The following is a 56115-nucleotide window of genomic DNA, read 5'->3' as shown; positions in this document are numbered from 1 at the left end:
GCGCTTGTCTTTTTTGGCGGCCGGCAGCGCGCCGCGCGGGGCGAACGGATCGACATCGAATTCCATGTCCTCTTCGCGCTCTTCCGGCAGCACCCACGGCAGGGTCGCCAGCGGCAATCGCAGGCCCATCGGCGAATCGCCTTCGAGCAGGTACAGGTGTTCGCGGCGCAGCGGCCAGGCCGAGGTGCGCCAGTTGGTGCCCAGCATGACGGCCGGGTCATGGTCGGCCGCTTTCAGCGGCAGCACATAGCCGGCCACCTGGCCCAGGCCGCGTTCCAGCAGGCGCGCCAGGCGGCGCCGCTCTTCGGGGGCCTTCAGGTCGGCCAGCAAGGGATCGAGATTGCGCGGCAGCGCCTGTTCGCGCTGGGCCTGCAACAGCACGTCCTCGTAGGCGGCGATGGGGCTGTTGGCGGGCAGGCGCAGTGTCCTGGCCAGTTCGGCCACAAAGCTGGCCGCCTGTTCGCTGCCATAGCCGTCATCGACGTGTTCGTCGGAAAACAGGGACGCGTCCAGCCACATCGGCTGGCCGTCGACGCGCCAGAAAATATTCAATGCCCAGCGCGGCAGCGGCTCGCCCGGATACCATTTGCCCTGGCCGTAGTGCAGCATGCCGCCCGGCGCGAAGTGGTTTTTCAGGCGGTGCATCAGGTTGCCGGCCAGCTCGCGTTTTTCGTCGCCGTGAGCCAGGGTGTTCCATTGCGCGCCATCCATGTCGTCGATCGACACAAACGTCGGCTCTCCGCCTTGCGTGAGGCGCACATCCTGGCGTTTCAGGTCGGCGTCGACCTGCTGGCCCAGCTGGTCGATCTTTTGCCAGTCCGCTTCCGAATACGGTTTCGTCACGCGCGGGTCTTCGTGGATGCGGGTCACCGTCATCTCGTGGAAGAAGGTCACTTCGGCCTGGTCGGTGTAGCCGCTGACGGGCGCGGCCGACGACGGCATCGCCGTGCAGGCCAGCGGAATGTGTCCCTCGCTGGCCAGCATGCCGGACGTGGGGTCCAGGCCGATCCAGCCGGCGCCGGGGATATACACCTCGGTCCACGCATGCAGGTCGGTAAAGTCTTCGGCCGCGCCGCTGGGGCCGTCGAGCGCCTGCTGGTCGGCGCGCAATTGAATCAGGTAGCCGGACACGAAACGCGCCGCCAGGCCCAGTTCGCGCAGGATCTGCACCAGCAGCCAGCCGGTGTCGCGGCAGGAACCGGAGCGCTTTTCCAGCGTGTCTTCGGGTGCCTGCACGCCGGGCTCCATGCGCAGCAGGTAGGCGATATCGAGCTGCAGGCGCTGGTTGATGGCGACCAGGAAGTCATTGGTCAGCATCGGCTGCGCCAGCAAGGCTTCGCGTGCCGACGCCACCCAGGCGGTTTGCAGCGGTCCTGCCGCTTCCTTGGCCAGGTAGGGGCTCAGTTCCGCCGCCAGCTGCTCCGGGTAGGCGAACGGGAATGTTTCGGCATATTTTTCAACAAAAAAATCGAACGGATTGATGACCGTCATGTCGGCCACCAGGTCGACCGTGAAGTCGAGCACGTCGGTTTTTTCCTGGAACACAAAACGGCCGATGTAATTGCCGTAAGGATCTTGCTGCCAGTTGATGAAATGGTCTTCGGGCTGCACCGTCAGCGAGTACGACAGGATGGGCGTGCGCGCATGCGGCGCCGGGCGCAGCCGTACTTCGTGCGGCGACAGATTGACCAGACGGTCGTAGCGGTAACTGGTCTTGTGGTGCAGCGCGATACGGATAGCCATGCGGAATGCCTTTTCATGTGGGCGCGACGTTGATCATCGCGATAAGCTTGGGTAAGCATGATTCATACCAGAAATATCAGCGTAACACGCCGCGCACGGTAGGCACGTTTCTTGATAATAGTGGAGTGCTAAGATACTTTGTGTACTCGTCACGCCCGCAACGCACCGCGCCGATGAATTGCATCTTGCACCCTGCGCCATGATGGTGCAGACCACCCTGATATTGAAAGCGATTCACGCCATGTGGCTGCGCACTGCCTGCAAGCTCGAGTTCACCCTTGACGGTGCGACGCCGTTCATCCTGATGCTGCGTCCGCGCAGCGGCGCCCAGCAATGGGTGGCGCGCGAGGCTTATACGCTTACGCCAAGTGTGCCGGTGGCGGAATTTACCGATATGTATGGCAACCTGTGCCAGCGGCTGGTGGCGCCGGCCGGCGAATTTGCCATCGAGACCTCGGCCGACGTCATGACGGCTGACGATATCGACGTCGCGCCCGGCGCGCCGTTCGACGCCGTGCAGCAGTTGCCCGATGCGGTGCTGGCCTTTTTGCTGCCGAGCCGCTATTGCGAATCGGAGCAGTTTGCCACCATGGCCGGCGAAATCGTCGCCGGCGCGGCGCCCGGCTACGACCAGGCCAGCGCGCTGTGCGACTGGATACGACGCGAGGTGCGCTTCGACCCGGCCACGGTGTACGGCCAGATGACGGCCGTCGAAGTGAACCAGCGGCGCGAAGGTGTCTGCCGCGACCTGGCCCACCTGGGCATCGCGCTGTGCCGCAGCCTGTGCATACCGGCGCGCATGGTGGTGGGCTATCTGCACGGCCTGGCGCCGATGGACCTGCACGCCTGGTTCGAGGCCTGGGTAGGCGGCCGCTGGTACACCTTTGACCCCACGCAGCAGATGGCGCGTGGCGGGCGCGTCACCCTGGCCTACGGGCACGACGCGGCCGATGTGGCCATTTTCAACCAGTTCGGACCGGCGCTGCCACCGCATCGGATGCGGGTAACGGTGCAGCCGCTGGCGCCACCGGTGTAAACAGGTGCCTGATGCCGGTCTTCTTGTACGAGGCCACCACCTTGTGCACGAAGGTCAGCTTCTCCAGCACGGGCGTGCTGAGCTTGAACGGATACGAGTCCGGCATGCCGATGCTGCGATTGAGGCTGTTGAGCACATACGTCAGGGCGAACCAGTCGGCAATGGTGTCGTCGAATGTGTCGACCCTGGTCGGCAGGGTCACTTTGTTGAGCGCCGGTTCGTCGGCCTTGGCGGGCTTGAGCGACAGGCCGCAGGCGTGCGCCGTTTCCAGCGTGTCGATCATGTGCAGGTAGTGGGCCCAGGTCTCGGCCCAGTCTTCCCACGGGTGGGAACTGGCATAGCTGCTGACAAAACGCTGTTCCCAGTCGGCGGCCGGGCCTTCGCTGTAATGGCGCTGCAGGGCCTCGCCGTAGTCGGCGCGTTCGTCGCCGAACAGCGCGCGGAAGCTGTCTGTCCACTGGCTGTCGGCCACCAGCCGGTCGAAATAATAATGGCCGCTTTCATGGCGGAAGTGGCCCAGCAGGGTACGGTAGCGCTCATGCATCTGCTCGCGCGTGCGTTCGCGCTCGGCCGGATCGGCTTCGGCGATATTGAGGGTGATCAGGCCATTGTCGTGGCCCGTCATCACGCACTGGTCCGCCACGCCGTCTTCCAGAAACTGGAACGCCAGGCCGGTCTCCGGCGCATCTTCTTTCGAGGCCGGCGTCAGGTTCAGCGCGGCCAGCGAAAACAGCAGGCGGCGCTTGGCCGTTTCCAGGCGCGACCACAGCACCACGTTCTTCTCCGACGACAGCGAGGGAATCACCGTCGTGAACTGGCAAGATTCGCACAGCTCGTGCGGGTCGTCGGCGGGGATCATCCAGTTGCACACATTGTGCTCCAGATAGTTGCCGCACTGCTTGTACAGCTTGCCTTCGTCCCGGACATTCAGGCTGCGCCACCGGCCATCGCCGGCCGCTTCGTAGCTGTTGATGGTGCGCAGCGAGGGTTCATAGCCCAGCATGCTGTCGCAATTGGCGCAGTGGGTATTTTCGAAAAACACTTGCTGGGAACACTTGTCACAATGAAACGTTTTCATGGGGCACCGGGTGAGTGGGGTTATGGATGTTGTGATTTCACAATCTAACAGCAAACCCGTCGCTGAGATGGGCATGTAGGACAAGCACTCGCAATCGTGCGCAGGGTATGAGATTGATAACTTTCATGCCGAAAAGCACAGCTTTCGCGGACGCGCTATGATCGCGGTCCAGCCGACTACTCCCTGTCGCCAGCCATCGACTCCACGAAAGCCAGAACGACATGCCCACCCCTACGCCACGCCGCGGCTCCCTGCTGCCGCTGTTACCGATCGCCCTGATCCTGCTGGCCCTCGCCGCGCTGTTCGCGTGGGTCGGCGGCTGGTTCGGCAACCACCAATTGACGCCGCAGAAAATGATGGACTTTGCGCAGACATCGGGCACGCAGGCGCCCGGTTTCCGGCGCGCGCACAGCAAGGGCGTCTGCTTTGCCGGTACCTTTACCCCCGCGCCGGACGCGGCCAGCCTGTCGAAGGCGCGCGCGTTTTCGCAGCCGGCGATTGCCGTGATCGGCCGCTTTTCCGCGTCGTCGAACAACCCCTATGCGCCGGACGGCGCTTCGCCGGTGCGCGGCATGGCGGTGCAATTGAAAACCGATGATGGCCAGGAATGGCGTATCGCGATGAACAGTTTCCCGTTCTTTGCCGCAGCCACGCCGCAGGCCTTCCAGGCGATGAACGAGGCCGGCAAGCCGGATCCGGCCACCGGCAAGCCCGACCCCGCAAAGATGAAAGCCGTGCTGGCCGCCCATCCCGAGATCGCCGCCTTCCAGGCCTGGGCGAAAACCGCGCCCAGGTCGGACAGCCTTGGCAGCACCCGTTTTAACGGCGTGAACGCCTTCGCGCTGACCAATGCACAAGGCGCCAGGCGCATGGTGCGCTGGTCGATGCGTCCGCGCACGGCGTTCGTGGCGATGTCGCCGGAGCAGTTGAAAGCTGCCGATGCCGATTTCCTGATGGCCGACCTGGATCAACGTCTTGCCGCCGGCCCGCTGGTGTGGGACCTGGTGGCGCAGATCGCCGAGCCGGGCGACCCGATCACCGATCCATCGAAAGCCTGGCCCGACACGCGCAAGGAGGCCACCATCGGCACCCTGAGCCTGGCGCACGCCGAGCCGCAGGCGACCGGTCCTTGCCGCGACCTCAATTTCGACCCCTTGATACTGCCCGACGGCGTCAAAGGCAGCGACGACCCCATCCTGCGCGCCCGCTCGGCCGCCTATTCGGTGTCGTTCAACCGCCGCGAGCGTGAAATCAGCGCCGGCAAATCCGCCTATCCAGCCGACCAGAACGGGAGCGCCCGATGAACCGCCCACGCCACTTCAATCTGCTGGCCCGCGTGCTGCACTGGTCCATGGCGCTGGCCATCCTCGCCATGCTGTTTGTCGGCGCCGGCATGGTCGTCACCCTGCAGTACCGCGCCCAGCTGCTGGACCTGCACCGTCCGCTCGGCATCGCGATTCTGCTGCTGGCCATCGTGCGCCTGCTTAACCGCCTGAGCCGGCCGACGCCGGCGCTGCCAAGCGACCTGCCGGCGATCCAGAAATTTGCCGCCCACGCCTCGCACTGGCTGCTGTATGGCCTGATGCTGGCCATGCCGCTGATCGGCTGGGCCATGCTGTCGGCCGGCGGCTATCCGATCCCGCTGTTCGGCGGCCTGCACCTGCCGGCCATCGTGCCGCACAGCCCCGAGCTCTACGGCATGCTGCGTCCGCTGCACGGCGTGCTGGCGTATGTGCTGTTCGCTACCATCCTGGCCCACCTGGGTGCGGCGCTGTTCCACGCCTGGGTGCGGCGCGACGCGGTGTTCGGCCAGATGGCCAGGGGCGAGCGCAAGTAGCCCTGGCGTCAAGAAAAACCAGGCGGCTGCGGCAAAGATTACTCGCTGGCGAGGGAGGGGTATCCGGGTTTATGCTGCGCTCATGACCACGCCCCTCAACTTCCGTACCGTTTTCCTGCTGACCTTGCCGCCTTTGCTATGGGCCGGCAACGCCATCGTCGGCCGGCTGGTGCACGCCATGGTGCCGCCGGTGCTGCTCAACCTGCTGCGCTGGAGCATCGCCTGCCTGATCCTGCTGGCGCTGGCCGGCCCGGTCTTCGCGCGCGGTTCGGCCCTGTGGCGGCACTGGCGCCGGTATTCCATGCTGGGCCTGCTTGGCATCGGCATGTTCAACGCCTTGCAGTACCTGGCGCTGCAAAGCTCCACGCCGATCAATGTGACCCTGGTGGCGTCAAGCCTGCCGGTATGGATGATGCTCAGCGGCCGGCTGTTCTTCGGCGCGCCTGTCAGTGCGCGCCAGCTGGCCGGCGCCGTCCTGTCGATCGCCGGCGTGCTGGTGGTGCTGGCGCGCGGCGAATGGGGCCATGTGCTCGGACTGCGGCTGGTCGCGGGCGACCTGTTCATGATATTGGCCAGCATCGCCTGGTCGTTCTACAGCTGGCTGCTGATGCGCACCACCGAACCGGCTGCGCTGCGCGCCGACTGGGCCGGCTTTTTGCTGGCGCAGGTGGGCTTCGGCGCACTGTGGTCGGGCGCGTTCGCGCTGGGCGAGCAGGCGCTGGGCCCGATCGCGGTGCAATGGAGCTGGGCCCTGGTGGGCGCGCTGGCCTATGTGGCGATTTTTCCCGCCATTATCGCCTTTCGCTGCTGGGGCGAGGGCGTGCGCCTGGCCGGACCGGGCGTCGGCGCGTTTTTCGTCAACCTCACGCCGCTGTTTACGGCGCTGCTGTCGGCCGCCATCCTCGGCGAAACGCCGCACCTGTACCACGGCGCCGCGTTCGTGCTGATCGTGGCGGGCATCGTGGTGTCGGCCCGGCGCTGACTACCGTGTTAGCGCATCACCCCAGCGGCTTGATATACCGCGTTCCCTGCTGCCGGCAATAATTGGCGCAGGCGTGGCGCGCGGCGGTGGCCGCCTTGTGGACCAGCATGTCGGCGTTGGCGTGGAAGCACATGGCGACGATGATGTGCGGCGGCTCCGGCTGCACCGGCAGCTCCACGAACTCGCCGTCTTCCAGCGCCTTGAGCACGAACAGGCCGGGAATGGCCGCCACGCCGTAGCCGTCGCGCACCAGTTGCACGATGGCCGCCACCGAGGGCGAGCAGGTGATGCGCGTCTGCTCGAGCGGGATCTGCGCCAGGTTGGCCATCTTGCCGACGATATCTTCCACCGCCCGCTGCGGCGCCGTGCCGCGCCCGAAGGTCAGGATCGGCCATTGCAGCAGGCGCTGCAGCAGCCCATCCTGGCGCATGTCGAGCAGGCCGCGGCGCGCGATCCAGCGCAGCGGGTACACCGCCAGCGCCTGCGACACGATCTCATTGCCTGCCACGCCCTCGACCTGTATCACCAGGTCCAGTTCGCGCGCGCGCAGGCGGCGCTCCAGCACATGGCTGATATCGACCGCCAGGTCGATTTCCAGCTCCGGATACAACACATTGAGCTCGCGAATGTACTGCGCCAGCCAGCTGTGCACCACCGATTCGATCACCCCCAGGCGCAGCCGGCCGCGGATTGCACTATCTTTGTGCGCCGCCGTCTGCAGGCGGCGCGTGGCGTCCACTACCGCCTTGGCGTGGTTGAGCAGGTATTCGGCGTGCGGTGTCAGGCGGAACTCCTTGCTGCCGCGGTCGACCAGCTCGGTCTGCAGTTCCTCTTCCAGGCTCTTGATGCGCAAGGAGATGGCGGCCGGCGTGGCGTGCAGGGCGCGCGCGGTGGCACGAAAACTGCGTAGCTGGGCCAGAGTGATGAAGGTCTCGAGAAAGCGTGTGTTCATGAAAACAGAATACCTTAACCCGATGCACCGGTGTAGAACAAAGCGTTAAGAAAAACTATGCGCGCGCAGCAAAAATTACTAGTTGGCGAGGGACCGATATTCGGGATTATTCTGAAGTCATGCAGTTTTCACACCACCAGATTTTTCCAGGAGAGATAACAGCCATGACCCCACTCGAACTACGGCGCCAGGTACGCGACGGCCACTTCCGCCTGCCCACTGCCGGCTATTGCGGCGTCCATGCCCAGGCCAACCTGGTGATCCTGCCGCAGCAATACGCGGCCGACTTCCTGCTGTTTTGCCAGCGCAATCCGCGCGCCTGTCCCCTGCTGGCGGTGGGCACGCCAGGCCAGTGGAACCTGCCGGCGCTGGGCCACGACATGGACTTGCGCAGCGATGTGCCCGGCTACAACGTCTATCGCCACGGCGAACTGGCGGCGCAGCCGCAGTCGCTGCACGAATGGTGGCGCGACGACCTGGTGGTGTTCGCCATCGGCTGTTCGTTCTCGTTCGAGCAGATGCTGATCGACGCCGGCATCGCCCTGCGCCATGTCGCGCAGCGCCGCAACGTGGCCATGTACCGCAGCAGCCGCGCCAACCAGGTGGCCGGCCCGTTCGGCGGCGAGATGGTGGTGTCGATGCGGCCGATGAAGGCGGCCGACGCCATCCGCGCGATCCAGATTACCAGCCGCTTTCCCGCCATCCATGGCGCCCCGGTGCACCTGGGCGACCCGGCGCTGATCGGCATCGCCGACATCGCCCGGCCCGACTACGGCGACCCGGTCGAGATCATGGCCGACGAATTGCCGGTGTTCTGGGCCTGCGGCGTGACGCCGCAAGAGGCGATCCGCCACGCGCGCCTGCCGCTGGTGATCACCCACCAGCCGGGCTACATGCTGGTGACCGATATCCGCAACGCCGACCTGGCCGCATTTTAAGCATTCACCAATAGCGGCATCCGCACCGGCAGGGCAGACCGCATCGATAAAAAAGGGGAGCAGCATGAGCACAGAATTAAACAAAGGCGTGAGTAGTAACACGCTAAGCACAGGGAAAAAGGAAGGCTATTTCGCCTGGTTCCACGAGTTGACCAGCAAGGAGCGCCGCACCTTCTGGAGCTGCAAGATCGGCTATGCGCTCGACGCCATGGATACCCAGTTTTTGAGCTTCGTGATTCCCACCCTGATCGCCACCTGGGGCCTGACCAAGGGCGACGCGGGCCTGATCGGCACCGTCACCTTGCTCACCTCGGCCGTCGGCGGCTGGCTTGCCGGCATCCTGTCGGACCGTATCGGCCGGGTCAAGACCCTGCAGATCACCATCCTGTGGTTCGCCTTCTTTACCGTGCTGTGCGGCTTTGCGCAAAACTTCGAACAACTGCTGGTGGCCCGCGCGCTGATGGGCTTTGGCATGGGCGGCGAGTGGACTGCCGGCGCCATCCTGATCGGCGAAGTGATACGCGCCAAGGACCGCGGCAAGGCCGTCGGCATGGTGCAGGCCGGCTGGGCGCTGGGCTGGGGCATGTCGGCGCTGCTGTATGCGCTGATGTTCTCGATACTGCCCGATGAATGGGCATGGCGTTCGCTGTTCCTGCTGGGCGTGTTGCCGGCGATCTTCGTCATTTTCGTGCGCCGCTTCGTCGAAGAACCCGAAGTCTTCGTTGCCAGCCAGGCCAAGGCCATCAAGGCGCAGGAGCGCGCCTCGTTCGCGGCCATCTTCTCGCCGAAGATGATCAGCATCACCGTGCGCGCCGTGCTGCTCACCACCGGCGCCCAGGGCGGCTACTACGCCATCACCACCTGGCTGCCGACCTACCTGAAAACCGAGCGGCACCTGACCGTGCTGGGCACCGGCGGCTACCTGGCGATGGTCATCGTCGGCTCGTATGTGGGCTACATCGTCAGCGCCTTTCTCACCGACTACCTGGGCCGCAAGAAGAACTTCATCCTGTTCGCGGTCGGCTCGCTGTGCATCGCCCTGGCCTACACCCGCATGCCGGTCACCGATGGCGTGATGCTGTTCCTCGGTTTTCCGCTGGGCTTTTTCGTCTCCGGCGTGTTCAGCGGCATGGGCGCCTTTCTGACCGAACTGTTCCCGACCGAGATCCGCGGCTCGGGCCAGGGCTTCAGCTACAACATGGGCCGCGCCATCGGCTCGCTGTTCCCGCTGTTTATCGGCTTGAGCAGCAAATCGATGGCGCTGGGCGAGGCGATCGGCATCTTTGCCGCCGTGGCCTACGGCGTGATGATCATCGCCGCCCTGACGCTGCCCGAAACCCGCGGCAAGCAGCTCGAATCCTGATCCACCAGACAAAGAACCTACATCATGAACAATGCTATTACTCTCCCGCTGCGCTGGCAATTCTGGGTCGACCGCGGCGGCACCTTCACCGACATCGTGGCGCGCCGTCCCGACGGCAAGCTGGTCACCCATAAACTGCTGTCCGAATGCCCGGAGCGCTACGACGACGCCGTCACCCAGGGCATGCGCGACCTGCTGGGCCTTGCGGCCGGCGCGCCGCTGCCGGCCGGCCAGATCGAGGTGATCAAGATGGGCACCACGGTGGCCACCAACGCGCTGCTCGAACGCAAGGGCGCGCGCACCGCGCTGGCCATTACCCGGGGCTTTGCCGACCAGCTGCGCATCGGCTACCAGGACCGGCCCGACATTTTCGCCATGAAGATCGCGCTGCCGGACCTGATCTACGAACAGGTGATCGAGATCGACGAACGCATCGCCGCCCACGGCGAGGTTTTGCAGGCGCCCGACACCGCGCAGGTGGCGCGCCAGTTCGCCGCGCTGCGCGAACAGGGTTTCGATGCCATCGCCATCGTCCTGATGCACGCCTACCGCTACCCGCGCCATGAACAGGTGCTCAAGCAGCTGGCGCAGGCGGCCGGCTTCCGGCAGATTTCGGTCAGCCACGAAGTGAGCCCGCTGATGAAGATTGTCGGCCGCGGCGACACCACCGTGGTCGACGCCTATCTGTCGCCGGTGCTGCGCGACTACGTGGCGCGGGTGTCCGCCGACACCGGCGACACCCGCATCATGTTCATGCAGTCGAACGGCGGCTTGACCGACGCCGGCCGCTTCCAGGGCAAGGACGCCATCCTGTCCGGCCCCGCCGGCGGCATCGTCGGCGCGGTGCGCAGCTGCGAGGCGATCGGTTTGAAACAGGTGATCGGCTTCGACATGGGCGGCACCTCGACCGACGTGGCCCACTACGACGGCGCCTACGAGCGCGTGTTTGAAACCGTGGTGGCCGGCGTGCGTGTGCGCGCGCCGATGATGCATATCCACACGGTGGCCGCCGGCGGCGGCTCGATCTGCCGCTTCGAGAACGGCCGCTTCAAGGTGGGGCCGGAATCGGCCGGCGCCAATCCGGGCCCGGCCAGCTACCGCAAGGGCGGCCCGCTCACGGTCACCGACTGCAACGTCATGCTGGGCCGCATCCAGCCCGATCATTTTCCACGCGTGTTCGGCCCGCATGGCGACTTGCCGCTCGACCGCGAGGTGGTGGCGCGCGCCTTCGAGGCCCTGGCCGAACAGATAGCGCGCGAGACCGGCACCCGCCTGTCGCCATCGGCCGTGGCCGACGGTTTCCTGGCCGTCGCGGTGGACAATATGGCGCAGGCCATCAAGTCGATCTCGGTCGAGCGCGGCTATGACGTGAGCCGCTACGCCATGTGCTGCTTCGGCGGCGCCGGCGGCCAGCATGCGTGCCGCGTGGCCGACGTGCTGGGCATGAGCACGATTGCGATCCACCCGTTTGCCGGCGTGCTGTCCGCTTTCGGCATGGGCCTGGCCGATATCCGCGCCATCCGCGAAGCGGCGGTCGAACAGCTGCTGAGCGAGTCCACGCTCGCTGCCCTGCAACCACGGCTGGCGTCGCTGGCGCAGGAAGCGCGCAGCGACCTGCTGGCGCAGCAGGTGGCGCCCGGGGCGATCACGGTGGAACTGTGCGCGCGCCTGAAATACCAGGACAGCGATTCCACGCTGGTGGTGCCGCTGGGCGCCATGGACGAGATGGCCGCCGCTTTCGCCGCCCTGTACAAGAGCCGCTTCGGCTTCGTGATGGCAGGCCAGGCGCTGGTGATCGAATCGGTATCGGCCGAGGCCATCGGCGCCGGTGACGGCGCCGGGTTCGAAATCGCGGTGCCGGCCGCGCCGCAGGCCGAGCAAGGCGGCGATGATCGTATCTACAGTTATGTCGACGGCCAGACAGTGCCGATCGCGCTGCACGTGCGCGCCGACCTGGCCGTGGGCGCGCGCGTGCACGGTCCGGCGCTGATCCGCGAGCAGATCGCCACCACCGTGGTCGATGCCGGCTGGGCCGCGCGCGTGCTGCCCGACCACACCTTGCTGCTCGAGCGCGTGGGCGCGGCCGGCAGCGCCCACAAGATGACCACCGAGGTCCACCCGATCCACCTCGAGATCTTCAACAACCTGTTCATGGCCATCGCGCGCCAGATGGGCACCACCCTGGAAAACACCGCCTACTCCGTCAACATGAAGGAGCGGCTGGACTTTTCGTGCGCGCTGTTCGACCGCGAGGGCAATCTGATCGCCAACGCGCCGCACATCCCGGTCCACCTGGGCTCGATGGGCGACAGCGTGCAGTGCGTGATCCGCCAGCATGCCGCCAGCATGGCGCCCGGCGACGCCTATATGCTCAACGTGCCGTACAACGGCGGCACCCACCTGCCGGACATCACGGTGGTGTGCCCGGTGTATGCCCGCGCCGATGCGGGCAGCGGCGGGCCGCAGTTCTACGTGGCCGCGCGCGGCCACCACGGTGACGTGGGCGGCATCACGCCCGGCTCCATGCCACCGAACAGCACCACCATCGAGGAGGAGGGCGTGCTGCTCGACAACGTCAAGATCGTCGATCAAGGCGTGTTCCTGGAACCGTATGTGCGCGGCCTGTTCGGCGCCGGTCCCTGGCCGAGCCGCAATATCGACCAGAACATCGCCGACCTGATCGCCCAGCTGGGCGCCTGCGAAACCGGTGCCAGCGAGCTGATGAAGGCCACCGGGATCTACGGCGTGGAGGTGGTGGTGGCCTATATGCGGCACGTGCAGGACAACGCCGAGGCGGCGGTGCGCAAGGCCATCGCGGGCCTGAAAGACGCCAGCTTCCGCTACCAGATGGACGACGGCGCGCATGTGCAGGTGGCGCTCACCATCGACCGCGCCAGCGGTGGCGCCACGGTCGATTTTACCGGCACCAGCGACCAGCGCCCGAGCAACTTCAACGCGCCGCTGTCGGTGTGCAAGGCGGCGGTGCTGTACGTGTTCCGCACCCTGATCGACAGCGACATCCCGATGAACGAGGGCGTACTGAAACCCCTCACGCTGATCGTGCCGCAAGGCTCGATGCTCAACCCGCGCTATCCGGCGGCGGTGGTGGCAGGCAACGTGGAAGTGTCGCAGACCGTCACCGATGCGCTGTACGGCGCGCTCGGCGTGCTGTCGGCGTCACAGGGCACGATGAACAATTTCACGTTCGGCAACGACCAGCACCAGTATTACGAAACCATCGCCGGCGGCTCCGGCGCCGGTCCCGGCTTCGATGGCACGGCCGCCGTGCAGACCCACATGACCAACTCGCGCATGACCGACCCCGAGGTGCTCGAATGGCGCTTCCCGGTGCTGGTGGAAACCCACGCCATCGTGCGCGGCAGCGGTGGCGGCGGTGCGCACCGCGGCGGCGATGGCGCGCTGCGCCGCATCCGCTTCCTAGAGCCGATGACCGCCAATATCCTGGCCGGCCACCGCCGCGTGCCGCCGTTCGGCCTGGCCGGCGGCGCGCCCGGCGCGCTGGGACGCAACTGGGTCGAACGGGCCGGCGGCGTGATCGAACGCTTCGGCGCCACCCACACCACCGACATGGCAGCTGGCGACGTGTTCGCCATCGAGACCCCCGGCGGCGGCGGCTTTGGCAAAGAAAATACCAATCAAGGGAAAGCATGATGAAGAAATTGCAATACGCGGCAGTGGCGGGAGCGGTGATGGCCGCATTGGCAGGCCCGGCGTCCGCGCAGTCGAACCTCACGCTCTACGGCACGGTCGACATGGGGCTGGTGCGCGAGAGCGGCGGTATCGCCGGCGTCACCAGGCTGACCAGCGGCGTGGCGTCCGGCTCGCGCCTCGGCTTCAAGGGCCGCGAGGACCTGGGCGGCGGCATGGCGGTGGTATTCCTGCTTGAAAACGGTTTCCAGGCCGACACCGGCGCACTGGGGCAGGGCGGCCTGCTGTTCGGGCGCCAGGCCTACGCCGGCCTGCAGACTCAAGCCGGCACGGTCACCCTCGGGCGCCAGTACACGCCGCAATACCTGGCGATCGCCGCCGTCGATCCGTTCAACTCGGGCACGGCCGGCGACAGCAAGAACCTGATGATGGCCACCGGTAACGCGGCCAGCCGCATGGACAATTCCGTCAAGTACAGTTCGCCCGTGATGCAAGGCTTCAATGCCGAGCTGGTGGCTGGCGCCGGCGAGGTGGCCGGCGACAGCGGCGCCGGGCGCCAGCTGGGCGGCGCGCTCGCCTACGCGGGCGGGCCGTGGGCGCTGCGCCTGGCCTACCACCATCGCGACAACGACACGGCCGCCTTGCGCAATGCCGGCAGCGCCCGCAACACGGTGGCGACCGCCATGTATGACGCGGGCTCGTTCAAGGCACATTTTGCCTACGGCGTGGACCAGGGCCTGAACAGCGCTCTGGCGCGCAACCTGAACAATCCGTTCGGCGCGGCCGTGGCGCCGGTGGCCAGCACCGACAGCAACGTGGTGCTGGTGGGGCTGAGCGTGCCGCAGGGCGCGGGCACCTGGCTGGTGTCGTATATCCGCAAGAACGACAAGACGGCGTACAACCAGGATGCGCAGCAAGTGGCGGCCGGCTACCGCCATGCGCTATCCAAACGCACCGACCTGTACGGCGTACTGGCGTCGATACGCAATCGCAACGGTGCCGGCTACACGGTGGGCAGCGCCATCGAGGGCGGCAGCGGCAACCGCGCGATCAATCTCGGCGTGCGCCACAGTTTTTGAAAAGGCGGCCAAAGCCGGCCTGCGAAGCGGCGCTGGCCAGAACCTTACCGCGTCTGATAGGATATTTTAACCTTGGAAAGCTCAAACGCCTTCTCCAGAACTGACTGTAACGTCTTGTGACGAGCATGCGCCTGGTCAGTAACGCTTTGGGATAACTGCGCGTCGTTGCCACCAGCAGCTTGTTTTATGAGAGCAAGCGGCCCCCACTGCGCTGTCTGCTCTTGATAAAGACTGTCGATACTGTCTCTAAAACCTTCACGATAAGCCGCTTTCTCCACAGGAGGCAGTTCATCGAAATAGTCCATAATGCCCTTGAATATATGACGATTGTCGCCTCCATTCGTCACTTTGGCGTACAACTGAGAAAAGTATGTTTCATCCTGCTTGCTCAGTTCAGCATAAGCGGCATATCGCTCGGCCTCCGTATAGGCATCATTATCACCGTAAACAATCGCGCTCAGATCGTTCCGTGCCATTGCGCCAAATGGGTTCGGAACATTTTTGCTTGGAATTTGAGACAGGCCGATAGCGTAGTCCAATGATTTCTGACCCAATGCCAAACGCCCGGCATCGTCAGTCGTGGGCAGCAGGTCTTCTTTATTGTAGTTCCCGCCTGCAATAAGCTGTCCAAAATTATAAACATCACGCTGTCCCTTGGCGTATGCGTTTTTTAAATGTGTATCGGATATTCGAGCCTGTGGCTCATCCGCGCTACTTGAGCTGTAAAGCGCCCGTGCAGCGTCGGATATGGATGCAGTTACGGCAGCGTTCGAATTGGAGGGCAGTGCGGAAGTACTGTCAGAATTTTTGGAGGAAAATTTATCGTGGACAGGAGCGTACGCCGCAACTGGGGCTGTATAAGACTTGATCGCTATGCTCATGGTAACCCTAAAAAAATCACTGAGTGATGGTTTGCAAACTTCAAAGCAACTTTTGTGTCAAAGCGTCCCTGACGTCTTTACACAGCCTGGGCGGAAAGCGGTCACCTTGCATGCTGCAGTTTCTTGGTCATGAATACCCGGCTGATACCTTCCCGTTCCGAGCTTATTTCACCAAAGCTCGTCCATCCATTTTTTTCATAAAAGCCGGGCGCCTGGAAGCTGATGGTGTAGAGCACCGCCGAACTGCAGCCGCGCTGGCGTGCCTCTACTTCGAAGGCGTCAAGAATCTTCGTTCCCAATCCGGAACCGCGCAGGGAAGCCGGCAGGTGAAACAGATCCAGAAACGCCAGCCCGAGAGAAGTCCTGCCAACAGCTCCCCCCAACACTTCGTTGGTAATGGAGTCCCTCAGGATCACGCACAGGGGCCGTCGGTCACTGCGGCCCGCTATCTGTTCATTGAACTCGTCCAAACCTTTGCCTATGATTCGTTCAAACTCGGGTTCAGCACTGTCACTGATAAAAATTACGCTCTGCGTCAAAGGAGTCCTTTCTTCTGCGCGGGCTTCGCCGCTATGGCTGCATCCGGCGGTTGATAGCCCGCGGCAACCTTTACAGGAGAGGTACGCCGCAGTTTTCCGTCGGGTCCAGCTTGATGGTTGTTTCACACGGCAAGCGCCATCAGGGCCACAAACTAGTCGTCAAAGCCGCCATCACTGCTGTGGCGAAATTCCGATGGCAACTTGTCGTTCGCGAGGGCCTTGGTGATCGCATCGATATGCTTGGCGACCACCTCGATGTCGCCGTCCTTGAGCAATTTTTCCGCCAGCTTCACCGCAAACGCCCCGGCCCGGTCGAGGAAGCTGGTATAGGATTTCAGGCGTGTGCAAACCACCCGCATTTCCTCGGCATCTTTGGACTTCGCGATATTTTCCTTGATCTTGCAGAAATCCTCGGCCGCCACCGCCTGTCCCGATTGCCCGGCCAGTTTGGTAATTTCCACGTAAGCCCACGCCCTGAGCGTGATATGCATCCTAATATCAAAGGCGACGAAGGTCTTCATGTCCTTGTAACCGGCATCCTGCACCGCCTTTTCCAGGCGCGCCAGACAGGGCGCACAGGTCAGCAGCGACATGGCCTGGTCCTGCGTCTTGAGCTTTTCAAGTTCCGGCGCCGCGATCGCAAAATTATCGTAGGCCTTGATGTAGCGGGCCACGTCGGCGTCGGTCAGGGCGCTGGAGAACGCGCCGCAGGCGGCCAGCAGCAGCGGCAGGCAAATCAGGAGCAAGAGTTTTTTCATTTCTTTATAATAACAAACTGGCAGGAAGAGTGCACAAAACGCCGTTCTGCAGGTCGAGGCGTCAAACCGGGCTTGCACTTACCTTTTGGTGCGTACTTACAAGCGAGCCCAGCCTCATTTACACTGAAAGCCCTTCCTTACAGCGAGCATCTCATGACAAAAACCGTGGTTGTTTATCATTCCGGCTATGGCCATACCCAACGCGTTGCCGAGTACGTCAGCGAAGGCGCGGCCGGTGAATTGCTGGCCATCGATGCCGAAGGCAATCTGCCCGAAGGCGGCTGGGAAAAGCTGGCGGCGGCCGACGCCATCATCTTCGGCACGCCGACCTATATGGGCAGCCCGAGCTGGCAATTCAAGAAATTTGCCGAAGCCACTTCCAAGATCTGGTTCACGCTGGACTGGAAAGACAAGGTATTCGGCGGCTTTACCAACAGCGCCAGCTTCAACGGCGACAAGGCGGTCTCCCTGATCGCCCTGCAGACCCTGGCGTCGCAGCATGGCGGCATCTGGGTCAGCCTGGGCCTGTTGCCATCGAACAGCAAGGCCGCCCAGCGCAGCGACCTGAACAACCTGGGTGGTTCGGTCGGCCTGCTGGTGCAATCGCCGTCGGACGCCAGTGTCGAAGAAATTCCACAGGGCGACCTCGATACGGCCAGGGCCTACGGCCAGCGCGTGGCGCAGGTGGCGGCACGCCTGGCGTAAATCAGGAGCGCGCTGGCGCAGACCATGCGGCAGCGCCTGCCCACCGCCATGCCCGCCGCGACGGCATGGGCAGGTATTGCCCGCCGCGCAACTGGCTGAAGGTGGCAAGAAACGTCGTCAGTAGTCCACTCCTTCCGGCTGCGCCAGCGCGATGCACAAAGTGTCGAGCGCCTTGCGCGTGGCCGCGTCCTGTAGTGATCTGGTGGCCGGCGATAAAGTTCTTGACCTGCGAGCTGTCGATGCCGGGGCCGGCCGTCGATATTGGCGAACAGCAGGTCCATCAGTCCGGGTATCCTGGTGGCGAAATTGTTGATGTAGCTGTCCCAGTCGCCATCGTAGGTGGTGGCGAACAGGATGTGCGTGTCGTCGTCAAAAAACACGAAGCGCATGGCGGTGGCGCTCGAACGCGCAGCGCGACGAGGCGGCCATGGTCTCTACGATGTCGTTGGTGAGTGCGGCTTTATCGTCGGTGACGACTTCGATATCGGGGGGTATAGGCGACCGTTACTGATGCGTGGCTCCGCGCACGATTGCCGTTGTCTGGACGTTTACAGCAGTGCCGGATTGCGCTGCCAGATGGCAAGGCACAGCGCACCGGCGAAGCTGACCCAAGCCAGGCAGGGCCACAGCAGGATGGCCGCCAGGCGTTCGCGCCGCCCGAACGAGACGATAGTGGCGATCATCATCAGCCACAGCGCGACGATGCAGGCGAATGCGGGCGCGCCCAGATGCCAGGCGAAGAAAAGCCAGCTCCACAAGGCATTGAGCGCCAGTTGCGCCAGGTACAGCAGCCATGCCGGCCTGGGCGGCGGCGTGCGGATGCGGCCCACGCGCCAGGCCGCCACGGCCATTATCAGGTACAGCACGCTCCAGACCGGACCGAACAGCCAGGCCGGCGGCGCCCATGCCGGGCGGTCCAGTTGTGCGTAGAAACCGGCCGCGTCAACGGACGCGAGCGCACCGAGTGCGGCGGCGGCCCCGGTCACGGCGAGCCAGCCTGCCAGTTCAAGGACGGCCCGGCCGGGCCGCTGCGGGGAGATGATGATGTTCATTTGCGCGATCCTTTCGACAAAGTGAGGTCGGCCGGCAGCGTGACGCGAAAGCGCCGCCGCAGCCAGCGGATTGGCGCGCCGACCAGCGGCAGCTTCTGCAGCAGTTCCTCGGCCGCATCCCAGTAATCGCGGTGCAGCACCACCAGGCCGGCCTGGTTGAAGCGCAGGTGGCTGCCGCCACAGACCTCGTAGGGCGCGCCGCGCAGCCGGAACACGAAGCGCCAGGTCACGAAGACCTGTTCGCCCTGCACGATGCGCTCGCCGATGATGAAGCGCGGTTCCTGCGTGTTGACAAACATGTGGCCGAACACCGCTTCGATCGCGGCCACGCCGCGCACATCGTTGAACGGATCGCGAAACTGCGCGTCGGGCGCATAGAACCGGCCGGCCTGCCGGACGCTGTCGGGGGTGAGCGCGGCATACCATGCCAGCAGGGGTTCGGGATCGGTCATTTTGGCACCAGGAAGTGGCTGATGAGGGCAAAGCGCAGGCGGTATGGCAGGGCGCCCAGCAGCTTGACCCAGATCGTGAAGCGTTTCGGGAAATGGATTTCGAATTTGCCGCTGGCCAGGCCGCCGCGGATGGCCAGCGCGGCCGCCTGCGGCGTTTGCAGGGCCGGCATGGCGAACGCATTCTGGTCCGTCAGCGCGGTTTGCACGAAGCCCGGATTGACCAGGTAGACATCCAGGCCGCGCGGGTGCAGGTCCGTGTACAGCAATTCGGCCAGGTTGATCAGGGCCGCCTTGGTGGGGCCGTATACGCTTGCGTTGGGCAGGCCCATGTAGCCTGCCACGCTGGCGACGATGGCCACGCCGCCCGAACCGCGCGCCAGCATGTCGGGCAGCACCGTGGCCAGGCCGGTGTAGACGCTGCCCAAGTTGACCGCCAGCGTGTGCGCGGCGCCTTCGGCGCTGACATCCCAGCTGCGCTCGGGACGGTAGGACGCGGCGCAGAAGATGACCAGGTCGACGCCACCGGCCTGTGCGCAGATGTCGCGGTAGCGCCCGCCCCAGGCCGCCTGGTCGAGGATGTCGAACGGCGCGACGATGGCCTGCGCATGGCCGGCGGCCACTTGGCGCAGCTGCGCCGGGCGCCGCGCCGACAGCGCCACCGTGGCGCCGGCCCGCAGCAGTTCCTGCGCCAGCGCGGCGCCGATGCCGCTTGAGGCGCCGACCAGCCAGACGCGCCGTCCCGCCCACGACGCGATCGGATGGTTCAGGGGCCGCATGCGCGCCTCCGGAACATCAGCGTGACCTGTCCCAGCTCGATGCCGAACTTGCCCATGCTGGCGCGGTTGATCATGGTGCAGTCGTCGATCAGGAACATCCAGTCGTCGAAGCGCATTTCATAGGTGGTGCCGTCGACCGGCAGCAGCAGCGTATATTGCCAGCGCAGCGCGTTGCCAGCCACTTCACCCAGCGCCTCGCCCTTGACGTCGTCCGCGCGGCCGCGCCACAGTCCGTCCTGGCCGCGCGCCAGGCGCCACACACGGCGTGAGCTGCTGCCGTCGTCGTAGCGGAACTGTTCATCGAGTACCAGCGTGCCGTCGCCTGGGGTGCCGGTGATGACCACGTGGAAGCGCTTGACCACCTCGCCGCCACGGCGCTGGAACATGCCCCAGGCGTCGGTGGTGCCGCTGAAGTAGGCGGCCAGGTCCAGCGCCGGCTGCTGCGCCTTGTATTGCCGCACGTCGGGGCCGGTGCAGCCGGCGGTCAGGGCCAGCAGCAGGCCAGCCAACAGGTTTTTCATGGTGAGCTCCGGTAAGGCGCAACGGTTAAAGTCGAAGGCAGGCTGCGCCACAGGGTCGCCATGGCCAGCAGTTTCAAGGTACAGGGCAGCGCCGCGTACACCAGCGCCAGCGCCATGCCGCCCGCCATGCCGGGCCGGTAGCCCAGCATCGCCAGCAGCGGCAAGGCCAGGCCGGACAGGGCCAGCGCCAGCTTGCCGGCCAGCGTCAGCACGCCGTAGTAGGCGCCGGCCGGTTCGTCGGGCGGGATGATCCCGGCCAGCAGCACCGGCGGCATCGCCAGGTCGGCGCCGAGCGCTGTGCCGGCGGCCAGGCAGACCGCAAAATAGGGCAGCACGTCGCCCGGACCCAGCAGTGCGGCGCCGGCAAAGCTGGCGATGGCCAGGCCCATGCCCAGGCGCCAGCAGGCCAGCACGCCGATGCGCCGCGCCAGCGCGGTCCACAGCGGCAGGCCGCAGCCGGCGGCGACAAAATAGCAGCCCAAAAAGGCGCCGGCCAGCGGCGCCGCCTGCAACTGGTCGCTGATGAAAAACAGCGCCAGCGTGGCCGGCAGCGATACCGAACAGGCGTTGAGGAAATACGGCGCCAGCAGGCGCCGGAAGCGGCGGTTGGCCGCCACGCGCCGCAGCGCGGCGCGCCAGTGCTGCGCCGGCAGTGGCGCCGCCTGCCACGCCGGCGCCAGCGTCAGCAGTGCCAGCAGGGCCAGCAACAACAGCGCCGCGAATGCCAGGCTGTACAGTCCCATGCCGCTGGCGATGCCGGTGGCCGGTCCGCTCATCACGGCGGCCGGCATCACGCTGGCCAGTATCATGCCGGCCAGCCCCGCGCCCTCGCGCCAGGCCGCCGCCGGCAACAGGGCGGCGCCTGCCGGCAGGCGCGCTCCCCAGGCGAGGTAAGCGATATTGAGCATGCTGTGGGCACCATAGGCCAGCGCCAGCATCGCGGCCAGCCACCAGCTTGCCGCCAGGGCCGACGCCGGTGGCTGCCACAGGCCGGCAAAGGCCAGCGCCAGCAGCAGGCCGGACAGCGCCAGCCAGCGCGTCATGCCGCCGCGCAAGCGATCGATGACGTGGCCAAGCAGCGGGTCCTGCAGCGTGTCGAACAGGCGCGCCGCGAACAGGATCCAGCCGAGCTGCGCCAGGCCGACCCCGCGCACCGTGCTGTAATAGGACGCCACCTGCACATACACGGGCAGCGCGGCCATGGCCAGCGGCATGCCGAGCAGGCCGTAGGCGGCCAGGCGCCATCGCTGCTGCATGCCCGCATCAGTCTTTTTCGAGCAGAAACTGGACGACATCGGTTCTCCCCTCGTCAAATGCGGCCTCGCAGTAGGCGAAGTACATCTGCCAGATGCGCATGAAGTGCTGGTCGAAGCCCTGTTCCGTGATCTCCTGCTGCGCGGCGCGGCAGCCGGCATCCCAGCGGCGCAGCGTTTCCGCATAATCGCGGCCGAAGGCGTGGCGCTGCAGCGGACGCAGGCCGCACCGGCCGGCCTGGCGCTCGAAGCGCTCGACGCTGGGCAGCATGCCGCCCGGGAAAATATACTGCTGGATGAAATCGGTGCTGCTGCGGTAGCGCGCGAAATGCTGTTCGCCGATGGTGATCGTCTGCACCAGCGCCTGGCCGCCCGGCTTCAGGCGGGCCGCCACGGTGCTGAAATACTGCGGCCAGTACTGCTCGCCGACCGCTTCGAACATCTCGATCGAGACGACGGCGTCGTATTCGCCGCCCAGGTCGCGGTAATCGCACAGTTCCAGCCTGACGCGGTCGTGCAGCGCCAGCGCCGCGACCCGGCGCTGGGCGATTTCCAGCTGCGACGGCGAAATCGTCACCCCATGCACGTGTATGCCCTGGAGCGCCGCATGTTCGGCAAAACCGCCCCAGCCGCAGCCGATCTCGAGCACGCGCTGGCCCGGCTTCAGCCGCAGCGTATCGATGATGCGCTGGTATTTGCGCTGCTGCGCCGCGTGCAGCGGCAGGCTGTAGTCGCCATCGAACAGCGCGCTCGAGTAGGTCCAGCTGGGGTCGAGCCACAGCTGGTAGAAATCGTTGCCGATGTCGTAGTGGGCATGGATGTTGCGCTCGCTGCCCTTGCGGGTGTTCGGCCGCAGCCAGTGCCGCAGGCGGTACCAGCAGCGCGCCAGCGCGCCGCCGAACAGCAGCTTGTTCAGCGATGCTTCGTTGGCCAGCGCCAGGCGCAGCAGCGCCGTCAGGTCGGGCGTGTCGACCATGCCGGCCGCATAGGCTTCGGCAAAGCCGATGTCGCCGGCGCGCAGGATGCGCTGGCAGGCGCGCCAGTCATGCAGCCGCAGGGTGGCGCCGGACGCCGCATGGGCGTCGCCAAACACCATGCGCGTGCCGCACGGCGTGATCAGTTCGAGATGGCCGTGGCGGATGTTATCGAGCAAGGCGATGAACAGGCGGGCGCCGGCGGGCGCCGACGTGGGGGTGGTCGACAAAGTGCGAGTCATTGCTCATGCTCCTGACGCATGGTGATGGGATGGATGGGGGCGGGGGGCTTGCTGAAAAAAGGTACCTGCCTGAGCCACAGCTTCAGGGCCTGCCAGTGGATGCGCGCCACGATGCCGAGGCCCAGCAGCGGATAGCGCAGCAGCGCGCCGCGCACGCTGCGATCGGTGAGCGGCACGGGACGTCCGCTGAGGGAAGTCTTCAGCAGCAGGCCCTGGTCGTCGTGGTAATCGAGGCCGGTGCAATGGTTGGCGCCACCCAGCCGGAAACGGAAGCGGTAGTGGCCCTCCACCTGGCAGAACGGCGATACATGCAACTGCTTGACGCAGCTGGCGCGCTCCTGGCCGGCGTCGCCGGTGATGTGCAGCAGGTAGCGGTGCGATTCGCCAAACGTGTTGTTGACCTCCGCCAGCACGGCGCGCAGCCGGCCGCCGGCGTCATGGCAATGCCAGAAGCTGACGGGATTGAAGACATGGCCGGCCACGCGCGGGAAGGTCTGCAGCCAGATCTCGCCATCGGCGGCAATATCATGTTCCAGCAGCAGCGCGCGCATCCAGCGCTCCAGGCTGGAGCCGTCGCGCGGGCCGTAGTCGCGGCGGCGGATCGATAGCGGCCGCCAGCGGTCCACGCCGAACCAGCGTGAGTTGCATTGATCGAGCCGGGCCAGGTTGAGGCGCACATAGAACACGGGATAGACGAAGCGGTGCGTCACGGGGCGCAGCCGCGCATGCACCACCTGGCCGTGCACCAGCTGGGCGGATTGCGCGCTCATGGCAGCGTCGCCCAGGCCGGCGCCGCGTCGAACGCCGCAGCCACGCGCAAGGCCGATTTCAGTCCGTCCTCGTGGAAGCCGTAGCCGGTCCAGGCACCCGCGTACCACAGGCCGCCTTTGCCCTGGATCTGCGCCAGTTGCTGTTGCGAGCGGATCGTGGCCTGGTCCATGATCGGATGGGCATAGTCGAACTTGTCCAGCACCGTGCCGGCTGCCGGCGGTACATGCGGGTTGAGCGTGACCATCACCGGCGTGTCGAACGGCAGCGCCTGCAGCTGGTTCAGCCAGTAACTGACGCAGACCGGGCGCTGGCCGGCCGAGGCGGCGCCCGCCAGGTAATTCCACGCGGACCAGACCTTGCGCCTGCGCGGCATCAGCTGCGTGTCCGTATGCAGCCAGGCGGTATTGGGCTGGTAGCGCACGCCGCCCAGGATGGCGCGTTCGGTTTCGCTGGCGTCGGCCAGCATGGCCAGCGTGGTGGGCGCGTGCGTGGCCAGCACCACGGCGTCAAAGGTTTCCGTACCCATGGAACTGCTGACGAGCACCGCGCCGCCCTCGCGCCGCACCGAATGCACGGCGGTGCGCAGCCGGCGGTCGGGCAGGGTGGCGGCGATTTTCTCGACATACTGGCGCGCGCCGCCCGCCACCGTGCGCCACTGCGGCCGGTTGTTCACTTGCAGCAGGCGGTGATTGAGGCAAAAACGCAAAAAGGTGGCGGCCGGAAAGCGCAGGATGTCGTTCGGCGAACTGGACCAGATTGCGGCGGCCATCGGCAGCAGATAGGCGTCGCGAAAGCGCGCTCCGTAGCGCTCGCGCCGCAGCAGCTGGCCCAGCGTCAGTCCGGTCGCGCCGGCCAGTTCGAGGAAACGCTGCGCATGGCCGTTGAAATGCACGATGTCGCGCAGCATGCCCAGGAACGATGGCGACAGCGCGTTGGCGCGCTGGGCAAACACGGTATCGATGCTGGTACCCGCCCATTCCAGTGCGCCGCCGTCCATCGACACGCCAAACGACATGTCGCTGGCGATGCTGGCCACGCCCAGTTCGGCGAACAGCGCCACCAGGTTCGGATAGGTATGATCGTTATAGACCAGGAAGCCGGTGTCGACGCCGTGCGTGCGCCCTTCGAGCGTGACATCGACGGTATGGGTGTGGCCGCCCAGGTAGTCGTTCGCCTCGAACAGCACCACGTCATGCTGGTGGCGCAGGAAATAGGCGCTGGCCAGGCCGGAAATGCCGGAGCCGATGATGGCGATACGTTTGCGTGTGGAAGTCATGTAGTTTTCTTTGTTATCATGGCTGGAGTTCTACCGCCGTGATAATATTACTACTGACCAACAACAAAAGCTACTAATTGGTAGCGGAAATTTACCGATGAGTATTCTTCCCAGACTAAGCTTCAAGAACCAGGCCTTCAAATTGCGCGAAAGCGCCATTCTGGATGCGGCCACGGCCGTGCTCAGCCAGAAGGGCTACGACCTGATGACCATGGACGATGTGGCCGGCGCCGTCGGCATTTCCAAGCCCAGCCTGTACAAGCACTTCAAGTCCAAGGAGGAGCTGGTGGGCGAGGCGCTGATACGCCTGCTCGATGGCGCGCTTGATTACGTGGCGGCGCTTGACCCGTCGCACGGCCCCATGCAGAAACTGTCGTCCCTGCTGGAATGGGCATTGCGGGTGCGTCTCGAAGGCGGCCTGCCATTCCTGCCGTCGACCAGCCCGCACGTGCGCGAGATGTTGATCCGCAATGTGAAGTACATGCTGCGCATCATGAAACTGAACCGGCAACTGGAGGCCCTGGTGAAGCAGGCGCAGCAGGACGGACTGCTGAGCCGCGACCTGCCGACCGACGTCATCTTGTACAGCTACTATGCGCGCACCTGCGATCCGGCGGTCGAATACCTGCAGAAATACAGCAAGATGGCGAGCGACGATATCGTGCGCCACATGCTGAAGGTGACGTTTGAAGGCTTCCATTGAAGCGGGCGCTGCCCGGTGAGGCCGACTCCGTCCGGACAGCTTGGTTAACACGACGTGCAGCGTAAATAGCGTCAGCGCAGGAAACTTTATCCATGAATTTGCACGCAGAAGCGGGCCAGGCGCAGCCACGGCTGGCCACAATCGACGTTAACGAGGTACCGGGCGCGCCCGGCATTGCGCATGCCGGCGCCATGCACGGCACCGATGTCCGCGAGTACGAGGCACTGCTGCAGTTCCTGTACATGGCGCCCGCCGGTCTGGTGCAACTGGGTGCCGATGGCGCCATATCCATGCTCAATCCGCTGGCGGCCGAGTTGCTCATGCCGTTGAGTCAGGATGGCGGGCCAAGCAATTTGTTCGATGTGCTGGCGTTGGTGGCGCCCGATCTGAAATTGCTTTGTCGCAACTTTCATGCCCCGCACGGGCAAATCTGCGATGCTGTACGGCTCTATTTGCATGCCGATGGTACCGCCAGAGGACCGCAAGTGCTGTCGCTGAGCATGCTGAAGCTCGACGCCTGCCGCCTGATGGCCGTGCTCAACGATATCACCGCGCAGGACCGGCGCGAGCGGCAGCTGCGCAATGCGGATGCCTGGCTGAATGCGATCATGACCAATATCACCAACTACGCCCTGGTCAGCATCGACCGGCGCGGCCGCATCGAGTCCTGGAACGACAGCATCGGCCGTGTCACCGGCTATGGACACGATATCAAGGGGCAGCCGTATGCGCTGTTCTATCCGGCCGGCGCGACCGCGCCGGCACAGCTGCTGGACCGCCTGCGCGAGACCGACGAGAACGGCTGGAGCCTCGATGAGGGCGTGCACCTGCGGGCCGATGGCAGCCAGTTCTGGGGCAGTTCCATGATCTCGCCGCTGCCTGGCCGCCCGGACGAGGAAGCCGCCTATTGCCTGATCATTCGCGATATCTCGGACAATCGCGACGCCAGTGACAGCTTGCGCAAGGCGGCGTATTGCGACCATCTGACGGGGCTGTCGAACCGGCGCGCCTTCTTCGAGGCCGCCGAGCTGGAGCTGATGCGGCGCAAGAAGGCCTTGCGGCCGGTGGCGCTGATCATGCTCGATGCGGATCACTTCAAGGCGATCAACGACCGCTATGGCCACCCGGCCGGCGATGCGGTGCTGTGCCAGCTGGCGGCAACGATGAAAGCTGTCTGCCGCCAGGTCGACGTGCTGGCGCGCATTGGCGGCGAGGAATTCGCCATCATCCTGCCGTCGGTCGGCCTGGCCGATGCCTTCGCCGTTGCCGAGCGCCTGCGCACCGAAGTGGAGCAGGTGCCGGTCATCTACGAACAGCATGCCATCGCCTGTACCATCAGCCTTGGCGTGGCGGTCATGGAAGAGGACATGTCCGGCTTCGAAGCATTGATCAAGCGGGCCGACCAGGCGATGTACGAGGCCAAGCACCAGGGACGCAACCGGACAAGGATCTATTCCTGAATACCGGGAATAATGTCCTGTCACTCCTTGGCGGAGCAGGCGAGGTCGCACAGCTGACCGCGCTGAAGGCCTGGAGCGATACGCGCCTCGGCACGCCGCTGGCCAGGCCAGCGGCGTGCCACCGTCAATCTTGCGCTGAACTCGATATTTACCATGGCTATTGCCTGCTCCCCCGTGCACGACGAGCAGGGATCGATCGCTGGCATGCATTGTGTCTGCGTCGATACCGCCAGCGAGGTATTGGCCGAGCGACACCGCGCGCAGGAAATCGATCGCATGCGCGGGTTGTTCCGCCAGGCCCCTGGCTGCACGGCGGTGGTGCGCGAACCCGGCCACGTCTTTGAAGTGGCCAACGATGCTTTCATGAACCTGATCGGCCAGCGCGACATGATACGATTTCGTGTATCAGCCCATCCGCAGCAGCCACGGCACCGTGTCTGGCGCCTTTATCCAGCGAAATGATGTCAGCGACGCCGTGCGCGCCACGCAAGCGTTGCGCGAAAGCGAGGATCGCCTGCGCCTGCTGGCCAACTCGATTCCGCAGATGGCCTGCGTTGCCTGCCCCAACGGCAGGCAGCTTGACGATCTGCTCGATGTTGCCCGCGTGTCGGGCATGGCGCAACGCCGCCAGGGCCTGGCCTGAAGGGCGATGTTCGTTCACACCGCAGGCGACAGGCCTGCTACCATTCGTGCGGCGGCGGTTTGCCCACCGGCACCCGGGCCAGCCGCCTGCATGATTGCCCCCAGACCCTAGATGGAATATAGAACATGGCATTGAAAAACTCCGTGCTGTCACGGCCCGCGATGAGCTCCGCCGTTACGATCACCTGCGCGCTGGGCCTGCTGTATTTTGGCCGCCCGGTGCTCGAACCGCTGGTGCTGGCGCTGATACTGAGCCTGGTGATTGCGCCGCTGATCCGCGTCTTCAACCGCTGGGGCCTGGGCTTTTTCACGTCGACCGTGGTGTCGCTGCTGCTGGTGGGCGCCTCGATTGCGGCCGTCGGCGCCGTGCTGGCGCTGCAACTGGTGTCCGTGACCAAGGACTTGCCGCATTACCGCGCCGCCATCCACGGCAAGATCGAGCGCATCCAGGAGCTGACCGAACGCCCGTTCGCGCGCCTGGCGGCCGAATTGAACGCCGTCTCGCCGCTATCCAAAGGCAGCAGCCATACGGCCAGCGCCGGCCTGCCGCGCAATGCGACGCAAGCGATACCGGTGGAAATCCGCACGCCGGCGCCGGCCGCGCGCGATACGGTGGCGCGCTTTATCTCCGTGATCTCGGGGCCAGTCGGCGAAGCCGGGCTGGTGTTTGTGCTGCTGGTGTTTATTTTGCTTGAGCACGAGTCGCTGCGCGAACGCGTGGTACGCCTGGCCGGGCAGGGCGATGTCAGCCGCACCATGCGCACCCTGGTGCATGCGGCCGAGGGCGTGTCGCGGTTTTTCTTTTCGCAGTTCATCGTCAATATCATTTTCGCGCTGACCGTCTCGCTGGGACTGTGGCTGCTGCATGTGCCGCATGCCCTGCTGTGGGGTTCGCTCAGCGGCCTGCTGCGCTTCGTGCCCTACGTGGGCGCGCTGGTGGCCGGCCTGGCCATTACCCTGTTCGTCGCCGCCATCGATCCGGGCTGGACCCTGGCTTTGTGGTGCATGGCGATGTTTGCCGTGCTGGAAATCATCGTCGCCAATATCATCGAACCGAAAGTGTACGGTCACAGTTCCGGCCTGTCGCCACTGGCCGTGATCGTCTCGGCGCTGTTCTGGGGCACCCTGTGGGGCCCGGCCGGCCTGCTTATTTCCACGCCGCTGACCTTGTGCCTGGTGGTGGCCGGGCGCCATATCCGCGCGCTCGAAGCGATCACCGTCCTGTTTGCCGACACGCCCGGCGTGAGCGAAGCGGAGCGTTTTTACCATCGCGTGCTGGCCGGCAGTTCCACCGCCGTCATCGAGCACGCCCAGGCCTATCTGCGCCGCAGCAGTTTCGCCCGCTATTGCGACCATGTGCTGCTGCCGGGCCTCGACCTGGCGGTCGATGACCGCGCGCTGGGCCTGATCGACCAGGCCCAGCAGGATCGCATCCGCAGCACCGTCATCGCCCTGGCCGACACGCTGGCGCGCTACTCGGGCGACAGCCGCTACGGCATGTGGCGCCGGCGCAAGATGTCGCTGGCCGACGCCAATATCGGCGCCCACCTGCGCCATGCGCGCGAGGCGCGCCTGGGCACTTTCCAGGGTTCGCTGGACGTGCCCCTGCATTCGGTGATCCTGTGTGCCGGCTTTGCCAACGAACGCGACGAGTTCCTGACCGAACTGCTGGTGCTGGCGCTGCGCGAAGTATGCGACGACGTGCGCAGCACCGTGCTCGACCGGCCACGGCCGGAACCGGTGGCCGACAAGGGCGGCCTGATCGGCACCGCTTTCATCATGTATCCGGAGCCGGCGGACCTCGAGCAGTGGCGCGTGCTGGTGGCCGACATGCGCAGCCACCTGCCCGACGCCACCCTGGTCACCATTCGCCACAGCAATATCGTGGCGCTGCCGCACCAGGCCGCGGTCGAGCAGTCGGTCGATATCGTGCTGCGCTCGTTCGAGGAAGGGCTGGCGTTCGTCACGCCGGAAAAAGCCGGCGCGGCCAAGCGCTGATTGGACCGCCGCATGCACCACGCCAACAAGGCGACCAGGGCGACCGCCATGGGGCTGGTCGCCATTGTGCTATGGAGCTCGCTGGTCGGCCTGATCCGCAGCGTCAGCACGCACCTGGGCCCGACCGGCGGTGCCGCCATGGTCTACAGCATGGCCTCGGTGTTGCTGCTGCTGTCGGCCGGCTGGGTCAGGCTGGCCGACTTTCCTCGCCGCTACCTGGTCTGGGGCAGCCTGCTGTTTGTCAGCTATGAGCTGTGCCTGGCGCTGTCGATCGGCTACGCCCACACCGACCGGCAGGCCATCGAAGTGGGCATGGTCAATTATCTTTGGCCCAGCTTTACCATCGTCGCGGCCATCGTCTTCAACCGGCAAAAGGCCAATTTTCTGATACTGCCCGGCTTTGTGCTGTCGGTCGCCGGCATCTGCCTGGTGCTGGGCGGCGAGCACGGGTTTGACGCGGCCGGCATGCTGGTCAATGTGCGCGACAATCCATTGAGTTACGGCCTGGCGTTTGCCGGCGCGCTGATCTGGGCCGCCTATTGCACCGTGACGGCGCGCATCGCCGGCGGCAAGAACGGCGTGACCCTGTTTTTCATGTTGGTATCGGTCAGCCTGTGGATCAAATACCTGCTGGGCGGCGGCGGCCCGATGGTATTGACCACCGGGGCCGTCGTCTACCTGCTGCTGGCCGCCGCCGCCATGGGCCTGGGCTACGGCGCCTGGAACGTCGGCATTTTGCACGGCAACGTCACCATCCTGGCCGGCGCCTCGTATTTCACGCCGGTGCTGTCGGCGGCATTGTCGACCATGTTGCTGCGCGCGCCCTTGTCAAACGCGTTCTGGCAGGGCGCGGCCATGGTGTGCGGCGGGGCTGTCTTGTGCTGGCTGGCGACGCGGGCGCGGCGCGGTAGCGCAGTGACCGGCTAAGGGGTATTGCTCGATAGAAAAAGTGTGGCGCGATCGCCATCAACAAGTTTTGCTCTCCTATTATATGTCTTATATAAGACTGCTTGAGGTATAATGCAGTTCGAGACAGGCGGCCAGGCGGCCGCCGCTTCTGCAAACCACCTTGATCGAGAGTATTTCATGCTAGCTGCTTATCGCAATCACGTCGCCGAACGCGCCGCCCTTGGTATTCCTCCGCTGCCGCTGTCGGCGGCCCAGACCACGGACCTGATCGAACTGCTGTTGAACCCGCCAGCCGGCGAAGAGGCATTCCTGGTCGACCTGATCACCCACCGCGTGCCGGCCGGCGTCGATGATGCGGCCAAGGTCAAATGCGCCTTCCTGGCCAGCGTTGCCAAGGGCACGGAAACATCGCCACTGGTGTCGCGCGAGCTGGCGACCCGGCTGCTGGGCACCATGCTGGGCGGCTTCAATATCAAGCCGATGATCGACCTGCTCGACGACCCGGTGGTTGGCGCGGTGGCGGCCGAAGGCCTGAAGAAAACCCTGCTGATGTTCGACTACTTCCACGACGTCAAGGAACTGGCCGACAAGGGCAGCGCGCGCGCCACCGAAGTGGTGCAGTCGTGGGCCGACGCCGAGTGGTTCACCTCGCGTCCGGAAGTACCTGAAAGCCTGACCATTACCGTGTTCAAGGTCACCGGCGAAACCAATACCGATGACCTGTCGCCGGCGCCGGACGCCACCACGCGCCCGGACATTCCGCTGCACGCGCTGGCCATGCTGAAAAACCCGCGTCCGGGCATCAACCCGGAAGAGCCGGGCAAGATCGGCCCCCTGACGCAGCTCGAAGCGCTGAAAGCCAAGGGCCACCTGGTGGCCTACGTGGGCGACGTGGTCGGCACCGGTTCCTCGCGCAAATCGGCCACCAACTCGGTGCTGTGGTTTACCGGCGAAGATATTCCGTTCATTCCGAACAAGCGCTTCGGCGGCGTCTGCCTGGGCACCAAGATTGCCCCGATCTTCTACAACACCATGGAAGACGCCGGCGCACTGCCGATCGAACTCGATGTCACGCAAATGGACATGGGCGACGTGGTCGAACTGCGTCCCTATGAAGGCAAGGCGCTGAAAAACGGCCAGGTCATCGCCGAATTCACGGTCAAGTCCGACGTGCTGTTTGACGAAGTGCGCGCCGGTGGCCGCATTCCCCTGATCATCGGCCGTGGCCTGACCGCCAAGGCGCGCGAATCGCTGGGCCTGGGCCCGTCGTCGCTGTTCCGCCTGCCGCAAAACCCGGCCGACAGCGGCCGTGGCTACTCGCTGGCGCAAAAAATGGTCGGCCGCGCCTGCGGCCTGCCGGAAGGCACCGGCATTCGTCCGGGCACCTACTGCGAACCGAAGATGACCACCGTCGGCTCGCAGGACACGACCGGCCCGATGACCCGCGACGAGCTGAAAGACCTGGCCTGCCTGGGCTTCTCGGCCGACCTGGTGATGCAGTCGTTCTGCCACACCGCCGCCTACCCGAAAGTGGTGGACGTCAAGATGCACCGCGAACTGCCGACCTTTATTGAAAACCGTGGCGGCGTCGCCCTGCGTCCGGGCGACGGCGTGATCCACTCATGGCTGAATCGCCTCTTGATGCCGGACACCGTCGGCACCGGCGGCGACTCGCACACCCGTTTCCCGATCGGCATTTCGTTCCCGGCCGGTTCCGGCCTGGTGGCGTTTGCCGCCGCCACCGGCGTGATGCCGCTCGATATGCCGGAATCGGTGCTGGTGCGCTTCAAGGGCACCATGCAGCCTGGCGTGACCCTGCGCGACCTGGTCAACGCGATTCCGCTGTACGCGATTCGCCAGGGCATGCTGACGGTCGACAAAAAGGGCAAGAAGAACATCTTCTCGGGCCGCATCCTGGAAATCGAAGGCCTGCCGGACCTGAAGGTCGAGCAAGCATTTGAATTGTCCGACGCCTCGGCCGAACGCTCGGCCGCCGGCTGCACCGTGCATCTGGATAAAGCGCCGATCATCGAGTACATGACCTCGAACATCACCCTGATGAAGTGGATGATCGCCAACGGCTACCTCGACCAGCGTACCCTGGAGCGCCGCATCCGCGCCATGGAAGCCTGGCTGGCCAACCCGGAGCTGCTGGCGCCGGACGCCGATGCCGAATACGCCGCCGTGATCGAGATCGACCTGGCCGACATCCACGAGCCTATCGTGGCCTGCCCGAACGACCCGGACGACGTGAAAACCCTGGCCGAAGTGGCTGGCGCCAAGATCGACGACGTGTTTGTCGGTTCGTGCATGACCAATATCGGCCACTTCCGCGCCGCCTCGAAGGTGTTGGAAAACAAGACCGACATTCCGGTGCGCCTGTGGATCGCGCCGCCGACCAAGATGGACCAGCAGGTGCTGACGTCCGAGGGCCATTACGGCAGCCTGGGCCGCACCGGCGCGCGCATGGAAATGCCGGGCTGTTCGCTGTGCATGGGCAACCAGGCGCAGATCCGCAAGGGCGCCACCGTGATGTCGACCTCGACCCGCAACTTCCCGAACCGCCTCGGCATCGAGACCAATGTCTACCTGGGCTCGGCCGAACTGGCCGCCGTGTGTTCGCTGCTGGGCCGCATTCCGACCCGCGCGGAATACATGTCGCATATCGGCGTGATCGCCGACAATGCCGCCGAGATCTACCGCTACATGAACTTCGACAAGATCGAAGAGTTCCGTTCGGTGGCCGATACGGTGCAAGTGCCGGCGTAAGGCTGAGTGAATGAAGCGACCCCGGCAAGCTGGCAACGGCTTGCCGGGGTTTTTTTTGATCAGAGCGTTGCAGATCGAGGCTGCCTGCCGGCGGCTTTCCTGTTGTTTTCAGCAAAGCCGATACACAATGACAGCAGCAAGGCAGCAGCGGCGCATCCTGCGGCGAGCCAGAGATTGGCGGACAAGCCCAGTCTGTCCACGGTCTGGCCACCGGCCCATGCCCCGAGCGCGATGCCTACATTGAAAACACCCACATACAGCGCGGCGACGATCTCCACGGCCTGTGGCGCCGCCTTCATCATCAATGTCATCAGGCCCACCGAGACGCCACCGTAGGCCAGTCCCCAGGCCAGCAACGCTATACCGCCGCCGGTGCCGGAGTCGCCGATCGCCAGGAACAGCAGCGGCGTGAGCAGCAGGCCAGCCGAAATGGCGATGATGGTTGGCGCCGTGCGCCGCACCGCGACGACACCCGCCAGGAAGTTGCCAGCGATGCCCGCGACGCCATACAGAAACAGCAATGCGCCCAGCCATTGCGCCTCGAATCCCGACACTGACAGCAACAGCGGGCGCACGAAGGTAAACCCCATGAAATGGCTCATCACCAGCAACAAGGTCAGAAGCAGCCCCGCCTGCAATTGCCGGTTGCCCAGTTGTGTGCCAAATTGGCGCCAGCTCACCGAACCTGCGGCGGGCACGGCCGGCACGACGGCCAGATGCAGCGCCAGCACCAGGCCGCTGAACAGTGCCATGACGCCGAAGGCCCAGCGCCATCCTGCAAGGTCGCCGATCTGTGCGCCCAGCGGCACGCCCAGCACGGAAGCGGCCGCCACGCCACCGAAAATCATCGATGTGGCCAGGCCGATCGAGGCGGCAGGAACCAGACGGGAGGCCAGGCCGCCGGCAATGGCCCAGATGCCGCCCATGCAAAAACCGACGAGCACACGTGCCGCCAGCATCCACACCATGTTCTGCGCCAATGCCGAGGCCAGGTTGGCCATCATCAGCAACCCCAGCAAACCACACAGGATCTTGCGCCGGTCCATGCTGCCCGACGCGATCACCACGAAGGGTGCGAACAACGCCGCCAGCAGGGCGGGCAGCGAGATCATCAGGCCGGCGGTTCCGGTCGAGGTATCCAGCGTGCCGGCAATCGGTGTCAACAGGCCGACAGGCAGCATTTCCGTCGTCACGACCGAGAAGGTGGCCATGGCGACAGCGATAACCGCCAGCCACGGATGGCGGAAAGGGGGAGGGGATGTGGCGTAGGGATGTGTATTCATGGTGCAGGTCCTTGATGGGATAAGCAGATAGGCGGCGTCGCCTGACCGTTGAAAAATCACTGCGGCTTGGCCAGCCAAAACCTCTGAAGCAGTACACGGCAGGCAACTTCTGTCATGCCGTCTCTGGCATGCTGCACTTGCAATTGAGATACGCCGCCGCGATAATACATACAGTGCGTATGAATAAATTGTATATTCATACGCGATGAATGTAAACAATCATACGTTGTGTATGTAAGGAGAAAGCAATGGTTCGCCGCACCCGTGCCGAAATGGAAGAAACCCGTGCATCGTTGCTGGCAACTGCCCGCAAAGTGTTCAGCGAGCGCGGTTATGCCGACACATCAATGGATGAGCTCACCGCGCAGGCAGGATTGACGCGTGGTGCGCTGTATCACCACTTCGGTGACAAGAGGGGCTTGCTGATCGCGGTGGTAGAACAGATCGATGCGGAAATGGACGACCGCCTGCAAACCATCTCAGACCGCGCCGAAGATCCGTGGGAAGGCTTTCGCAGCCGCTGCCGTGCCTATCTGGAAATGGCCCTGGAGCCGGAAATTCAGCGCATCGTTTTACGCGATGCCAGGGCGGTCCTGGGGGGCGCCACACCGGACTCGCAGCGCCATTGCGTCGCATCGATGCAGGCGATGATCCAGGATCTGATTCATCAAGGCATCGTGGCCGACGCCAGCCCACAGGCGCTGGCGTCGCTGATTTACGGCAGCCTCGCAGAAGCGGCGTTCTGGATCGCGGACGGTGACGAAGGCCCGGAGCGATTGATCAAGGGACTTGTCGCGCTGGAGTTGCTGTTGCGCGGACTGCTGCTTGAACGGTAACTTGCTCGCCTGCACTGCCGCCGCGCCGCCCGCGTCCATCACCATGGACTTGCTTTCGTCGTCGCGATTTCATCGGTCGGCCACCAGCGCCTTCTGCCCCATCGCCAGCGCCGCGCCAACAAACAGCAGCACGCTTGAAGCGACCAGGCCACGCTCCAGTCCCGCCGGGCCATCGGCGATCCAGCCGACCAGCACCGGGCCGGCGATCTGGCCGAAGGCGAACACGGCGGTAAAAGCGCTGATGCCGGCTGGCCACGATTCGGGCGGCAGGTTGTGCCGTACCAGCGCGGTGGTGGAGGCCACTACCGACAGGAACACGGCGCCGAATACCAGGCCGGACAGGAAGATGAGCGGCGCGGCGCTGGTCAGCGCCGGTATCAGGGTGGCCACGCCCAGCAGGGCATTGAGGATGGCCAGCGACTGGCCGCCCTTGTTGCGGTCCAGCATGCGGGCCCAGATGCGCGAGGAGGCCACCACGGCCAGGCCCAGCAAGGTATAAAACGCGGTGATCAGGTGCGGCGACATGCCTTGCTGCCTGAGCAGGGCGACGACGAAGGTCATGTAGCCGATATAGCCGGCGCCGAACATGAAGTAGGCGGCCAGGCCACAGGCAAAGTCCTTGCTGGCAAAGCGCTGCGCCTGGCCCTGCATCAAGCGCGCCTCGCCGATGCTTTTTGCCGGCAGGGCCATCAGGGCGGTGGCCAGCAGGCAGGCGGCGCCCAGCGCCAGCCAGGCCAATTGCCAGCCGTGCGGCGTGCCGTGTTGCTGGGCCGACGATAGCGCGGCCGGCACCAGCAGGGCCGACAGGGCGATACCAAAACCCGTGCCGCCGTAGTACAGGCCGATGATAAAACCGGCCCGTTCGCCTTGCAGCGAGCCAAGCCGGGCGGCCAACACGCCGCCGGCGACAAACACAAAGGCGCTGGCCGCGCCGGCGCACACGCGCTGCAGGAACAGGGCGGTGGTGTCGCTGACAAAACCGGACAGCAGCATGAAGATGCTGGCCAGCACGCTGCCGGCGATCAGCAGGCGCCAGGTGCCCATGCGGCGCAGCAGGGCGGGCGTGGCCAGGGCGCCAAGGAAATAGCCGAGCGCATTGCAGGTGTTCATGGCGCCGGCCAGCAGGTAGGACCAGCCCAGGTCGTCGCGCATGGGCGGCAGCAGCAGGCCATAGGAAAAGCGCGACAGGCCCAGCGCCACGGCGGCGCCCAGTGACAGGGCCAGCGCGGTGGCCAGCGGATGCGCGATGGCGGGAGAGGGTGTGCTCATGCTACCGAGTGTAACGAATCGGTCTGCTTGGAGCGTACTTTGGTTAGCCGGCGCCGGCAGTCAGCGGCCGGCGCCGTCAAACTGACGCACTCTTGCCACACTGGCTATGCCGTCTGGCCCAGTGCCGTCAGGTGGGCCAGGGTATCGGCCGCGTTCATGGTCTTGGCCAGCGAGACGGCCGTCATGCCGCGGCTGTCGACGGCGTCGATGCGGGCGCCATGCTTCAGCAGCAACTCAAGAATGGCCAGGCGGTTGAACATGGCCGCCATCATCAGCGGCGTCTTGCCGTCGGGGCTGCCGCCTTCGACACTGGCGCCATGCCGCAGCAGCAACTCGGCGATCTCCAGGTAGCCCTTGTAGGCCACGCCGGCCAGCGGCGTCTGGCCCTGGTCGTTGGGCACGTTGGCGTCGGCGCCCGCTTCGAGCAGCAGGCGCGACGTTTCCAGGTGGCCATGGTAGGTAGCCAGCATGATCAGGCTGTCGCCTTTTTCATTGCGGAAGTTGACCGGCACGCCCTTGGCGACCAGCGCGCCCAGTTGCTCCGTATCGCCTTCGCGCACGAGAGCGAACAGGCCGCGGATGAATTCCAGCGTTTCCGCATCCATTGCGGGTTTGGTTGGTGTGTCGGCGTTCATGTTTTCTTTCGGCAAGGTTTGGTGCGCGCAGTTTACTATGGACAAGGCGTATGGGCACGGCGCGGCCGCCGTGCCGCTGCTTGTCGCTTATTTGACCACGCCGCAGGCCATGCGCGCGCCGCCGCCACCGAGTTTTTCAGGGTGGTCGCTGTGATTGTCGCCGCCCACATGCACCATCAGCGCGTGGCCCTTGAAGTCGGCGGCTTTCAGGCGCGGCGCCAGCACCGGGTAGGTGGCCGTGCCATCGGCGGCCACGTAAATGGCGGGCAGGTCGCCCTGGTGGCCGGAATCGTCATACGGCCCCTTGTGTACGGCGGTCCTGGCCGGGTCCCAGTGGCCGCCGGCGGCGCCGGCCGGGGTCGGCTTGCCGTCCGTCACGCTGGCGTCGCAGGATGGTTTTTCATGCAGATGAAAACCGTGCGTGCCGGCGGGCAATCCCTTCAGGTCGGGCGTCAGCAGGGCGCCGTATTTGGTCTGCGCAATGCTGATCGTGCCGGCCGTTTGTTCCACGCCGTTGGGACCGACGATCGATAATTCCACGGTTTGTGCGTGCGCCAGTTGCGCGCCGAGCAGCAAGGCGGCTGTGAACAAGATTTTCATGTTTTTCTCCCGAACTTGAATGGTTGACCAGATGGCAGATGCTGCCGTGATTGTCGCACTTCGTGCTGATGAGGCGCGTTCGGCAGATAACAGAGTACTGTAAGTTTTGTCCCACGCCCAGGCGCGAAGCGTACTGATGTGCGTGGAAACCTTTCATCCTGATAATGCATGCATACCGGCCACCGGACAACTCAATCCCGCCAGGCCCCATCTTTTTCAAGGTACGTTCATGCACAGCTTACTTTCGACAGCACCTCAGGCCGCCTCACGCGCACAGGAGCTGCGCCTGCCCAATGCACACGACATCTACGACACCCTGGGCGCGCCAGCCAATGCGGCCATGGCGCGCGCCACGGCGCGCAACTATCTGCAGCAGCAACTGCAGGCCGCCGAGGCTTTGCCGAACGTGCTGCCCGAACGCCCGGAAGACCTGTTGAACTGGTCGCGCAGCAGTGCCGAGCAGGTCGGCGTGCAATACCAGGCCTACCTGGCCGAACGAAAGAATGGCGCGCCGCGACGCTTTTTCATGAGCAAGGCGCACGCCCTGTATTTCCTGCGCGCCGCCGCGCCGACCAAGCTGGTCGACGGCTCCTGGCTGTACAGCGCCTTGCAGCAATGGCAGCACCAGCGTTTCCGCGCGCTGATCCAGATCTACCTGGAAGAGCTGGGCGATGGCGTGGAAGAAAAAAACCATGTGGTGCTGTATCAGAAGTTGCTCGCCAGCCATGGCTGCGACGACTGGGAGGAGCTGGACGACGCCTATTTCGTGCAGGGCGCCATCCAGCTGAGCCTGGCGCACGACAATGGCAATTTTTTGCCTGAAATCATAGGCTTCAACCTGGGCTACGAGCAGTTGCCGCTGCATCTGCTGATCACCGCGTACGAGCTCAATGAGCTGGGCATCGACCCGTATTACTTTACCTTGCATGTGACGGTCGACAATGGCTCGACCGGCCATGCGCGCAAGGCCACCGATGCGGTACTGCAATTGATGCCACGCTTCGGCGATAGCGCGGCTTTCTACCGCCGCGTGCGCAATGGCTTTCGCCTCAATGACCTGGGCGCCGGCACCATGGACATCATCGCCGGCTTCGACCTGCAGCAGGAGCTGGTGCGCATCCTGTGCGAGAAAAGCGTGGCCGGCAAGAACATGCATTCGGACTACTGCCGCATCGGCGGCAAAAGCATCAACGACTGGCTCGGCGACAAAGCCCAGGTGCCGGCCCTGCTGGAAAAACTGACCAGCACCGGCTGGATACAGCGCGGCGCACCGGTCGAGGACAGCCGCTTCTGGCGTTTGATCCAGAGCGAACGGGCGGAAATGTTCGGCGTCTTCAGCCCCTACGAGCAGCAGGTGCTGCGCGACTGGATCGAGTCACCACTGGACGATACCGGCATCGCCGCGCCGCGCATCATGTCGCACCGCGCCGCCATGCGCGCCATCGATAACCTGTCCGAAGGCCAGCCGCGCACGACGCATGGCACGCGCGGCGTGTTCCGCCGCCATATGGGTTTGCAGCAAACGCAAGAGCCGACCTTCGACGCCGACCTGCGCGAACTGGAACACAAGGTGGCCCAGCAGGGCAGCAAGGGTTCGGCGATGGATATATTGATACCGCTGATGTCGCCGGCCAACCACCATAGCGCTGCGGGCTTGATGGCCACCAGGCTGTACAGGCAGTTGCTGGCATAGCGTGGCCGCAGGCTGCCAATGTCAGGCCAACCCTGGCATCTGTTTCATGCGCCGTTGGCCGCCTGCGTGCGCCGGCTCACGCCAGGCGTCTGGCCGGTGATGCGTTTGTAGGCGCGGCTGAAGGCGGCCTGTGAGGCATAGCCAAGCCGCTGGGCCACGGTCTCGACCGGCAGCCGGCCCTGGCCCAGCCACTGGCTGGCCAGGTGCATGCGCAGCTCGGTGGCGTAGCGCAGCGGCGGCGTGCCGATGGTTGCCTGGAAGCGTTCGGCGAACACGGAGCGCGAGCTGTGGCATTCAAGGGCCAGCTCTTCCACCGTCCAATTGCGGCCCGGTTGCCGGTGCAGCGCCAGGATGGCGCGCGCCAGGCGCGGGTCGCGCAGCGCCGCCACCAGGCCGGAGGCATTATCGCAACCACATTCGACCCAGCCGCGCACGATCATGGCGGCCGCCACTTCGGCCAGGCGTGCCAGGATGCCGGCAAAGCCGACCCTTCCTGAACAGACTTCGCTTTTCATGGCGCCGAGAATCGCCGCCAGGCCAGGGTAGCGTTGCCCCGCCACGTCGGTCACCATCACCGCGGACATCAATGGCCCCAGGCCCTGCATGCCGCCGAGATCGAACTCCATGCAGCCGTAAAACAGGATGGTGCCCGGTGTCATGCCGAGGCTGGGGCAGGCGTCGACGGCGTCCACCTTGTCGCCCAGCGGCGAGGCCTGATAGCTGTCGATGTCGATGGCCGGCGTGTCGGCCCGTGACAAAAGCTGATGCGCGCCGCCATGCGGCATCAGCACGGCGTTGCCTGCCGCCAGCGCATGCAGCGTGCCATCGCTGGTGCGCAGCACAGCCGAGCCGACCGCCAGGAAGTAAAAATACGCATGCCCCGGCCTGGCCTCGAAGTTCAGGCCAAACTCGGCGCCGGCCTGCACCCGGCGGTACTGCACGCCGCGCAGGCGCATGTCGGTCAGCAGGGCGCTGATCAGGTCCGAAGACAGGGCGAACACATCGGCTTGTGTCATTTTCGGGGTTTCGGTCAAAAAATGCAGGGTTTCCATCATAGACCATCCGATTCCGCGCGTCTACAGTGGACTTCTTGTTGAAACCATGAGGAAGCATGCAATGAGCGATAGTATTTGTGATGTGACACCCGGCGCCAGTCCACGTAACGCCGCTGCCGACACCGCACCGGCGGCGCCGGCCTGGATGGCGGTGTTTTCGCTGACGATGGGTGTATTCGGCTTGCTGACGGCGGAATACCTGCCGGCCAGCCTGCTCACGCCGATGGCCGCCGACATGCGGGTGTCCGAAGCGATGGCCGGGCAGGCCGTGACGATGACGGCGGTGGTGGCGCTGTTTGCCGGCTTGCTGGTGCCGCGCCTGACGCGGCGCTTTGACCGGCGCGCCGTGCTGCTGGCTTTTTCCACCTTGATGATCGCGTCGAACCTGCTGGTGGCGGTGTCGTCCAGCCTGGGCGTGCTGCTCTTGATGCGCATGTTGCTCGGTGTCGCGCTGGGCGGTTTCTGGAGCATGGCGGCGGCGGTGGCGATGCGGCTGGTACCCGCCGCGCTGCTGCCGCGCGCGCTGGCGATCATTTTCAGCGGCATCGCCGTGGGAACCGTGGTGGCGGTGCCGCTCGGCAGCTATCTTGGCGGCCTGTATGGCTGGCGCAGCGCTTTCCTTGCCGCCAGCGCGATCGGCGTGCTCACCCTGGTATTCCAGTGGCTGGCCTTGCCGCGGCTGCCGGCTCGCCACACGGCCCGGCCTGGCACGGTCATGGCGCTGCTGCGCCGTCCCGGCATCGCGGTGGGCATGCTGGGCTGCGTGCTGGCGCACACCGGGCACTTCGCCCTGTTTACCTATATCCGGCCGTTCCTGGAAACCACCGCTGGTATCGGACCTGACACGCTGGCCCTGATGCTGCTGGGTTTTGGCCTGGCGAATTTTGCCGGCACCTTGCTGGCCGGGCAACTGATGCAACGCAGCCTGCGCCTGACCCTGGTGCTGATGCCGGCACTGGTGGGGGTTGCCGCGCTGGCGCTGGTGCTGCTGCCGGCCTCGCTGGCCGGGCAGGCCTTGCTGACGGCGATCTGGGGCCTGGCGTTTGGCGGCGTGCCGGTGGCCTGGTCGAACTGGGTGGCGCGCTCTCTGCCGGACCAGGCCGAAAGCGCCGGCGGCATGGTGGTGGCGTCGGTGCAGTCGGCCATTGCGGCGGGCGCGGCCGCCGGGGGCTTGATGTTCGGCGTCAGCGGCATCGACGGCGTCTTCATGGCCGCTGGCGCCTTGATGCTGCTGGCGGCGCTGCTGATCGCGCTGCGCGTCAGGGTGCCCGCCGCGCAGGCTGGTGCTGGAGCGGGCACGGCGCTGCATCTTTGACCGACGCTGCAGGGCAGGGGTGGTTCAAACCTTGCCTGGCGCCGCGATCGAACTGAGCAGCTTTCGCACCGCGCCATGCGCCATGACGATTTCCGGCGCGTCGTGCAGCAGCGCGTTGTATTTGGCCTGGAATTCCTTGTCGCCGTCTTCCGACGGGCCGATCAGCGCTTCGAGCGCGCGGCGGTAGGCCAGGGCCACGGCTGGTGTCACCGGTTCGGGCTCGTCCAGGCGCTCGTCCATCTGCGCCATCAGGCCGGACAATTTCTGCAGCCAGGCGAAATGCGGGTGGTTGGTGACCAGCTGCAGCAGTTCCAGTGGGCTGCCGACGGCGCCGAAGTATTGCGTTTCGATGTGGATCAGGTGTTTGTGCAGGTCGCGCAGGGCGCGCGCCAGGGCGATCAGGCGGGCGCGTTCGGCCAGGTCGTTGTCTTGAGAGGTCATGCGTGGCTCCATGGGTGGCGATGCCTTCAGTGTAGCGGCAATTGCCGCTTTTCGGCCCTGTCTTTGGGCCAGCGGCATCACCAGAACTGGTCTTCTGGCAGGCGGAAAACATGGGGCGGCGCGCTAGCATGGCCCTATTTATGCATTGCTCATGAACAAAAGCCGCGTGGAAGCATTTACCGATGGGGTGGTGGCCATTGCGATCACCATCATGGTACTGGCGCTGAAGGTGCCGGCCGGCCCGCACTGGACCGAGGTGCTGGAGATGGCGCCGGTGCTGTGCGCCTATCTGCTCAGCTTTGTGTATGTCGGCATTTACTGGGTCAACCACCATCACGTGCTGCAGCTGGCGCGCCAGGTCAACGGGCGCATACTGTGGACCAATCTGCATTTGCTGTTCTGGCTGTCGCTGGTGCCGCTGGTCACGGCCTGGGCCGGCAATTACCCGTTGACGCCGGCGCCGATGGCCTTGTACGGCGTGGTGCTCCTGATGTGCGCGATCGCCTTTCGCATGCTGGTACGCGCGCTGGTGGCCAACGAGGGGCCCGATTCGCCGCTGGCGCAGGCGCTGGGCCATAGCCGCAAGAAGGAATTGTCGATCGCGCTGTACCTGGCGGCGATCGCCTTGTCGCTGTGGTATGCGCCGGCCGGCGCCGCCATCTACCTGGCCGTGGCGATATTGTGGCTGATACCGCAGCGCCGGAAGGAAACCCCGCAATGAACAATTTTTCAAGGAGAACAGCATGACCCAGTCTTGCCAGCATCTGCACGATATCCACACGCGCGGCGCCAATTCGGACGGCTGCGAGGAATGCCTGAAAATGGGCGACGAATGGGTGCACCTGCGCGTGTGCATGGTGTGCGGCCACGTCGGCTGCTGCGATGATTCGAAGAACAAGCACGCCACCAGGCATTTTCATGCGACCAGGCACCCGATCATCCGCTCGAAGGAGCCGGGCGAAACCTGGGGCTGGTGCTATGTCGACGAATTGTTCTACGATCCGATCTGACTGGTCTGGCTGGTCCAGTCCTTCAATTTGACGCCCAGCATGTCGAACAGGTCGAACTTGGCGGGAAACTTGTTATTGTTGGTGATGTCGGCGATCGAGCCCTTGGTCGGTCCGGCGTCGCCAGCCGAGTGGTTGAAATAATTGAAGTCCAGCTTGATCTTTTCCTGCAGGTCGCTGGCGTAGTTTGCGGGATAGGTGGCTTGCTCCAGCGGTGGCAGGCCGTTGAAGTGTTCCAGCACGGCGCCGAAGAATTTCGTCATCTTGCCGGTGCTGTTATATTCCTGCATGGCCTGGCTGACCACCTGCTGGCGCCAGGCCGATTCTTCCCGATAGGCCTGGGTGGCGGCGGCGCGCCGTTCATTGATGGTGAATGTGCCGCTTTCGTCATGCGAAATGGTCGACAGCTGCTCGCGCGACAGTCCGGCAAACGGGTTGGCCCCCTTGCTGTTGACAAACTCGTTGGCCGCCGTGGCCGATTTGGCCGAGGCCTTGTCGTCCGGCTGCGGCAGCTGCGCCGCTGCGGCCGTCTTGTGCGCCGTGTCGAGTTCGTAGAAGACTTTTCTATCGTCAGCAATCAATTGGTCCTGCAGCGCCTTGTGATCAAGTCCCTTCAGGCGCTCGCTGGTATGCTCGGCCGCCGCCGACAGCCTGCCAGCCAGGGTCGAGATGGAAACGCCATCCGCAACCGCGCCAACCGCCGCGCCAGCCACGGTTTTCTGTGGCCTGGCGTCCGGGGTTTCCGCTTTGCTGACGTTTACCTGACGCAGGGTGCTTGCCGCCGACGATATGCTGACCATGTTGTTCTCCTGATTAATGTACAAAAAGGATAACACAAGGCAAGATCTTGAGGCTGATGGCGGCCTGCGCAGCCATCAGCCCTCTGGCGCTTACTGTGCCTTGCCGCTCTGCGCGGCCAGGTGCTCGCCGATAAACCAGCTTTGCAGTTCATTGCTGCGCACCACCTGGCTGACAATCAGGTCGTTGCTGCCGTCGTCGCCCATCTCGGCGGCGGCGCGCGCCAGCGGACGCGCTTCGAGCAAAATCGTTTCATGTGCGTCCAGCAGGCGCGACAGCTGCGCCAGCGCCGATTCGCGGCCGCGCGGGGCGCGCGCGATCGACGATTCGTCGACCACGTCCTGCGCCAGCGCGAACGTCACGCCGCCCAGGGTCTGCACGCGCTCGGCGATGGCGTCCATGATCAGCACCTGTTCGCCGTAGTGCTTGTCGAACAGCAGGTGCAGCTGGTGGAAGGTGGCGCCCGAAGTCTGCCAGTGGGCTTTTTTGTAGGCGTCGCGGATCGCCATGGTATGGGCCAGCAGGCGGTTCAGCGCGTGCACGCCTTGAGCGCGCACTTCGGCCGACAGGCCGATGCGGACATTGGCCAGGGAACCGAAGTCTTGCAGAATATCTGGTGAGGTGCTCATGATGTGCTTTCCAAAGTAGGTGAAAGAGAGGCCGGGTTGTGTCGCCCCCGTGCCGGGCGTGAAGCTGTTGCGTTGAAAAAATCGGAGTTCAAGGCCATGCTGGCGGCCGGACGTGTCGAACACGACTATCGGCACCCCTGTCAGGCCAGTTGCAGCATGCCGCGCCGGCTGGCCAGCATCACGGCTTCGGTGCGGCTGGCCGCGTCCAGCTTGGCGAGGATGTTATTGATATGGAATTTCACCGTGCCCACGCCGATGCCGGCCACCCTGGCGATCAGCTTGTTGCTCATGCCGGTCGCCAAGTGCGCCAGGATCTCGTGTTCCCGCGTCGACAGATCGCTGCCGTGCACGCGCCCGGCCAGCTTGGCCGACAGGCCCGGCGCCAGGTATTTTCTGCCGGCCAGCACGCAGGCGATACAGTCGAGCAACTCGGCGAACGGCGCGTTCTTCAGCAGGTAGCCGCTGGCGCCGGCCTGCATGGCGCGGTGCACCACCTCGTCGCCCTCGTGGGCGCTGAGGATGATGATGCGCGCTTGCGGGTGCTGCTGGCGGATGCGCCGCGTCGCCTCGACGCCGCCGCAGCCCGGCATGCTCATGTCCATCAGCAGCACGGCGGGGCGCAGTCGCTGATACAGCTCGATCGCCTGCTCGCCGTCCGCCGCCTGTCCCAGCAGGACGAAGCTGCCGGTCGACTGCAGCAGGGACGCCATGCCGGCGCGGATCAAGGGGTGGTCGTCGGCGATCACGATGGTGGTCAGGGTGGTGGTCGATTCGGTATGCATGATGGAGTCCGCCAGGTTGGGTTCGATGAGGTCATTGTGCGAAATGGCCGCGCGCTTGCCTAGTCATACGTGGGTATAGGACCAGGTTTGTCTTAAACCTTGGTATGGGGTGGCATACCTAGGTGTGATTTTCCTGGATCGGCAACTTGCCTATAGTGGCCGGCATCGGCAGGTGAACTCCTTGCCGCGACCACTACCGTGAGGAAGAAATGATGCCGATTAATCTGTTGCAGCGGCTGCCGCGTCCGCGCCGCCGTGGCGCCGAATGGCTGGTGCTGGCCGGGGTGCTCCTGATGAGCGCACTGATGGTGGGATACTTTATCTGGAGCGAGCGGCGCTTGCTGATCGCTTCCGACATCGAACGCATGCGCATGCAGACCCTGATCATCGATGAAAACCTGCAGCACCAGTTCGAAGGCGTGCGCAATGCGCTCGACAGCGCGCGGCGCGCCTTTCATCCGGGCAGCGGCTGCACGGCGGATTGCCGGCGCGTGCTGCTGCAGTCACTCAAGCGCGCCATGCCCGGCGTGCGGGCGCTGCTGGTGGCCGACCGGCGCGGCCATATCGTATTGTCCGATGATGACCTGCGCGACGCGCGCCTTGACGACCGCCAATACACGCGCCAGGTGGCCAGCATGCGCTCGCCCGACACCCTGTATTTGTCGCAGCCCTACGAGAACACGCCGGGTGTGTTCAATCTCAAGGCGCACCCGATCCGCTGTTCCTGCGCCACCAGCAAAGCGGGCGCATGCTGACCGTGCTCGAAGGCGATGCAAACGGCGGCGAGCGGCGGTTGGTGGTCCAGCGCGCTGGCCTGGCTGCTCACCGGCGTGATCGGCGCGGTGGGCCTGTTGCTGGCCCAGCGCCGCCGGCTGGCGCTGGAACAGCTGGCGCTCAATGGCGCCAACCTGGGCCTGTGTGAATGGGGTATGCCCAGCGACCTGCGCAACTTCGACGCGCGCGCGGCCGCCATGCTCGGCCATGCGCCGGACGGCCTGGTGCTCGACCGCGCCGAATGGCAGGCGCTGATGCAACCCGACGACCTGGCCGTGCTTGACCAGGCGCTGGCGCAGCACCTGCTCGCGCGCAGCCGGCTGGCCGCGCCGTGCCGGTGCAGGAGCTGTTCAGGAACGCCAGAACGTCGATTGCGTTACCATCTATTTATCCACCCGAGGAGGCTTTGCCATGAGCAAGCAAGACAAACCGATCGGCAAGATCGCCCCCTACACCCACGCCGCCGCCGGCTGGGGCGCGCTGCGCCATGTGGCGCAAGGCATGCTGCGCGAACGCGTGCCGCCGGCCGGTATCGGCGCCTTGCTGGCGCAAAACCAGCCCGACGGCTTTGATTGCCCCGGCTGCGCCTGGCCCGACCGCGCGCACGCGTCGACCTTTGAATTCTGCGAAAACGGCGCCAAGGCGGTGGCGGCCGAAGCCACCAGCCGGCGCGTCACCGCCGCATTCTTTGCCGCGCCCGACCACACTGTCACCGAGCTGCTGCGCCAGTCCGACCATGAACTGGAACACCATGGCCGTTTGACGCAACCGATGGTGTACGACCCCGCCAGCGACCGCTATGTGCCGGTTTCCTGGGATGACGCGTTTGCGCTGGTGGCGCGCGAACTCCATGCGCTTGACGACCCGGACCAGGCGGCGTTCTATACCTCGGGGCGCGCCAGCAACGAGGCGGCGTTTTTGTACCAGCTGTTTGCGCGCGCCTACGGCACCAATAACTTCCCGGATTGCTCGAACATGTGCCATGAGGCGACCAGCCGCGGCCTGCCGCCGGTGGTCGGCGCGGGCAAGGGCACGGTCACCCTGGATGACTTCGAACACGCCGACGCGATTTTGATCTTCGGCCAGAATCCCGCCACCAACCATCCGCGCATGCTGGGCGAACTGCGCGCCTGCGCCAAACGCGGCGCCACCATCGTGTCGATCAATCCGCTGCGCGAACGGGGCCTGGAGCGCTTTGCCGATCCGCAGGCGATGGGCGAAATGCTGACCGGCGGCAGCACCCATATCGCTACGCTGTTTATCCAGCCGCGCCTGGGCGGGGACCTGGCATTGCTCAAGGGCGTGGCCAAGCGGCTGCTGGAAATGGACGATGCGGCCGCCCTGGAGGGGGCGCACCGGCTGCTGGACCTGGACTTCATCGCTGCGCATACGGCGTTTTTCGACGCTTTTGCCGCCGATCTGCGCGGCGAAGCTTGGGATGTGCTGGTGGCGGAAGCTGGCGTGCCGTACGCCCAGATCGCGCAGCTGGCCGGGATTTACGCGCGCAGCGAACGGGTGATCGCCACCTGGGGCATGGGCATCACCCAGCACAAGCACGCGGTGGCCACCATCCAGATGCTGAGCAATCTGATGCTGATGCGCGGCAATATCGGCCGGCCCGGCGCCGGCCTGTGCCCGGTGCGCGGCCACTCGAACGTGCAGGGCGACCGTACGGTCGGCATCGAGGAGCAGCCCACCGCCGCTTTCCTGGACCGGCTGCGGCGGGTGTATGGCTTCGAGCCGCCGCGCCACCACGGCCACGATGTGGTGGCGACGATCGCCGCCATGGAGCAGGGCAAAGTAAAAGTATTTATCGGCCTGGGCGGCAATTTTGCCGTCGCCACGCCCGACACGCCGCGCACCTTTGCCGCCCTGCGTTCGTGCGCCCTGACGGTGCAGATCATCACCAAGCTCAATCGCAGCGCGCTGGTGCATGGCCGCGCAGCGCTGATCCTGCCGACCCTGGGCCGCACCGAGATCGACCTGCAACAGGGCGTGGCGCAGGGTGTGACGGTGGAAGACTCGATGAGCATGGTGCATGTGTCGTACGGACGCAATGCGCCGGCTTCGCCGGAGCTGCTGTCGGAAGTGGCGATCGTCTCGCGCATGGCCGAGGCGACCCTGGGCGCCGGCGAGGGGCAGGGCCGCGATGGTCTTCCCTGGCCGGCCTGGCGCGGCGACTACGCCCTGATCCGCGACGAGATCGAAAAAGTGTTCGACGATTTCCACGATTACAACCAGCGCATCGCCGTGCCGGGCGGTTTTCACCTGACGGTGGCGCCGCGCCACCGCACCTGGCATACGGCCAGCGGCAAGGCGCAATTCGCCGTGCATGCGGTGCCGCGCGATACGCCGATTTCGCGCGCGCGCCAGCAGCACGGCGAGCGCCTGCTGGTGATGATGACCACCCGTTCCCACGACCAGTACAACACCACCATCTATGCGCTCGATGACCGCTACCGGGGCGTGTTCGGCATGCGCCGCGTGATTTTCATCCACGCCGACGATATCGCCATGCTGGGCATGCGGGCCGGCGACTGGGTCGACGTGAAAAGCGTGTGGGACGATGGCGTGGAGCGGCGCGCCGACGGCTTCATGCTGGTGGCCTACGACATTCCCCGCGGCTGCGTGGCGGCGTATTACCCGGAAACCAATGCGCTGGTGCCGCTGGCCAGCGTGGCCGACGGCGCCGGCACGCCGACCTCGAAATCGATTCCGGTGCTGTTGTTCCCCGGGCGCATGCCGGAAGGAGGAGGGCGCTAGGCACTTTTATTATGTGTCGGCCGGCCAAAACTATACTTTCGTATAGCGCACTTATCTTTCTTGCCATATTAAAATGCCGTGGAAGAAAATAATGGCTCAGAAAGGTCAGGCATGACACGTGTTCGAGGCAGTCCTTTACTCTCCATCCTGCTCGTTGGCGTCACCTTGCTCATTTTTGCGGTCGACGCCTTTACCGATCTCGATGTCGCCATCGCCGTCATGTACGTGGTGGTGGTGCTGCTGTCGGCCAGCGTATGGGGCCGCCGCGGCGTGATCCTGACCACCGTGCTGTGCCTGGCGCTGACCTTGCTGGCCTACGGCATGATCCATGTCTCGATCTTTTCCGGGCCGGCCTCGGGCCGGCTGATGGTCAGCCTGGCGGCGATCGGCATCACGGCGTTCCTGGCGCTGACGGGGCAGGCCGCCACCGAACGCCTGCTGGCGCGCGAGCAGGCGCTGCGCCGCAGCGAAGCCTTCCTGGCCGGCACCCAGCGCATCAGCCGCACGGGCAGCTTCAGCTTCACGGCGCCCGAAGCGCGCCTGTACTGGTCGGAAGAGGCGGCGCGCATCTATGGCTATCCGGCCAGCCAGCCGCCGACCGTCGAGATGCTGCTCGAGCGCACCATGCCTGACGACCGCCCGCTGGTGCGCGCGGCGGTCGAGCAGGTGATGCGCTGCGAAGGCGAACTCGATGTGCGCCACCGCCTGCAGCTGCCCGACGGCAGCATCAAATACGTGCACGTGCTGGCCCACCCGACCTATGACCAGGACGATCACTGCGAATACCTCGGTGCGCTGATGGACGTGACGGCGTCGGTGCTGGCCGAACAGGCGCTGCACGAATCGCAGGTACAGCTGGCCCACGTGACGCGCGTGACCATGCTGGGCGAACTGGCCGCCTCGATCGCCCATGAAGTGAACCAGCCGCTGGCGGCGATCGCCACCAACGGCGAAGCGAGCCTGCGCTGGCTGAACCGCCCGCAGCCGAATCTGGACGAAGCCTGCGCGGCGATCGCCAGCCTGCTCGAAGCGAGCCGGCGCGCCACCGAAGTGATACAGCGCATCCGCGCGCTGGCGCGGCGCAGCGACCCGAATCACCTGCCGCTCGACTTCAATGCGGTGGCCGAGGAAGCGTCCGCGCTGGTGCGGCGCGAATTGAGCAGCCACGCCGTCAGCCTGCGCCTGGAACTGGCGCCCGGCCTGCCGCCCGTGTATGGCGACAAGGTGCAGCTGCAGCAAGTGCTGATCAACCTGATGATGAACGCCATGCAGGCGATGCAGGACTGCGAGGCCGGCAACGGCTCGCTGCTGCTGCGCACGGCCCAGGACGCCGATGGAGCGGTGCAGTGCCATATCACCGACAGCGGTCCCGGCATCGCCACCGAACACCTGCCGCACCTGTTCGAGGCGTTTTTCAGCACCAAGGCCGACGGCATGGGCATGGGCCTGCCGATCTGCCGCTCGATCGTCGAAACCCACGGCGGGCGCATCTGGGCCCGCAGCACGCCCGGGCAGGGCGCGACCCTGTCGCTGTCGCTGCCTTCGGCGGCCAGCGTCGACACGGAGGACGCATGAACGGCGCCAGCATGACGCAGGCGCCGCCGGGACTGGTGCATATCGTCGACGACGACGGCCCCTTGCGCGCGGCCATTTCCAGCCTGCTGCGTTCGAGCGGCCTGGCGGCGGCCGATTACGCCTCGGTGGCGCAGTTCCTGGCCCAGCCGCGCGCCGAAGTGGCCAGCTGCCTGCTGCTCGACGTGCGCCTGCAGGGCGTCTCGGGGCTGGACTTCCAGGCCGAACTGAACCGCGACGGCGTGCATCTGCCCATCATCTTCATGACCGGCCACGGCGACATCCCCATGTCGGTGCGCGCGATGAAGGCGGGCGCCCTCGATTTCCTGGCCAAGCCTTTCCGCGACCAGGACCTGCTCGACGCCGTCAACCTGGCCTTGGGCGCCGACCGCGAACGGCGCGCGCGCGCGCAGGCCGCGCAAGGCCTGCACGACTGCTACGCCAGCTTGACCCCGCGCGAGCGCGAAATCATGGCGCTGGCCGCCAGCGGCCTGATGAACAAGCAGATCGCCGGCGAACTGGGCACCAGCGAAATCACCGTCAAGATCCACCGCGGCAACGCCATGCGCAAGATGCAGGCGCGCACCTTTGCCGACCTGGTGCGCATGGCCGAGGCGCTGGGGATCGATACGGCACGCCGCAAGTAATCTCCCCCTATACCCTTGTATGATTTCGCGCTTGCCCTGCAGCCTGTAAAGTTCTCCCATACGTCATGTGGCCGCTTGACGCCACCGATACCAGGGAGTTTGCAGTGTCCGAGTCCGTTACCAACAATGTCCATATCGCCATCGTCGATGACCATGAATCCGTGCGCAGCGCGCTGGCCAGCCTGCTGCGCTCTTACGGCTACCTGACCAGCAGCTTCGACTCCGCCGAAAGCCTGCTGGCCGGCGCTCCTGCCGAGCACTATCAGTGCATCGTCACCGACCTGCAAATGCCGGGCATGAGCGGCATCGACCTGCTGGAGCAGCTGCGCCGCCAGGGCAGCGCGACGCCGTTGATCATGATCACGGCGTTTCCCGAGCCGGCCGTGCGCCAGCGCGTGCTGCAGTCGGGCGCTTCTTGCTTTCTCGGCAAGCCGTTTCAATCGAACGACCTGGTGCGCTGCATCCGCCAGGCCTGCAACGAAGTGTAACGCTCCAGGAAACCTTCATGCGCACTGTCTTCCACCATGCCACCGTCGTGCCGTCACTGCCAGCTCATCATCGGCTGCTGCGCCTGCCGTATGCACGCTGGTGTGTCCATGTTCTGCTGATGCTGGTGATCGCCGCCAGTATCGGCCTGTCGGTGGTGATGGAGCGCGCCAGCAGCGGCATCCGCAGCAGCATCGGTCCCTTGCTGGAACAAACGCAGTCGGGCGAAGGGGTGCGGCAGACCATCGAGGCGGACGGCGAGGCGGCCGAAAAAAATGCGCTGGGCATCACGCGCCTGGTACATCTGTTCGACCTGCTGGCGCTGCTGAGCAGCGGCTTTCTGCTGTATCACGTACGCGCCCGCTACCGCGTCGAGCAGCAGCTGGCGCACCACGCCGGCCACGATCCGCTCACGGGCCTGGCGCACCGCCGCGCGTTCGAAGCGCGCCTGCGCGGCCTGCCGGCCACGCCGCATGCGGTGGTGCTGGGCACCATCGACCGTTTTAACCACATCGTCGGCGGCCTCGGGCACAGTTTTGGCGACCGGATGATCGTCGGGCTGTTGGGGCGCATCCGCCAGGCGGCCGAGTGCAGCGGCGGCGAAGTGTACCGGCTCGACGGCGCCAATTTCGCCGTCCTGTACCAGTGGCCGCGCGACAGCGCGCAATTCGAGGCGGCGCTGTCGGCCCTGCGCGATGAAGTGGGCGTGCCTTACAGCTGGCAGGGCCACGAGATTTTCACCAGCCTGAGCCTGGGCGCCGTCAGCTATCCGCTGCATGGCCGCGAACCGGAAGCGCTGTTGCGCAACGCCGACGCGGCGCTGCAGCTGGCGCGCCGCGCCGGCGGCGACACCGTCGTGCATTACTCCGAAGAGATCAACGCCCAGGCCACCCAGCGCATCGCCACTGAATCAGCGCTGCGCCACGCCATCGAGCGCGGCGAGCTGGAACTGCATTACCAGCCGCAGCAGGCGCTGGGCGACGATGCGCTGGTCGGCTTCGAGGCGCTGCTGCGCTGGCGCCGCGACGGCCAGCTCGTGCCGCCCGACCAGTTCATTGCCCTGGCCGAAGAGTCCGGCCTGATCGTGCCGATCGGCGCCTGGGTGCTGGAACAAGCCTGCCGCCAGCTGCAGGCCTGGCAGCGGCAGGGCATGGCGCTGCCGGTCGCCGTGAATATCTCGCCGCGCCAGTTCGCCGCGCCCGGCTTCCTGGCGCACCTCGAAGCGCTGCTGGCCGAAAGCGGCATCGATCCAACACTGCTGGAACTGGAAATTACGGAAGGCGTGATGATGGAAGACGCGGAAGGCGCGATCGCCTTGCTCAAGCGGCTGCGCGCCCTGGGACTGCGCCTGGCCATCGACGACTTCGGCACCGGCTACTCCAGCCTGGCCTACCTGTCCCGCTTCCCGATCGACAAGCTCAAGATCGACCAGTCCTTCGTGCGCAATATGGCCAGCGTGTGCGAACAGCGCGCCATCGTGCAGGCCACCATTGGCCTCGGCCACAGCCTGGGCCTGTCGGTGATCGCCGAAGGAGTGGAAACCGACGAGCAGCGCAGCTTGCTGTGCGGCTGGCAGTGCGACCAGATCCAGGGCTATTACTACAGCCGGCCATTGACGGCGGTGGCGGCCAGCCGATTTTTACAAGACAGTTACCAGCAACAAGCTGCATAAACCATGAAAGGAACAGACACCATGAATTTGCAATCGCCATCGTCAGCCATGGACGAATCCGACGATGAAAAAATCGAAGTGGCCCGCATCCGCATCGGCCGCGCCAATGCGCAAAGCGCCGTGCTGGGCGCCTTTCGCGAAGCCGACCGCCTGCTCGGATCGTGGGTGCACGGTGCCGGCGACCAGGTCGACATCGACTTCGAAGTGACCTTCAACGACGGCTATGTGTTCAAGGGCCGCTATGAATTCTGGCGCAAGTCGCGCCGCCGGCCTTCCCTGAGCCGCCACGTGTACGAATCGTTCCTGGCGCTGTGGCAGGGTGGCGGCAGCGATATGTCGCGCTATGCGGTCAGTAACGCTTGAGCCTGTCGCGCCGGCTGCCCAGTGTCATCGCATATTCATGCGTAAACAAGGCGCCAAAGAAGAAGATCTGCGCCGAATAATAGATCCAGGTGATCAGCGCGACGATCGAGCCGGCCGCGCCGTAGGCATTGCCGAAGTCGCCGTGGCCCAGGTACAGGCCGATCAGCACCTTGCCGCCCATGAACAGGATGGCCGTCAGGATGGCGCCGACGATCACGTCGCCCCAGGCGATCGGCGTGGCCGGCAGGTATTTGTAGATCAAGGCGAAGATCACGGTGACGATCACCATCGACAGGCCGGACAGCGCATATTGCAGCAGCTTGCCCGGATCGGTCGGGTCGGCCCAGCTGCCTTGCAGCGCGGCCAGGCCGGCATTGACGGCCAGGGTCATCATCAGCATCAGGGCCAGCACCAGCAACAGGCCGAACGACAGGATGCGCTCCTTGACGAACAGCCAGACGCCCGAGCCTTCCGAGGGCGGGATCTGCCACAGCTCGTCGAGGCTTTCCTTCAGTTCCGCGAACGCGCTGGTCGCCGTGACCAGCACGATGACGCCCGAGATGATGCTGGCGGCCAGGCCTTCGTCGGCGCGCCTGGCGCCGGCAATGATGGCCTTTAACGCGTCGCCGCCCTGGGCGCCCGTCAGGCCCCCGAGTTCCGTCAGCAAGGCCCTGCGCACGGCGTTTTCGTCAAAGAAGATGCTGGCCAGGGCCACCACCAGGATCAGCATCGGCGCCAGCGAAAACAGCACGTACAGGGTCAGGGCGGCGCCCTTGCTCGAGGCGCGCCTGGACAGCCAGGCGTCGGCGGCGGCGCGCGCCATCTGCGCCAGCGCGTAGGCGTACGAGGCCGCGCCGCCGCGCCCCACGCGTTCGGCGATATGGATGCGGCGCTGGGCCAGGGCGTCTTGTTGTGCGATAGGCAGGCTTTTCAAAATGGGATTTCCTGGGCATGTAAAGCTGCAGCTTGCGCCTGGACGGTGCCGTGTTCCGTGCGCGTGCGCACGCTCTGCTACAGTGCAGTTTTGCAATGTGCAGGCAGGCCCATGCTTTTGTCAGATACCAATCAGCCCGGCCTCGCCGAACTCGATGCAGCCACCCTGGACGAGGCGCGCCGTTTCAACCGCCGCCTGGCCTGGGCGCCACGGCTGCGCATCCGCAACCGTGCCGTACCGATGCTGGTGCAGTCGCTGCTGCGCCTGGGGCAGGTGGCCGACGGCGCCAGGCTGGCGCGCGCCGGCGTGCGCGCCCGGCGACACATTGTGGACGCCGATGGCTTGAAGGTGCCGGTGCGCATCCTCGCCGGTGCGCGCCCGGCGCGCGCGGTGGTGCTCGATTTTCATGGCGGCGGCTGGGTCATCGGCAATGCGCAGATGAACGACCCGCTCAATATCGCTTTGGTGAAGGCTTGCGACGTGGCGGTGGTGTCGGTCGACTATCGCCTGATGCCGGCGCATACCTTGCAGGACATGCTCGATGACTGCCTGGCGGCCGCGCGCTGGCTGCTCGGCGGCGGGGACGATCCCGCATGGGTCGGTTTGCCGGTGTTGATCGTCGGCGAGTCGGCCGGCGGCCATCTGGCGGCGGCGACGTTGCTGCGGCTGAAAGCCTGGCCGCAGCTGCTGGCGCGCGTCAAGGGCGCGGTGCTGTATTACGGCGTGTACGACCTGGCCGCCACGCCCAGCGTGCGCGCGGCCGGCCCCGACACTTTGCTGCTGCATGGCCCCAGCATGGCCACGTCGATGCGCATGCTCACGCCTGGTTTGAGTGAAGAGGAGCAGCGCTTGCCACCCTTGTCGCCGCTGTACGGCGCGCTCGACGGCATGCCGCCGGCACTGATGGTCGCCGGCGAACGTGATCCGCTGCTGGACGATACGGTGCTGATGGCGCGGCGCTGGGAGGAAGTGGCGCAGGTGGAGCTGCACCTGCTGCCGGAAGCGGCGCATGGTTTTATCCGCTTTCCGATCGCGCTGGCGCGCCGGGTGCAGGCACGGACGCATCAGTGGATCAATGAGCGGATCGCCGCCGTCAAGCCGTCGTCCTGACCAGTTTGACGGCGATCGATTTCCCCGCCGGCACCATGCTCCCGACCGCATGGTGGGCCAGCGGCAGCAGCGGATTGCACTCGGGGTAGTAGC

General features: G+C 65.2%; 56 protein-coding genes (2 of these 56 only partly in view). 30 read left to right on the top strand and 26 right to left on the bottom strand.

Going from position 1 to position 56115, the window contains the following annotated elements; genetic code table 11:
• Positions 1–1743, bottom strand: partial view of a transglutaminase family protein gene (locus tag ASR47_RS20015; protein WP_065309528.1) — the 5' portion only. It extends 1602 nt beyond the left edge of the window; only the first 1743 of its 3345 coding nucleotides appear in the window; it begins with the start codon at positions 1741–1743; the stop codon falls past the left edge of the window.
• 199 nt (positions 1744–1942) lie between these two features.
• Here ASR47_RS20015 and ASR47_RS20010 point away from each other — a divergent pair, with 199 nt between their 5' ends.
• Positions 1943–2779, top strand: a complete 837-nt coding sequence (locus tag ASR47_RS20010; RefSeq protein ID WP_245714420.1) for a transglutaminase-like domain-containing protein — start codon at positions 1943–1945, stop codon at positions 2777–2779.
• Here the strand turns inward: ASR47_RS20010 and ASR47_RS20005 are convergent.
• Positions 2706–3857 carry a zinc-binding metallopeptidase family protein gene (locus tag ASR47_RS20005; protein ID WP_065309527.1) on the bottom strand — a complete coding sequence of 384 codons (1152 nt, stop codon included), beginning with the start codon at positions 3855–3857 and terminating at the stop codon, positions 2706–2708. The two genes, ASR47_RS20010 and ASR47_RS20005, sit on opposite strands and share 74 nt — an antisense overlap.
• Before the next feature lie 221 nt (positions 3858–4078).
• Between ASR47_RS20005 and ASR47_RS20000 the strand changes: the two genes are divergently transcribed.
• The 3 genes from ASR47_RS20000 to ASR47_RS19990 all read left to right on the top strand — a co-directional run bounded on the left by ASR47_RS20000 (position 4079) and on the right by ASR47_RS19990 (position 6676).
• Complete coding sequence (locus ASR47_RS20000) at positions 4079–5161, top strand: catalase family peroxidase (RefSeq protein WP_065309526.1); 1083 nt, start codon at positions 4079–4081, stop codon at positions 5159–5161.
• Positions 5158–5694: a cytochrome b gene (locus tag ASR47_RS19995; protein WP_065309525.1), complete on the top strand. Its 537-nt coding sequence runs from the start codon at positions 5158–5160 to the stop codon at positions 5692–5694. The genes ASR47_RS20000 and ASR47_RS19995 overlap by 4 nt, the downstream gene beginning before the upstream one ends.
• Before the next feature lie 82 nt (positions 5695–5776).
• Positions 5777–6676 (top strand): DMT family transporter, encoded by a 900-nt coding sequence (locus ASR47_RS19990; protein ID WP_065309524.1) that lies wholly within the window; start codon positions 5777–5779, stop codon positions 6674–6676.
• Positions 6677–6692: 16 nt separating this feature from the next.
• On the opposite strand, the gene ASR47_RS19985 is transcribed toward ASR47_RS19990, so the two are convergent.
• A complete protein-coding gene (locus ASR47_RS19985; protein WP_065309523.1) occupies positions 6693–7628 on the bottom strand; it encodes a LysR family transcriptional regulator in 936 nt (311 codons plus the stop codon).
• 164 nt (positions 7629–7792) lie between these two features.
• Between ASR47_RS19985 and ASR47_RS19980 the strand changes: the two genes are divergently transcribed.
• The 4 genes from ASR47_RS19980 to ASR47_RS19965 all read left to right on the top strand — a co-directional run bounded on the left by ASR47_RS19980 (position 7793) and on the right by ASR47_RS19965 (position 14677).
• Entirely contained in the window at positions 7793–8566 is a 774-nt protein-coding gene (locus ASR47_RS19980) for a putative hydro-lyase (RefSeq protein WP_065309522.1), read from the top strand.
• Positions 8567–8654: 88 nt separating this feature from the next.
• Positions 8655–9929: an MFS transporter gene (locus ASR47_RS19975; RefSeq protein ID WP_065309601.1), complete on the top strand. Its 1275-nt coding sequence runs from the start codon at positions 8655–8657 to the stop codon at positions 9927–9929.
• A gap of 24 nt (positions 9930–9953) precedes the next feature.
• A complete protein-coding gene (locus tag ASR47_RS19970) occupies positions 9954–13601 on the top strand; it encodes a hydantoinase B/oxoprolinase family protein (RefSeq protein ID WP_065309521.1) in 3648 nt (1215 codons plus the stop codon).
• Complete coding sequence (locus tag ASR47_RS19965) at positions 13601–14677, top strand: porin (RefSeq protein ID WP_065309600.1); 1077 nt, start codon at positions 13601–13603, stop codon at positions 14675–14677. The genes ASR47_RS19970 and ASR47_RS19965 overlap by 1 nt, the downstream gene beginning before the upstream one ends.
• A gap of 44 nt (positions 14678–14721) precedes the next feature.
• Here the strand turns inward: ASR47_RS19965 and ASR47_RS19960 are convergent, their stop codons facing one another.
• The 3 genes from ASR47_RS19960 to ASR47_RS19950 form a co-directional block, all read right to left on the bottom strand.
• Entirely contained in the window at positions 14722–15558 is an 837-nt protein-coding gene (locus ASR47_RS19960) for a hypothetical protein (protein WP_217270597.1), read from the bottom strand.
• 101 nt (positions 15559–15659) lie between these two features.
• A complete protein-coding gene (locus ASR47_RS19955; protein WP_065309520.1) occupies positions 15660–16097 on the bottom strand; it encodes a GNAT family N-acetyltransferase in 438 nt (145 codons plus the stop codon).
• A 152-nt stretch (positions 16098–16249) separates the two neighbouring features.
• Positions 16250–16933 carry a hypothetical protein gene (locus ASR47_RS19950; protein ID WP_150127885.1) on the bottom strand — a complete coding sequence of 228 codons (684 nt, stop codon included), beginning with the start codon at positions 16931–16933 and terminating at the stop codon, positions 16250–16252.
• 75 nt (positions 16934–17008) lie between these two features.
• Here ASR47_RS19950 and ASR47_RS19945 point away from each other — a divergent pair, with 75 nt between their 5' ends.
• Entirely contained in the window at positions 17009–17560 is a 552-nt protein-coding gene (locus ASR47_RS19945) for a flavodoxin family protein (protein ID WP_065309518.1), read from the top strand.
• Here the strand turns inward: ASR47_RS19945 and ASR47_RS28050 are convergent.
• The 9 genes from ASR47_RS28050 to ASR47_RS19900 form a co-directional block, all read right to left on the bottom strand.
• A complete protein-coding gene (locus tag ASR47_RS28050) occupies positions 17518–17949 on the bottom strand; it encodes a hypothetical protein (RefSeq protein WP_065309517.1) in 432 nt (143 codons plus the stop codon). The genes ASR47_RS19945 and ASR47_RS28050 overlap by 43 nt on opposite strands.
• 159 nt (positions 17950–18108) lie before the next feature.
• Positions 18109–18612, bottom strand: a complete 504-nt coding sequence (locus ASR47_RS19935; protein ID WP_065309516.1) for a TspO/MBR family protein — start codon at positions 18610–18612, stop codon at positions 18109–18111.
• A complete protein-coding gene (locus ASR47_RS19930) occupies positions 18609–19064 on the bottom strand; it encodes a nuclear transport factor 2 family protein (RefSeq protein ID WP_065309515.1) in 456 nt (151 codons plus the stop codon). The genes ASR47_RS19935 and ASR47_RS19930 overlap by 4 nt, the downstream gene beginning before the upstream one ends.
• Positions 19061–19840: an SDR family NAD(P)-dependent oxidoreductase gene (locus ASR47_RS19925; RefSeq protein ID WP_065309514.1), complete on the bottom strand. Its 780-nt coding sequence runs from the start codon at positions 19838–19840 to the stop codon at positions 19061–19063. Before ASR47_RS19925 ends, ASR47_RS19930 begins: the two co-directional genes overlap by 4 nt.
• Complete coding sequence (locus ASR47_RS19920; protein WP_065309513.1) at positions 19828–20361, bottom strand: DUF3833 domain-containing protein; 534 nt, start codon at positions 20359–20361, stop codon at positions 19828–19830. The genes ASR47_RS19925 and ASR47_RS19920 overlap by 13 nt, the downstream gene beginning before the upstream one ends.
• Complete coding sequence (locus ASR47_RS19915; RefSeq protein WP_150127884.1) at positions 20358–21656, bottom strand: MFS transporter; 1299 nt, start codon at positions 21654–21656, stop codon at positions 20358–20360. The genes ASR47_RS19920 and ASR47_RS19915 overlap by 4 nt, the downstream gene beginning before the upstream one ends.
• Positions 21625–22830 (bottom strand): SAM-dependent methyltransferase, encoded by a 1206-nt coding sequence (locus tag ASR47_RS19910; protein WP_065309511.1) that lies wholly within the window; start codon positions 22828–22830, stop codon positions 21625–21627. The genes ASR47_RS19915 and ASR47_RS19910 overlap by 32 nt, the downstream gene beginning before the upstream one ends.
• Positions 22827–23600 (bottom strand): DUF1365 domain-containing protein, encoded by a 774-nt coding sequence (locus ASR47_RS19905; protein ID WP_065309510.1) that lies wholly within the window; start codon positions 23598–23600, stop codon positions 22827–22829. The genes ASR47_RS19910 and ASR47_RS19905 overlap by 4 nt, the downstream gene beginning before the upstream one ends.
• Positions 23597–24877, bottom strand: a complete 1281-nt coding sequence (locus tag ASR47_RS19900; RefSeq protein ID WP_065309509.1) for an NAD(P)/FAD-dependent oxidoreductase — start codon at positions 24875–24877, stop codon at positions 23597–23599. Before ASR47_RS19900 ends, ASR47_RS19905 begins: the two co-directional genes overlap by 4 nt.
• Before the next feature lie 97 nt (positions 24878–24974).
• On the opposite strand from ASR47_RS19900, the gene ASR47_RS19895 reads away from it, so the two are divergent.
• From ASR47_RS19895 to acnB, 7 genes are all read left to right on the top strand, one after another.
• Positions 24975–25580 (top strand): TetR/AcrR family transcriptional regulator, encoded by a 606-nt coding sequence (locus ASR47_RS19895; protein ID WP_065309508.1) that lies wholly within the window; start codon positions 24975–24977, stop codon positions 25578–25580.
• 92 nt (positions 25581–25672) lie between these two features.
• Positions 25673–27040: a sensor domain-containing diguanylate cyclase gene (locus tag ASR47_RS19890; RefSeq protein ID WP_245714419.1), complete on the top strand. Its 1368-nt coding sequence runs from the start codon at positions 25673–25675 to the stop codon at positions 27038–27040.
• 153 nt (positions 27041–27193) lie between these two features.
• A complete protein-coding gene (locus tag ASR47_RS27150; RefSeq protein WP_150127883.1) occupies positions 27194–27502 on the top strand; it encodes a hypothetical protein in 309 nt (102 codons plus the stop codon).
• A complete protein-coding gene (locus ASR47_RS19885; RefSeq protein WP_171898999.1) occupies positions 27474–27683 on the top strand; it encodes a hypothetical protein in 210 nt (69 codons plus the stop codon). Before ASR47_RS27150 ends, ASR47_RS19885 begins: the two co-directional genes overlap by 29 nt.
• Before the next feature lie 125 nt (positions 27684–27808).
• A complete protein-coding gene (locus ASR47_RS19880; RefSeq protein ID WP_065309506.1) occupies positions 27809–29680 on the top strand; it encodes an AI-2E family transporter in 1872 nt (623 codons plus the stop codon).
• A 12-nt stretch (positions 29681–29692) separates the two neighbouring features.
• The gene (gene yddG, locus ASR47_RS19875; protein ID WP_065309597.1) at positions 29693–30607 is read left to right on the top strand and encodes an aromatic amino acid DMT transporter YddG; all 915 of its coding nucleotides are present in this window, start codon (positions 29693–29695) and stop codon (positions 30605–30607) included.
• Between the two features lie 159 nt (positions 30608–30766).
• The gene (gene acnB, locus ASR47_RS19870) at positions 30767–33358 is read left to right on the top strand and encodes a bifunctional aconitate hydratase 2/2-methylisocitrate dehydratase (RefSeq protein WP_065309505.1); all 2592 of its coding nucleotides are present in this window, start codon (positions 30767–30769) and stop codon (positions 33356–33358) included.
• 59 nt (positions 33359–33417) lie between these two features.
• Here acnB and ASR47_RS19865 read toward each other — a convergent pair whose 3' ends face one another.
• Positions 33418–34569 carry an MFS transporter gene (locus ASR47_RS19865; RefSeq protein WP_217270596.1) on the bottom strand — a complete coding sequence of 384 codons (1152 nt, stop codon included), beginning with the start codon at positions 34567–34569 and terminating at the stop codon, positions 33418–33420.
• A 320-nt stretch (positions 34570–34889) separates the two neighbouring features.
• On the opposite strand from ASR47_RS19865, the gene ASR47_RS19860 reads away from it, so the two are divergent.
• Positions 34890–35477 (top strand): TetR/AcrR family transcriptional regulator, encoded by a 588-nt coding sequence (locus ASR47_RS19860; protein ID WP_065309503.1) that lies wholly within the window; start codon positions 34890–34892, stop codon positions 35475–35477.
• A 69-nt stretch (positions 35478–35546) separates the two neighbouring features.
• On the opposite strand, the gene ASR47_RS19855 is transcribed toward ASR47_RS19860, so the two are convergent.
• The 3 genes from ASR47_RS19855 to sodC form a co-directional block, all read right to left on the bottom strand.
• Positions 35547–36746: a YbfB/YjiJ family MFS transporter gene (locus tag ASR47_RS19855; protein ID WP_065309502.1), complete on the bottom strand. Its 1200-nt coding sequence runs from the start codon at positions 36744–36746 to the stop codon at positions 35547–35549.
• Between the two features lie 104 nt (positions 36747–36850).
• Positions 36851–37381 (bottom strand): ankyrin repeat domain-containing protein, encoded by a 531-nt coding sequence (locus ASR47_RS19850; RefSeq protein WP_065309501.1) that lies wholly within the window; start codon positions 37379–37381, stop codon positions 36851–36853.
• A gap of 87 nt (positions 37382–37468) precedes the next feature.
• Positions 37469–37981: a superoxide dismutase family protein gene (gene sodC, locus ASR47_RS19845; RefSeq protein WP_065309500.1), complete on the bottom strand. Its 513-nt coding sequence runs from the start codon at positions 37979–37981 to the stop codon at positions 37469–37471.
• 229 nt (positions 37982–38210) lie between these two features.
• Between sodC and ASR47_RS19840 the strand changes: the two genes are divergently transcribed.
• Positions 38211–39674, top strand: a complete 1464-nt coding sequence (locus tag ASR47_RS19840) for an iron-containing redox enzyme family protein (RefSeq protein WP_065309499.1) — start codon at positions 38211–38213, stop codon at positions 39672–39674.
• A 44-nt stretch (positions 39675–39718) separates the two neighbouring features.
• Here the strand turns inward: ASR47_RS19840 and ASR47_RS19835 are convergent, their stop codons facing one another.
• The gene (locus ASR47_RS19835) at positions 39719–40729 is read right to left on the bottom strand and encodes an AraC family transcriptional regulator (protein WP_065309498.1); all 1011 of its coding nucleotides are present in this window, start codon (positions 40727–40729) and stop codon (positions 39719–39721) included.
• A 61-nt stretch (positions 40730–40790) separates the two neighbouring features.
• Here ASR47_RS19835 and ASR47_RS19830 point away from each other — a divergent pair, with 61 nt between their 5' ends.
• A complete protein-coding gene (locus ASR47_RS19830) occupies positions 40791–42044 on the top strand; it encodes an MFS transporter (RefSeq protein ID WP_065309497.1) in 1254 nt (417 codons plus the stop codon).
• A gap of 24 nt (positions 42045–42068) precedes the next feature.
• Here the strand turns inward: ASR47_RS19830 and ASR47_RS19825 are convergent, their stop codons facing one another.
• Positions 42069–42485, bottom strand: a complete 417-nt coding sequence (locus ASR47_RS19825) for a hypothetical protein (protein ID WP_065309496.1) — start codon at positions 42483–42485, stop codon at positions 42069–42071.
• Positions 42486–42636: 151 nt separating this feature from the next.
• On the opposite strand from ASR47_RS19825, the gene ASR47_RS19820 reads away from it, so the two are divergent.
• Positions 42637–43206, top strand: coding sequence for a TMEM175 family protein (locus tag ASR47_RS19820; RefSeq protein WP_065309495.1), 570 nt, complete (start codon positions 42637–42639; stop codon positions 43204–43206).
• Positions 43207–43228: 22 nt separating this feature from the next.
• Positions 43229–43495: a UBP-type zinc finger domain-containing protein gene (locus tag ASR47_RS19815; RefSeq protein ID WP_065309494.1), complete on the top strand. Its 267-nt coding sequence runs from the start codon at positions 43229–43231 to the stop codon at positions 43493–43495.
• On the opposite strand, the gene ASR47_RS19810 is transcribed toward ASR47_RS19815, so the two are convergent.
• From ASR47_RS19810 to ASR47_RS19800, 3 genes are all read right to left on the bottom strand, one after another.
• Positions 43480–44292, bottom strand: coding sequence for a hypothetical protein (locus tag ASR47_RS19810; protein WP_065309493.1), 813 nt, complete (start codon positions 44290–44292; stop codon positions 43480–43482). The two genes, ASR47_RS19815 and ASR47_RS19810, sit on opposite strands and share 16 nt — an antisense overlap.
• 90 nt (positions 44293–44382) lie before the next feature.
• The gene (locus ASR47_RS19805) at positions 44383–44919 is read right to left on the bottom strand and encodes a Dps family protein (RefSeq protein WP_065309492.1); all 537 of its coding nucleotides are present in this window, start codon (positions 44917–44919) and stop codon (positions 44383–44385) included.
• A 140-nt stretch (positions 44920–45059) separates the two neighbouring features.
• A complete protein-coding gene (locus tag ASR47_RS19800; protein ID WP_065309491.1) occupies positions 45060–45701 on the bottom strand; it encodes a response regulator in 642 nt (213 codons plus the stop codon).
• A 209-nt stretch (positions 45702–45910) separates the two neighbouring features.
• On the opposite strand from ASR47_RS19800, the gene ASR47_RS19795 reads away from it, so the two are divergent.
• The 8 genes from ASR47_RS19795 to ASR47_RS19765 all read left to right on the top strand — a co-directional run bounded on the left by ASR47_RS19795 (position 45911) and on the right by ASR47_RS19765 (position 53978).
• Complete coding sequence (locus tag ASR47_RS19795) at positions 45911–46456, top strand: PDC sensor domain-containing protein (protein WP_065309490.1); 546 nt, start codon at positions 45911–45913, stop codon at positions 46454–46456.
• Between the two features lie 15 nt (positions 46457–46471).
• Positions 46472–47047: a PAS domain-containing protein gene (locus ASR47_RS28395; RefSeq protein ID WP_245714418.1), complete on the top strand. Its 576-nt coding sequence runs from the start codon at positions 46472–46474 to the stop codon at positions 47045–47047.
• Positions 46965–49238, top strand: a complete 2274-nt coding sequence (locus ASR47_RS19790) for an FdhF/YdeP family oxidoreductase (RefSeq protein ID WP_245714425.1) — start codon at positions 46965–46967, stop codon at positions 49236–49238. The genes ASR47_RS28395 and ASR47_RS19790 overlap by 83 nt, the downstream gene beginning before the upstream one ends.
• A 111-nt stretch (positions 49239–49349) precedes the next feature.
• A complete protein-coding gene (locus ASR47_RS19785; RefSeq protein ID WP_065309488.1) occupies positions 49350–50813 on the top strand; it encodes a sensor histidine kinase in 1464 nt (487 codons plus the stop codon).
• Positions 50810–51457, top strand: a complete 648-nt coding sequence (locus ASR47_RS19780) for a response regulator transcription factor (RefSeq protein ID WP_065309487.1) — start codon at positions 50810–50812, stop codon at positions 51455–51457. Before ASR47_RS19785 ends, ASR47_RS19780 begins: the two co-directional genes overlap by 4 nt.
• A 104-nt stretch (positions 51458–51561) precedes the next feature.
• Positions 51562–51945 (top strand): response regulator transcription factor, encoded by a 384-nt coding sequence (locus ASR47_RS19775; protein WP_245714417.1) that lies wholly within the window; start codon positions 51562–51564, stop codon positions 51943–51945.
• 17 nt (positions 51946–51962) lie between these two features.
• A complete protein-coding gene (locus tag ASR47_RS19770; protein WP_065309486.1) occupies positions 51963–53615 on the top strand; it encodes a putative bifunctional diguanylate cyclase/phosphodiesterase in 1653 nt (550 codons plus the stop codon).
• A 21-nt stretch (positions 53616–53636) separates the two neighbouring features.
• The gene (locus ASR47_RS19765; RefSeq protein WP_065309485.1) at positions 53637–53978 is read left to right on the top strand and encodes a hypothetical protein; all 342 of its coding nucleotides are present in this window, start codon (positions 53637–53639) and stop codon (positions 53976–53978) included.
• On the opposite strand, the gene ASR47_RS19760 is transcribed toward ASR47_RS19765, so the two are convergent.
• Positions 53965–54912 carry a YihY/virulence factor BrkB family protein gene (locus ASR47_RS19760; protein WP_065309484.1) on the bottom strand — a complete coding sequence of 316 codons (948 nt, stop codon included), beginning with the start codon at positions 54910–54912 and terminating at the stop codon, positions 53965–53967. The genes ASR47_RS19765 and ASR47_RS19760 overlap by 14 nt on opposite strands.
• A 111-nt stretch (positions 54913–55023) precedes the next feature.
• Between ASR47_RS19760 and ASR47_RS19755 the strand changes: the two genes are divergently transcribed.
• Positions 55024–56022: an alpha/beta hydrolase gene (locus ASR47_RS19755; RefSeq protein WP_065309483.1), complete on the top strand. Its 999-nt coding sequence runs from the start codon at positions 55024–55026 to the stop codon at positions 56020–56022.
• On the opposite strand, the gene ASR47_RS19750 is transcribed toward ASR47_RS19755, so the two are convergent.
• Positions 56006–56115, bottom strand: the 3' portion of a protein-coding gene (locus ASR47_RS19750) for an FdhF/YdeP family oxidoreductase (protein WP_065309482.1). It continues 2188 nt past the right edge of the window; the window shows 110 of its 2298 coding nt (coding positions 2189–2298); the start codon falls outside the window, past its right edge; it ends in the stop codon at positions 56006–56008. The genes ASR47_RS19755 and ASR47_RS19750 overlap by 17 nt on opposite strands.

It is taken from the genome of Janthinobacterium psychrotolerans, from assembly GCF_001677885.1.
Lineage (GTDB): Bacteria > Pseudomonadota > Gammaproteobacteria > Burkholderiales > Burkholderiaceae_D > Janthinobacterium > Janthinobacterium psychrotolerans.
This window is presented reverse-complemented; position numbering and strand designations above follow the sequence as displayed.

Coding starts and splice junctions, on each gene's coding strand:
- ASR47_RS20010 (WP_245714420.1), top strand. CDS start 1,943: ATGATGGTGCAGACCACCCTGATATTGAAAGCGATTCACGCCATGTGG.
- ASR47_RS20005 (WP_065309527.1), bottom strand. CDS start 3,857: ATGAAAACGTTTCATTGTGACAAGTGTTCCCAGCAAGTGTTTTTCGAA.
- ASR47_RS20000 (WP_065309526.1), top strand. CDS start 4,079: ATGCCCACCCCTACGCCACGCCGCGGCTCCCTGCTGCCGCTGTTACCG.
- ASR47_RS19995 (WP_065309525.1), top strand. CDS start 5,158: ATGAACCGCCCACGCCACTTCAATCTGCTGGCCCGCGTGCTGCACTGG.
- ASR47_RS19990 (WP_065309524.1), top strand. CDS start 5,777: ATGACCACGCCCCTCAACTTCCGTACCGTTTTCCTGCTGACCTTGCCG.
- ASR47_RS19985 (WP_065309523.1), bottom strand. CDS start 7,628: ATGAACACACGCTTTCTCGAGACCTTCATCACTCTGGCCCAGCTACGC.
- ASR47_RS19980 (WP_065309522.1), top strand. CDS start 7,793: ATGACCCCACTCGAACTACGGCGCCAGGTACGCGACGGCCACTTCCGC.
- ASR47_RS19970 (WP_065309521.1), top strand. CDS start 9,954: ATGAACAATGCTATTACTCTCCCGCTGCGCTGGCAATTCTGGGTCGAC.
- ASR47_RS19965 (WP_065309600.1), top strand. CDS start 13,601: ATGAAGAAATTGCAATACGCGGCAGTGGCGGGAGCGGTGATGGCCGCA.
- ASR47_RS19960 (WP_217270597.1), bottom strand. CDS start 15,558: ATGAGCATAGCGATCAAGTCTTATACAGCCCCAGTTGCGGCGTACGCT.
- ASR47_RS19945 (WP_065309518.1), top strand. CDS start 17,009: ATGACAAAAACCGTGGTTGTTTATCATTCCGGCTATGGCCATACCCAA.
- ASR47_RS28050 (WP_065309517.1), bottom strand. CDS start 17,949: ATGCGCTTCGTGTTTTTTGACGACGACACGCACATCCTGTTCGCCACC.
- ASR47_RS19935 (WP_065309516.1), bottom strand. CDS start 18,612: ATGAACATCATCATCTCCCCGCAGCGGCCCGGCCGGGCCGTCCTTGAA.
- ASR47_RS19930 (WP_065309515.1), bottom strand. CDS start 19,064: ATGACCGATCCCGAACCCCTGCTGGCATGGTATGCCGCGCTCACCCCC.
- ASR47_RS19925 (WP_065309514.1), bottom strand. CDS start 19,840: ATGCGGCCCCTGAACCATCCGATCGCGTCGTGGGCGGGACGGCGCGTC.
- ASR47_RS19920 (WP_065309513.1), bottom strand. CDS start 20,361: ATGAAAAACCTGTTGGCTGGCCTGCTGCTGGCCCTGACCGCCGGCTGC.
- ASR47_RS19915 (WP_150127884.1), bottom strand. CDS start 21,656: ATGTCGTCCAGTTTCTGCTCGAAAAAGACTGATGCGGGCATGCAGCAG.
- ASR47_RS19910 (WP_065309511.1), bottom strand. CDS start 22,830: ATGACTCGCACTTTGTCGACCACCCCCACGTCGGCGCCCGCCGGCGCC.
- ASR47_RS19905 (WP_065309510.1), bottom strand. CDS start 23,600: ATGAGCGCGCAATCCGCCCAGCTGGTGCACGGCCAGGTGGTGCATGCG.
- ASR47_RS19900 (WP_065309509.1), bottom strand. CDS start 24,877: ATGACTTCCACACGCAAACGTATCGCCATCATCGGCTCCGGCATTTCC.
- ASR47_RS19895 (WP_065309508.1), top strand. CDS start 24,975: ATGAGTATTCTTCCCAGACTAAGCTTCAAGAACCAGGCCTTCAAATTG.
- ASR47_RS19890 (WP_245714419.1), top strand. CDS start 25,673: ATGAATTTGCACGCAGAAGCGGGCCAGGCGCAGCCACGGCTGGCCACA.
- ASR47_RS27150 (WP_150127883.1), top strand. CDS start 27,194: ATGGCTATTGCCTGCTCCCCCGTGCACGACGAGCAGGGATCGATCGCT.
- ASR47_RS19880 (WP_065309506.1), top strand. CDS start 27,809: ATGGCATTGAAAAACTCCGTGCTGTCACGGCCCGCGATGAGCTCCGCC.
- yddG (WP_065309597.1), top strand. CDS start 29,693: ATGCACCACGCCAACAAGGCGACCAGGGCGACCGCCATGGGGCTGGTC.
- acnB (WP_065309505.1), top strand. CDS start 30,767: ATGCTAGCTGCTTATCGCAATCACGTCGCCGAACGCGCCGCCCTTGGT.
- ASR47_RS19865 (WP_217270596.1), bottom strand. CDS start 34,569: ATGGCCACCTTCTCGGTCGTGACGACGGAAATGCTGCCTGTCGGCCTG.
- ASR47_RS19860 (WP_065309503.1), top strand. CDS start 34,890: ATGGTTCGCCGCACCCGTGCCGAAATGGAAGAAACCCGTGCATCGTTG.
- ASR47_RS19855 (WP_065309502.1), bottom strand. CDS start 36,746: ATGAGCACACCCTCTCCCGCCATCGCGCATCCGCTGGCCACCGCGCTG.
- ASR47_RS19850 (WP_065309501.1), bottom strand. CDS start 37,381: ATGAACGCCGACACACCAACCAAACCCGCAATGGATGCGGAAACGCTG.
- sodC (WP_065309500.1), bottom strand. CDS start 37,981: ATGAAAATCTTGTTCACAGCCGCCTTGCTGCTCGGCGCGCAACTGGCG.
- ASR47_RS19840 (WP_065309499.1), top strand. CDS start 38,211: ATGCACAGCTTACTTTCGACAGCACCTCAGGCCGCCTCACGCGCACAG.
- ASR47_RS19835 (WP_065309498.1), bottom strand. CDS start 40,729: ATGATGGAAACCCTGCATTTTTTGACCGAAACCCCGAAAATGACACAA.
- ASR47_RS19830 (WP_065309497.1), top strand. CDS start 40,791: ATGAGCGATAGTATTTGTGATGTGACACCCGGCGCCAGTCCACGTAAC.
- ASR47_RS19825 (WP_065309496.1), bottom strand. CDS start 42,485: ATGACCTCTCAAGACAACGACCTGGCCGAACGCGCCCGCCTGATCGCC.
- ASR47_RS19820 (WP_065309495.1), top strand. CDS start 42,637: ATGAACAAAAGCCGCGTGGAAGCATTTACCGATGGGGTGGTGGCCATT.
- ASR47_RS19815 (WP_065309494.1), top strand. CDS start 43,229: ATGACCCAGTCTTGCCAGCATCTGCACGATATCCACACGCGCGGCGCC.
- ASR47_RS19810 (WP_065309493.1), bottom strand. CDS start 44,292: ATGGTCAGCATATCGTCGGCGGCAAGCACCCTGCGTCAGGTAAACGTC.
- ASR47_RS19805 (WP_065309492.1), bottom strand. CDS start 44,919: ATGAGCACCTCACCAGATATTCTGCAAGACTTCGGTTCCCTGGCCAAT.
- ASR47_RS19800 (WP_065309491.1), bottom strand. CDS start 45,701: ATGCATACCGAATCGACCACCACCCTGACCACCATCGTGATCGCCGAC.
- ASR47_RS19795 (WP_065309490.1), top strand. CDS start 45,911: ATGATGCCGATTAATCTGTTGCAGCGGCTGCCGCGTCCGCGCCGCCGT.
- ASR47_RS28395 (WP_245714418.1), top strand. CDS start 46,472: ATGCAAACGGCGGCGAGCGGCGGTTGGTGGTCCAGCGCGCTGGCCTGG.
- ASR47_RS19785 (WP_065309488.1), top strand. CDS start 49,350: ATGACACGTGTTCGAGGCAGTCCTTTACTCTCCATCCTGCTCGTTGGC.
- ASR47_RS19780 (WP_065309487.1), top strand. CDS start 50,810: ATGAACGGCGCCAGCATGACGCAGGCGCCGCCGGGACTGGTGCATATC.
- ASR47_RS19770 (WP_065309486.1), top strand. CDS start 51,963: ATGCGCACTGTCTTCCACCATGCCACCGTCGTGCCGTCACTGCCAGCT.
- ASR47_RS19765 (WP_065309485.1), top strand. CDS start 53,637: ATGAATTTGCAATCGCCATCGTCAGCCATGGACGAATCCGACGATGAA.
- ASR47_RS19755 (WP_065309483.1), top strand. CDS start 55,024: ATGCTTTTGTCAGATACCAATCAGCCCGGCCTCGCCGAACTCGATGCA.